The 57671-nt window shown below is 43.9% G+C and carries 55 protein-coding genes, 1 pseudogene and 1 riboswitch (2 of these 57 running past the window's edge); of the genes and pseudogenes, 33 read left to right on the plus strand and 23 right to left on the minus strand.

Translation table 11 applies throughout. From position 1 onward, the window contains the following. Positions 1-516, minus strand: the start of a protein-coding gene (locus QMK20_RS25880; protein WP_283653877.1) for a nucleobase:cation symporter-2 family protein. Its footprint begins 792 nt before the window's first position; only the first 516 of its 1308 coding nucleotides appear in the window; the start codon lies at positions 514-516; the stop codon falls past the left edge of the window. Then, on the minus strand, positions 510-1127 hold the full coding sequence (locus tag QMK20_RS25885) for a xanthine phosphoribosyltransferase (protein ID WP_283653878.1): 618 nt from the start codon (positions 1125-1127) through the stop codon (positions 510-512). The genes QMK20_RS25880 and QMK20_RS25885 overlap by 7 nt, the downstream gene beginning before the upstream one ends. A gap of 149 nt (positions 1128-1276) precedes the next feature. Further along, positions 1277-1380: riboswitch (purine riboswitch) on the minus strand. Between the two features lie 328 nt (positions 1381-1708). On the opposite strand from QMK20_RS25885, the gene rhaB reads away from it, so the two are divergent. Genes rhaB through rhaD form a run of 3 tightly spaced genes read left to right on the plus strand, consistent with a single transcriptional unit; the run spans position 1709 to position 5358 of the window. Further along, entirely contained in the window at positions 1709-3190 is a 1482-nt protein-coding gene (rhaB, locus tag QMK20_RS25890; RefSeq protein WP_283653879.1) for a rhamnulokinase, read from the plus strand. A 12-nt stretch (positions 3191-3202) separates the two neighbouring features. Next, positions 3203-4459 carry an L-rhamnose isomerase gene (gene rhaA, locus QMK20_RS25895; RefSeq protein ID WP_283653880.1) on the plus strand — a complete coding sequence of 419 codons (1257 nt, stop codon included), beginning with the start codon at positions 3203-3205 and terminating at the stop codon, positions 4457-4459. Between the two features lie 53 nt (positions 4460-4512). Then, on the plus strand, positions 4513-5358 hold the full coding sequence (gene rhaD / locus QMK20_RS25900; protein WP_283653881.1) for a rhamnulose-1-phosphate aldolase: 846 nt from the start codon (positions 4513-4515) through the stop codon (positions 5356-5358). A gap of 89 nt (positions 5359-5447) precedes the next feature. Here rhaD and QMK20_RS25905 read toward each other — a convergent pair whose 3' ends face one another. After that, on the minus strand, positions 5448-6425 hold the full coding sequence (locus QMK20_RS25905; protein WP_283653882.1) for an AraC family transcriptional regulator: 978 nt from the start codon (positions 6423-6425) through the stop codon (positions 5448-5450). Between the two features lie 231 nt (positions 6426-6656). Between QMK20_RS25905 and QMK20_RS25910 the strand changes: the two genes are divergently transcribed. The 4 genes from QMK20_RS25910 (at position 6657) to QMK20_RS25925 (ending at position 14904) form a co-directional block, all read left to right on the plus strand. Next, complete coding sequence (locus QMK20_RS25910; RefSeq protein WP_283653883.1) at positions 6657-9272, plus strand: glycosyl hydrolase family 2 protein; 2616 nt, start codon at positions 6657-6659, stop codon at positions 9270-9272. 74 nt (positions 9273-9346) lie between these two features. Further along, positions 9347-11206, plus strand: a complete 1860-nt coding sequence (locus QMK20_RS25915; RefSeq protein ID WP_283653884.1) for a beta-glucoside-specific PTS transporter subunit IIABC — start codon at positions 9347-9349, stop codon at positions 11204-11206. A 295-nt stretch (positions 11207-11501) separates the two neighbouring features. Beyond that, complete coding sequence (locus tag QMK20_RS25920) at positions 11502-12401, plus strand: helix-turn-helix domain-containing protein (RefSeq protein WP_283653885.1); 900 nt, start codon at positions 11502-11504, stop codon at positions 12399-12401. Between the two features lie 199 nt (positions 12402-12600). Beyond that, positions 12601-14904 carry a GDYXXLXY domain-containing protein gene (locus QMK20_RS25925; RefSeq protein WP_283656351.1) on the plus strand — a complete coding sequence of 768 codons (2304 nt, stop codon included), beginning with the start codon at positions 12601-12603 and terminating at the stop codon, positions 14902-14904. A gap of 216 nt (positions 14905-15120) precedes the next feature. Here QMK20_RS25925 and mmuM read toward each other — a convergent pair whose 3' ends face one another. Next, complete coding sequence (gene mmuM, locus QMK20_RS25930) at positions 15121-16068, minus strand: homocysteine S-methyltransferase (protein ID WP_283653886.1); 948 nt, start codon at positions 16066-16068, stop codon at positions 15121-15123. 275 nt (positions 16069-16343) lie between these two features. Between mmuM and QMK20_RS25935 the strand changes: the two genes are divergently transcribed. Both QMK20_RS25935 and QMK20_RS25940 read left to right on the plus strand, forming a co-directional pair. Then, on the plus strand, positions 16344-17399 hold the full coding sequence (locus QMK20_RS25935) for an AEC family transporter (protein ID WP_283653887.1): 1056 nt from the start codon (positions 16344-16346) through the stop codon (positions 17397-17399). A 17-nt stretch (positions 17400-17416) separates the two neighbouring features. After that, positions 17417-18436 carry a 2-hydroxyacid dehydrogenase gene (locus tag QMK20_RS25940; RefSeq protein WP_283653888.1) on the plus strand — a complete coding sequence of 340 codons (1020 nt, stop codon included), beginning with the start codon at positions 17417-17419 and terminating at the stop codon, positions 18434-18436. Between the two features lie 51 nt (positions 18437-18487). Here the strand turns inward: QMK20_RS25940 and QMK20_RS25945 are convergent, their stop codons facing one another. From QMK20_RS25945 to rlmN, 5 genes and pseudogenes are all read right to left on the minus strand, one after another. Then, the gene (locus QMK20_RS25945; RefSeq protein WP_283653889.1) at positions 18488-19225 is read right to left on the minus strand and encodes a response regulator; all 738 of its coding nucleotides are present in this window, start codon (positions 19223-19225) and stop codon (positions 18488-18490) included. After that, positions 19222-20865, minus strand: a complete 1644-nt coding sequence (locus tag QMK20_RS25950) for an ATP-binding protein (protein ID WP_404580058.1) — start codon at positions 20863-20865, stop codon at positions 19222-19224. The genes QMK20_RS25945 and QMK20_RS25950 overlap by 4 nt, the downstream gene beginning before the upstream one ends. Before the next feature lie 331 nt (positions 20866-21196). Further along, a pseudogene (locus QMK20_RS25955) lies at positions 21197-22130 on the minus strand (dihydroorotate dehydrogenase). Further along, complete coding sequence (locus tag QMK20_RS25960; protein ID WP_283653891.1) at positions 22111-22812, minus strand: dihydroorotate dehydrogenase electron transfer subunit; 702 nt, start codon at positions 22810-22812, stop codon at positions 22111-22113. Before QMK20_RS25960 ends, QMK20_RS25955 begins: the two are co-directional and overlap by 20 nt. 157 nt (positions 22813-22969) lie before the next feature. Next, a complete protein-coding gene (rlmN, locus tag QMK20_RS25965) occupies positions 22970-24067 on the minus strand; it encodes a dual-specificity RNA methyltransferase RlmN (RefSeq protein ID WP_283653892.1) in 1098 nt (365 codons plus the stop codon). A gap of 283 nt (positions 24068-24350) precedes the next feature. Here rlmN and QMK20_RS25970 point away from each other — a divergent pair, with 283 nt between their 5' ends. Further along, complete coding sequence (locus QMK20_RS25970) at positions 24351-25220, plus strand: AraC family transcriptional regulator (RefSeq protein WP_283656352.1); 870 nt, start codon at positions 24351-24353, stop codon at positions 25218-25220. A 193-nt stretch (positions 25221-25413) separates the two neighbouring features. Here QMK20_RS25970 and QMK20_RS25975 read toward each other — a convergent pair whose 3' ends face one another. Continuing rightward, on the minus strand, positions 25414-25854 hold the full coding sequence (locus QMK20_RS25975; protein WP_283653893.1) for an AbrB/MazE/SpoVT family DNA-binding domain-containing protein: 441 nt from the start codon (positions 25852-25854) through the stop codon (positions 25414-25416). Positions 25855-25856: 2 nt separating this feature from the next. Continuing rightward, entirely contained in the window at positions 25857-26333 is a 477-nt protein-coding gene (locus tag QMK20_RS25980) for a hypothetical protein (RefSeq protein ID WP_283653894.1), read from the minus strand. A gap of 176 nt (positions 26334-26509) precedes the next feature. Here QMK20_RS25980 and QMK20_RS25985 point away from each other — a divergent pair, with 176 nt between their 5' ends. The 7 genes from QMK20_RS25985 (at position 26510) to QMK20_RS26015 (ending at position 33324) form a co-directional block, all read left to right on the plus strand. Then, complete coding sequence (locus QMK20_RS25985) at positions 26510-27895, plus strand: transcriptional regulator (RefSeq protein WP_283653895.1); 1386 nt, start codon at positions 26510-26512, stop codon at positions 27893-27895. A gap of 1144 nt (positions 27896-29039) precedes the next feature. Beyond that, positions 29040-29165: an aspartyl-phosphate phosphatase Spo0E family protein gene (locus tag QMK20_RS25990; RefSeq protein ID WP_235332259.1), complete on the plus strand. Its 126-nt coding sequence runs from the start codon at positions 29040-29042 to the stop codon at positions 29163-29165. Between the two features lie 868 nt (positions 29166-30033). Beyond that, on the plus strand, positions 30034-30678 hold the full coding sequence (locus QMK20_RS25995) for a hypothetical protein (protein ID WP_283653896.1): 645 nt from the start codon (positions 30034-30036) through the stop codon (positions 30676-30678). Positions 30679-30917: 239 nt separating this feature from the next. Beyond that, positions 30918-31511, plus strand: coding sequence for a hypothetical protein (locus QMK20_RS26000; protein ID WP_283653897.1), 594 nt, complete (start codon positions 30918-30920; stop codon positions 31509-31511). A gap of 649 nt (positions 31512-32160) precedes the next feature. Further along, on the plus strand, positions 32161-32343 hold the full coding sequence (locus QMK20_RS26005) for a hypothetical protein (protein ID WP_283653898.1): 183 nt from the start codon (positions 32161-32163) through the stop codon (positions 32341-32343). 21 nt (positions 32344-32364) lie between these two features. Next, positions 32365-32589 (plus strand): hypothetical protein, encoded by a 225-nt coding sequence (locus tag QMK20_RS26010; protein WP_283653899.1) that lies wholly within the window; start codon positions 32365-32367, stop codon positions 32587-32589. 207 nt (positions 32590-32796) lie between these two features. Continuing rightward, positions 32797-33324, plus strand: coding sequence for a nuclear transport factor 2 family protein (locus QMK20_RS26015; protein ID WP_283653900.1), 528 nt, complete (start codon positions 32797-32799; stop codon positions 33322-33324). A 321-nt stretch (positions 33325-33645) separates the two neighbouring features. On the opposite strand, the gene QMK20_RS26020 is transcribed toward QMK20_RS26015, so the two are convergent. Then, positions 33646-33783 (minus strand): hypothetical protein, encoded by a 138-nt coding sequence (locus tag QMK20_RS26020; protein WP_283653901.1) that lies wholly within the window; start codon positions 33781-33783, stop codon positions 33646-33648. A gap of 270 nt (positions 33784-34053) precedes the next feature. Between QMK20_RS26020 and QMK20_RS26025 the strand changes: the two genes are divergently transcribed. Beyond that, complete coding sequence (locus tag QMK20_RS26025; RefSeq protein WP_283653902.1) at positions 34054-34410, plus strand: VOC family protein; 357 nt, start codon at positions 34054-34056, stop codon at positions 34408-34410. 94 nt (positions 34411-34504) lie between these two features. Here QMK20_RS26025 and QMK20_RS26030 read toward each other — a convergent pair whose 3' ends face one another. Continuing rightward, positions 34505-35236, minus strand: a complete 732-nt coding sequence (locus QMK20_RS26030; protein ID WP_283653903.1) for a YheC/YheD family protein — start codon at positions 35234-35236, stop codon at positions 34505-34507. Between the two features lie 203 nt (positions 35237-35439). Between QMK20_RS26030 and QMK20_RS26035 the strand changes: the two genes are divergently transcribed. The 4 genes from QMK20_RS26035 (at position 35440) to QMK20_RS26050 (ending at position 38044) form a co-directional block, all read left to right on the plus strand. After that, complete coding sequence (locus tag QMK20_RS26035) at positions 35440-35985, plus strand: glutathione peroxidase (RefSeq protein WP_283653904.1); 546 nt, start codon at positions 35440-35442, stop codon at positions 35983-35985. Positions 35986-36122: 137 nt separating this feature from the next. Further along, the gene (locus QMK20_RS26040) at positions 36123-36701 is read left to right on the plus strand and encodes a TetR/AcrR family transcriptional regulator (RefSeq protein WP_283653905.1); all 579 of its coding nucleotides are present in this window, start codon (positions 36123-36125) and stop codon (positions 36699-36701) included. Between the two features lie 29 nt (positions 36702-36730). Next, on the plus strand, positions 36731-37471 hold the full coding sequence (locus tag QMK20_RS26045; RefSeq protein ID WP_283653906.1) for an SDR family oxidoreductase: 741 nt from the start codon (positions 36731-36733) through the stop codon (positions 37469-37471). 36 nt (positions 37472-37507) lie between these two features. Beyond that, positions 37508-38044 (plus strand): Crp/Fnr family transcriptional regulator, encoded by a 537-nt coding sequence (locus QMK20_RS26050; RefSeq protein ID WP_283653907.1) that lies wholly within the window; start codon positions 37508-37510, stop codon positions 38042-38044. Here the strand turns inward: QMK20_RS26050 and QMK20_RS26055 are convergent. The 4 genes from QMK20_RS26055 to QMK20_RS26070 all read right to left on the minus strand — a co-directional run bounded on the left by QMK20_RS26055 (position 37977) and on the right by QMK20_RS26070 (position 40718). After that, positions 37977-38501, minus strand: a complete 525-nt coding sequence (locus tag QMK20_RS26055) for a DinB family protein (protein ID WP_283653908.1) — start codon at positions 38499-38501, stop codon at positions 37977-37979. The two genes, QMK20_RS26050 and QMK20_RS26055, sit on opposite strands and share 68 nt — an antisense overlap. A gap of 66 nt (positions 38502-38567) precedes the next feature. After that, positions 38568-39512, minus strand: coding sequence for a helix-turn-helix transcriptional regulator (locus QMK20_RS26060; protein ID WP_283653909.1), 945 nt, complete (start codon positions 39510-39512; stop codon positions 38568-38570). Positions 39513-39622: 110 nt separating this feature from the next. Beyond that, entirely contained in the window at positions 39623-39979 is a 357-nt protein-coding gene (locus tag QMK20_RS26065) for a nucleotide excision repair endonuclease (protein ID WP_283653910.1), read from the minus strand. A gap of 70 nt (positions 39980-40049) precedes the next feature. After that, positions 40050-40718 carry a hypothetical protein gene (locus QMK20_RS26070; RefSeq protein WP_283653911.1) on the minus strand — a complete coding sequence of 223 codons (669 nt, stop codon included), beginning with the start codon at positions 40716-40718 and terminating at the stop codon, positions 40050-40052. A gap of 193 nt (positions 40719-40911) precedes the next feature. Between QMK20_RS26070 and QMK20_RS26075 the strand changes: the two genes are divergently transcribed. Next, positions 40912-42114, plus strand: coding sequence for a glycosyl hydrolase family 28-related protein (locus tag QMK20_RS26075; protein ID WP_283653912.1), 1203 nt, complete (start codon positions 40912-40914; stop codon positions 42112-42114). 111 nt (positions 42115-42225) lie between these two features. Next, complete coding sequence (locus QMK20_RS26080) at positions 42226-42849, plus strand: acetate uptake transporter (RefSeq protein WP_137060860.1); 624 nt, start codon at positions 42226-42228, stop codon at positions 42847-42849. Between the two features lie 78 nt (positions 42850-42927). On the opposite strand, the gene QMK20_RS26085 is transcribed toward QMK20_RS26080, so the two are convergent. Then, the gene (locus tag QMK20_RS26085; RefSeq protein WP_283653913.1) at positions 42928-43914 is read right to left on the minus strand and encodes an aldo/keto reductase; all 987 of its coding nucleotides are present in this window, start codon (positions 43912-43914) and stop codon (positions 42928-42930) included. 248 nt (positions 43915-44162) lie between these two features. Between QMK20_RS26085 and QMK20_RS26090 the strand changes: the two genes are divergently transcribed. After that, complete coding sequence (locus QMK20_RS26090) at positions 44163-44870, plus strand: phosphodiester glycosidase family protein (RefSeq protein WP_283653914.1); 708 nt, start codon at positions 44163-44165, stop codon at positions 44868-44870. A 50-nt stretch (positions 44871-44920) separates the two neighbouring features. Here the strand turns inward: QMK20_RS26090 and QMK20_RS26095 are convergent, their stop codons facing one another. Then, positions 44921-45409 (minus strand): hypothetical protein, encoded by a 489-nt coding sequence (locus QMK20_RS26095; protein WP_283653915.1) that lies wholly within the window; start codon positions 45407-45409, stop codon positions 44921-44923. A 123-nt stretch (positions 45410-45532) separates the two neighbouring features. Here QMK20_RS26095 and QMK20_RS26100 point away from each other — a divergent pair, with 123 nt between their 5' ends. After that, positions 45533-46717 carry an RCC1 domain-containing protein gene (locus QMK20_RS26100; protein WP_283653916.1) on the plus strand — a complete coding sequence of 395 codons (1185 nt, stop codon included), beginning with the start codon at positions 45533-45535 and terminating at the stop codon, positions 46715-46717. 187 nt (positions 46718-46904) lie between these two features. On the opposite strand, the gene QMK20_RS26105 is transcribed toward QMK20_RS26100, so the two are convergent. Beyond that, complete coding sequence (locus tag QMK20_RS26105; RefSeq protein ID WP_283653917.1) at positions 46905-47534, minus strand: YfbR-like 5'-deoxynucleotidase; 630 nt, start codon at positions 47532-47534, stop codon at positions 46905-46907. A 170-nt stretch (positions 47535-47704) separates the two neighbouring features. On the opposite strand from QMK20_RS26105, the gene QMK20_RS26110 reads away from it, so the two are divergent. The 4 genes from QMK20_RS26110 (at position 47705) to QMK20_RS26125 (ending at position 52191) form a co-directional block, all read left to right on the plus strand. Next, a complete protein-coding gene (locus tag QMK20_RS26110) occupies positions 47705-48400 on the plus strand; it encodes a response regulator transcription factor (RefSeq protein ID WP_283653918.1) in 696 nt (231 codons plus the stop codon). Next, positions 48393-49397, plus strand: a complete 1005-nt coding sequence (locus QMK20_RS26115) for a sensor histidine kinase (RefSeq protein ID WP_283653919.1) — start codon at positions 48393-48395, stop codon at positions 49395-49397. Before QMK20_RS26110 ends, QMK20_RS26115 begins: the two co-directional genes overlap by 8 nt. Positions 49398-49499: 102 nt before the next feature. Then, positions 49500-50261, plus strand: a complete 762-nt coding sequence (locus QMK20_RS26120) for an ABC transporter ATP-binding protein (RefSeq protein WP_283653920.1) — start codon at positions 49500-49502, stop codon at positions 50259-50261. Then, entirely contained in the window at positions 50251-52191 is a 1941-nt protein-coding gene (locus tag QMK20_RS26125; protein WP_283653921.1) for an ABC transporter permease, read from the plus strand. The genes QMK20_RS26120 and QMK20_RS26125 overlap by 11 nt, the downstream gene beginning before the upstream one ends. A gap of 293 nt (positions 52192-52484) precedes the next feature. On the opposite strand, the gene QMK20_RS26130 is transcribed toward QMK20_RS26125, so the two are convergent. Further along, positions 52485-53459, minus strand: coding sequence for an aldo/keto reductase family protein (locus tag QMK20_RS26130; protein WP_283653922.1), 975 nt, complete (start codon positions 53457-53459; stop codon positions 52485-52487). 238 nt (positions 53460-53697) lie between these two features. After that, positions 53698-54657, minus strand: a complete 960-nt coding sequence (locus tag QMK20_RS26135; protein WP_283653923.1) for a radical SAM protein — start codon at positions 54655-54657, stop codon at positions 53698-53700. A 366-nt stretch (positions 54658-55023) separates the two neighbouring features. Between QMK20_RS26135 and QMK20_RS26140 the strand changes: the two genes are divergently transcribed. After that, positions 55024-55587: an NAD(P)H-dependent oxidoreductase gene (locus tag QMK20_RS26140; RefSeq protein ID WP_283653924.1), complete on the plus strand. Its 564-nt coding sequence runs from the start codon at positions 55024-55026 to the stop codon at positions 55585-55587. An 82-nt stretch (positions 55588-55669) separates the two neighbouring features. On the opposite strand, the gene QMK20_RS26145 is transcribed toward QMK20_RS26140, so the two are convergent. Then, positions 55670-56029: a winged helix-turn-helix transcriptional regulator gene (locus QMK20_RS26145; protein ID WP_283653925.1), complete on the minus strand. Its 360-nt coding sequence runs from the start codon at positions 56027-56029 to the stop codon at positions 55670-55672. A 263-nt stretch (positions 56030-56292) separates the two neighbouring features. Between QMK20_RS26145 and QMK20_RS26150 the strand changes: the two genes are divergently transcribed. Both QMK20_RS26150 and QMK20_RS26155 read left to right on the plus strand, forming a co-directional pair. Next, positions 56293-56769, plus strand: coding sequence for a DsrE/DsrF/DrsH-like family protein (locus QMK20_RS26150; protein ID WP_283653926.1), 477 nt, complete (start codon positions 56293-56295; stop codon positions 56767-56769). A gap of 135 nt (positions 56770-56904) precedes the next feature. Continuing rightward, positions 56905-57671: the 5' portion of an aminotransferase class V-fold PLP-dependent enzyme gene (locus QMK20_RS26155; RefSeq protein WP_283653927.1), read on the plus strand. Its footprint extends 742 nt past the window's final position; the window shows 767 of its 1509 coding nt (coding positions 1-767); the start codon lies at positions 56905-56907; its stop codon lies off the right edge, out of view.

Genomic DNA, 57671 nt, shown 5'->3' on the forward strand with positions numbered 1-57671 from the left:
CACAAGTAAAATAACCAGTAAAGTAACTAACGCCAGCAGCAAATTACGCGGCTGTCCAAAATCCGCGCTGCCCTGGCCCCCTGCTACGTTATTCATCGCCACCGGAATGAGGGACAGGCCGATAATCGTAACCACCGAGCCCGTAACCACCGTCGGGAAAAAGCGTAGCAGCTTGCCATACAACGGTGCCGCGAGCACCACGAATATACCGGATAAAATAATGGCTCCGTACGCGGTCGCCAAATTCGAGGTCGACGCAATCGCGATAATCGGACCCACCGCCGTAAACGTACAGCCCAGAATGACAGGCAATCTACTGCCGAAAAACCGTGTGCCCATAATCTGCAACAACGTGGCAATCCCACAGGTGAACAGATCCGCAGCTACCAGATAGGCCATTTGGGCTGGCGTCAGGTGCAATGCTCCCCCTACAATCAGAGGTACGGCAATCGCTCCGGCATACATCGCCATCACATGCTGGAAGCCCAGCGCGAATAACTTTTGTTTGCTTAGCATCCCACATTCTCCTTAACGGAAGGAATCACCGCACCCGCTTCTTCTATAAAATGAACCTCGCCAGGTGCCATCGAAGCGATACGTGCAAGAGAACGTACGGCAATACCTCTTTGCTCCAGCAGTCCACGGCCTTCCTGAAAGCTCTTTTCAATCACGCAGCCGACCCCGGCCAGCTCCGCTCCTGCTTCCTTCACAATATCCGTAAGTCCGACCAATGCTGCGCCAGTCGCCAGAAAATCATCCACGATCAGCACATGGTCGCTGGTATCGAGATATTTTTGGGAAATACTCACCTGATAGGTTTCCTGCCGTGTAAACGAGTGGACCTCAGCGAAGTAAACCTGCTCGTTCAGCGTGATTGCCTTCTTTTTCTTCGCATACATGAACGGAACACCCAATGCAATGGCTGTAGCCATGGCAAACTGAATGCCGCTTGCTTCAATCGTAAGCACCTTCGTAATGGGAGCACCGCCAAAAAGACGTGCGAACTCCTTACCAATCTCCAGCGCCAATGCTGTATCCACCTGATGATTCAAAAATGAATCTACCTTTAATACCGTGTCGGATAAAATCTGTCCCTCTTGACGAATACGTTCCTCCAAAACTTTCATGATGCGGGTATCGCTCCTTCTTAAATAGAATAAATCTGCCAAAACCAAAAAAAGGACAGGCTCCCTTGAGTTGTTTCTCAAGTGAAGCCTGTCCCTGGGGTTGTAATCCCTGACGGATTAGCGCACAAATAAATGCCGCATTCATCCGAAGCCGATGCGCTATCACTCATAGTCGGACGATTACTGTGGTCGTCCGGTAGAAACTTTTGGGCCATATCCCCAATATTATACGAGTCATATGAAATTGATACCTTGTATACTACACCCTCTGGCGGGCGGTTTCAAGACTATTTTTCATACAGATAGCGGCACTTGAAGAACATTCCACAATTCGAACATTACAAAACAGCGTTCCCCTCCGATTAAGGTACATATATTGTAGAAAACGGATATTAATGCACATAAAACCACACAAACAATATTATATTTTATTTATAATTTGAAAAACAAAAATAAAACCATATATTATGTTTCCGTTTGTGTTGACTACACAGAAAAACGGAAGTAGTATTGAATTATATAAGATGTAAAGAGGCAGGAGCTTCGACTGCCGGGACTTCACCCACGTAAGGAGATTTTATATGGATAACTATCTTGCTGTTGATATTGGGGCTTCAAGCGGAAGACTCGTAAGTGCAACCCTGCAAGGTGGCCAGCTTCACTTGGAAGAGCTTCACAGGTTCGGCAACTCCTTTACGGAAAGGGACGGACATGATTACTGGAATGTCGATGATCTGTTTGACGAGATCATAAAAGGACTGCAAAAAGCCAAACAGAAAGGGATTCATTCCTGCACGCTCGGCATAGATACATGGGCTGTAGATTACGTCCTGCTGGATCAGGAAGGTCGTCGCATTCATGATATCTACGCCTATCGCGATGCACGAACTCTTCATGCACCCGAAAAGCTGCACCAGCTCATAAGCAGAGAAGATGTATATGAGAAGACAGGCATTCAGGAGCTGAACTTTAACACGCTGTATCAACTGTTCGTCCATGATCGGGAACAGCTCGCCCAAGCAGATAAAATTCTGATGGTTCCCGATTATCTGTATTACCGCCTTACGGGCATCATGATGAATGAAACGACAAATGCATCTACCATGCAGCTTTTAAATGTGAATACCCGGGAGTTGGATGAAGAACTACTGTCCCTGCTCCGTCTTCGCCGTAATCAATTTGCAGCGCTTACCAAGCCCGGTCAGACTCTGGGGGCAATCTTACCGGAGCTTGCTCAGCAGTACGATCTTCCAGACTGCCAGCTCATTGTCGTGCCTACACACGATACAGCATCGGCTGTGGCGGGTGTTCCGTCGAAGCGGGAAGAATCGTGGGCCTATATTAGCAGCGGAACGTGGTCACTTCTGGGTATGGAGCGGCGACAAGCCTTGAATACCAAGGCAGCCATGCAGGCGAACTACACCAATGAGTGGGGAGCTTACGATACGTACCGTTTTCTGAAAAACATTATGGGCCTATGGATGATTCAGGAAGTAAGAAGAGAGGGCGGTTCTGCTCTTAGCTTTGCCGAATTGGCCCAACTGGCTTCGGCAGAAACGCCGTTTGCCAGTCTGGTTCTCTGCAACCTGCCCGCATTTTTAAACCCGGATAGCATGACTCTTGAAATTCAACGATTCTGCGAGGAAACGGGGCAATCCATTCCCCGGACACCGGGTTCGCTCGCCCGTTGTATTTTCGACAGCCTGGCCTTGAGCTACCGGGATGCCTTACATGAGCTACAGCGTTTAACAGACGAAACGGTTACTCAATTGCACATTGTCGGCGGAGGCGCTAACAACGAGTTACTATGTCAGCTAACAGCCGATCTTTTGGGGATTGAGGTTCACGCTGGACCTTCCGAGTCGACGGCCATCGGTAATATTGTCGTGCAGCTCATCAGCACTGGTGCTCTTGAGGATCTCCAGGCTGCTGGCAGTGTCATTGCCCAATCCTTCCCGACTCAGTTATATCAACCGAGGACAGTGGATGGACTGGAAGGAGTTCTGGAACGCTGGGAAAATCTCAGGAAGCAAACAGCGTCCTCTATTCAGATATCTCGATAAAGGAGTAAACCCATGAATCAAGCCATTGAAGCCAGTTATAACGAAGCGAAAAAGCTGTATGCCCGCCACGGTATTCAGGTGGATGACGTTTTACGGAAGCTTTCAGAGATCAAAATATCATTACACTGCTGGCAGGGAGATGATGTTCAGGGGTTCCTGTTCAAAGACAAACAGCTTAGCGGGGGCATTGCTGTAACAGGCAGCTACCCGGGCAGAGCAGGTACACCGGATGAATTACGTCAGGATTTAGAGAAAGCCCTGTCGCTCATTCCGGGTCAACACAAGGTCAATCTGCACGCGATCTATGCGGATACCACAGAACAAGTGGATCTGGATCAATTGGAGCCGCACCATTTTCAGAACTGGGTAGACTGGGCCAAACAGCAGGGATTGGGGCTTGATTTTAACCCCACCTTGTTCTCCCATCCCAAAGCGGAAGACGGCTTCACGCTGAGCCACAAGGACCCTGAAATTCGCAATTTCTGGATCACACACTGTAAAAAATCACGTAGGATTGCGGAGTATTTTGGAAAAGAGCTCGGTCAGCCATGTGTTACCAACCACTGGATGCCGGATGGTTACAAGGATACCCCGATTGACCGCTTGGCTCCAAGAAAACGCCTTAGAGATTCTCTGGACGAGATTTTCAGTGAAAAAATCAGTGAAGAATACAACATAGACGCGGTTGAAAGCAAGCTGTTCGGCATCGGTTCGGAAAGCTATGTCGTTGGCTCGCATGAATTCTATATGGGTTATGCGCTGACGCGGGGTAAATCCATTTGTCTCGATTCCGGTCACTTCCATCCGACTGAAGTCATTTCAAATAAACTGTCTTCCGTGCTGATGTTCACCGATCAATTATTGCTCCATGTCAGCAGACCCGTTCGTTGGGACAGCGATCATGTGGTGACCATGGACGACGAATTACTCGACATTGCCCGTGAGCTGGTTCGCGGAGAATTGCTTTCCCGAACCCATATCGGCCTAGATTTCTTTGACGGCAGCATCAATCATGTGGCTGCATGGGTCATCGGAACACGCAACACGATCAAAGCGCTGCTTCGCGCTATGCTGGAACCGATTGAAGCATTGAAGCAGGCGGAAGAGGAACGGGACTTCACCACTCGTCTTGCCCTTGTCGAAGAATTCAAATCATATCCGTTCGGGGCCGTATGGGATTACTATTGCGCTCAAAACGGTGTCCCCGTTCGTGAAGAATGGCTGGCCGAAGCAAAAAACTATGAACAACAGGTACTGTTAAAACGGTAATTACCGCATGTATAAGCTTGTATGTTTAAATCATCCAAAGGGAGAGATCATCCATGACTACTGTACTGGAGAATCATAAAGAACGGAAATCGGAGCTGGATATTCCATTCGTCCGCGAGATGGCGGAAATTACGCAAAACATGTGGAAATTCGGCTGGGATGAGCGTAACGGAGGGAATGTCAGTTATATTCTGGATGAAGCAGAGGTATCCAAATATCTTGATATCCATCATGTTATTCGTACGATCAAACCTGCTTTTCCTGTGAATGAGTTGGCAGGCAAATATTTTATCGTCACCGGATCAGGCAAGTATTTTAAAAACGTAATCTCCGATCCAGAAGCCAATTTAGGTGTCCTCCGTGTCTCGCAGGATGGCGAGCAATTGGAAGTCTTGTGGGGCCTCAAGCATGACGCGGTACCTACCAGCGAATTGCCGTCTCATTTTATGAGCCACATTGAGCGCTTGAAGGTCGATCCTAACCATCGTGTTGTAATCCATAATCATGCCACCCATGTCATTGCCATGACCTTCATTCATAGTCTGGACGAAAACCAGTTTACCAAAACACTGTGGGAAATGTGTACCGAATGTATTGTCGTCTTCCCAGACGGTATCGGCGTAATCCCTTGGATGGTACCGGGCTCCAGCGAAATCGGCCGCGAAACGGCCAAAAAAATGAAGGATCATCACGCCGTATTATGGCCTCATCACGGTATTTTCGGAACAGGCAGCTCCATTGATGAAGCGTTTGGCCTGATTGAAACGATTGAAAAAGCGGCGCAAATTTATATGCTCATTGCTAAGCATGATATCCAGCAGCGGATTACGGATCAGGAATTGGCGGATCTGGCCAAAGCCTTTAACGTTATTCCAAAAGAAGGAATCCTCAACGTATAAACATAGGCTAACCTCATAGCTCACAACTTAAAAAGCTCCACGGCTTGTCTCAAACCAGCCATGGAGCTTTTGTTATGCATATCGGGATATTACACTTTATGCTTCTCTCTATATTCATTCGGAGTTACGCCGAAATAGTCTTTAAATTTTCGGTAAAAAAAGCTCAAATTATCATAGCCGATATCGGCCGCAATATGATAGACAGGTGTATCCGTATTGGAAAGAAGGAGCGAGGAACGCGTCATTCGGTGGATCAAAATCAATTGTTTAAACGATCGTCCGGTCGATTTTTTAAGTAGCGCACTCAGGTAGTTCGGATGGAAATTAAAGTGCTCTGCTGTAGAAGCAAGCGTACACGTTTGGAAGTTCTCTTCCAGGTAGTGAAGAATCTCAATGACGGATGGATGGGAAGACGATTTGGCATGCTTCTGGTTCGTATCAAATTGGAATACGCGCAATAGTTCAGAAAAGATCAAGACCATATAACAGTCGATCATCTCTTCAGAACACAGGGATTGATCATAATATTCACACAGAAGCTCCCGCATAAACAAGCCGAGCTTTCTGCTGTTTTCGGAATGAAAAATAATGTATCTGTTGTGCGTCTGATTATCCGAAATTGCATTCACCAGAAAGTCCGTAATCATGCTGCGACTGGACAAGCGACTTAGAAAAGAAGTTGAGAAATATTCTCTGCTCATTGAAATGTTCACAATAATATCATTCTCGCCTGTCGCCAAAATCGCATGTGGCGCTCCGGTATCTACAATACAAATTTGGCCCTCGGTTAATGTCACCGTCTGATTGTTGATGATCTGTGTACACTGCCCCGAATAGACATAATTCATTTCAATATCATTGTGGATATGCATAGGAACCTCAGCAAATCGACTGTGCTTTGTAATCTTGATTTTGCCGCCCTCCAAATAAAACACAAACACTTTTTGGCCGTTATATTCAATCTGTTTAATGCTGTTATATTTCTCGGACAGATACGGATGTTCTCGATAGGCTTCCTCACTTGCCGTCAATTTACGCAGCTTGCGATCCAATTCATCATGTTCCATTAACCCCATCACCCCTCCTATTATTATAACCTTAAGTTTGGACAGTCAACAACTTGTGTTTCGGTATTAATATCCCTAAATAAAAGCGTTATCATGTGAGTATAGAAAGAGAAGTTATCATTTATATCTAAAATATTACAATACACATAAAAGTACACTATTAAGAATATTTTCTTCGGCAAAAAAGTAGTATTCCATAAAAAAAATTATAAATATTCCGGGAGGATATCCATGAAAAAAATAGAAGACGTGCTCGCCGGTCGGCAAGACAACTATATACTCCCTTTCTTTTGGCAGCATGGTGAAGATGAAAGTACGCTGAGAGATTATATGGAAAAAATGCAAAGTACGGGCATTCAAGCCGTATGTGTCGAGTCACGGCCGCATCCTGACTTTGTCGGGGACAAATGGTGGCGAGATATGGACATTATTTTAGATGAAGCCCGGAAACGGAGCATGAAGGTGTGGATTTTGGATGATTCCCATTTCCCAACCGGATATGCCGTCGGGAAAATCAAAAGTGATTTTCCACATCTGCAAAAAAGCTTCCTGAAAACACATCAACAGGATTTTGCAGGTCCACTGAAGCACGCCAGTTTTCTGGTTAAATGGGCGGCCCCGCACCCGGGAGACCGGATTATCGGTGTCATTGCTGCCAAGAAACAGAACATGGATGAGGTTGACACTGATACTTTGATTGATATTAGCCAGTATTTGCATGATGGCAAGGTGTACTGGGATTTGCCGGAGGGAGAATGGCGAATCTTTACACTGGTGCAGACTTTTTACGGTGGAGAAAAGGAAACGGAAGGCTACCTGAATCCGATTGTACCGGAAGCGACGCAGGTCCTGATTGATACGGTATACGAAGCGCACTGGCAGCATTATGAGGCGGACTTTGGTTCCACTATTGCAGGCTTTTTCTCCGATGAACCCCGTTTTGGGAATATGCATGGCGCGTTCGGTTCCATCGGGAGATTCGATATGGTGCTGCCGTGGCGCGACGATATGCTTGATCTGCTGAAGCCGCTGCTATCTGGAGAGGTTCTGCGTTTGCTGCCTTTGCTGTCCGTAGATGGGGGAGCGCAGGCGCACAACGTCCGTTATGCCTACATGAATCTGGTCAGCCAACTGTATGCCGATCACTTTACCGGCAAGCTTGGCGGATGGTGCCGTTCGCATGGGGTCGAATACATCGGTCATTTGATCGAGGACAACAATGCTCATGCGCGACTTGGCTACGGAACAGGGCATTTTTACCGGGGATTGTGGGAACAGGATATGTCCGGTATTGATGTGGTGCTGCATCAAATTATGCCGGGCATGGATCGTGGAACCTTCAAATCCTTTACCTCAAAGGGCTGGGATGGAGAATTTTTTCATTATGGATTGGCGAAAATGGGGGCTTCTCTGGGGCATATAGATCCCAAAAAGAAAGGCCGTACGATGTGCGAAGTATATGGTGCTTATGGCTGGGGAGAAGGACTCAAGCTGATGAAATGGATCACGGACCATATGCTGGTTCGGGGAGTGAACTATTTTGTTCCGCACGCCTTTTCGCCCAAACCGTTCCCTGACCCGGATTGCCCCCCACATTTCTATGCAGACGGGAAAGATCCGCAGTTCAGATACATGCACATTCTGATGCAGTATATGAACCGCATGAGTCACTTGCTGACGGATGGCATCCATATCGCTCAGGCAGCAATCCTGTATCATGCAGAAGCAGAATGGTCAGGGGATTATATGCTGTTCCAAAAGCCGGCACGAGAGCTGACTCAGCATCAAATTGAATTTGATATTGTGCCTGCTGATACGCTAGTTGACGCAATCGTCACAGATGGACAGCTCGTTGTAAACAGCGAATGTTTTGCATGTGTGGTCATTCCTTATGCTGAAGCGCTCCCCTACTCCCTTTTAACCGCATTAGGAGACGGGCTGGATCAAGGACTGCGCGTATTCTTTGTAGGAGGCTTCCCTGAGCGCTTCAGTGAGGGCAGCGGTGCAGAAACAGTGCTGGACAAAATCCGTCAACACAAGAATTCCAGACTGGTTTCATTGGAAACTATAGCTGAAAAACTGCGTGATGAAGGTATCTATGAAATAAATGTATCGGATCACCAGCCGTATCTGCGCTATTATCACTACCAGCAAGCGGACGGAGATGTGTTCATGTTTTTTAACGAGCACCCCTATGAGTCTATGACTTCATCCATTGATATTCCATTGTCCGGCAACGTATATGAGTATGACGCTTTGACGAACCAGCTTGTACAGTTGGATTCGGGTGTCCATCCCGCCGGAACGACTCTGTCTCTGACACTGAGTGCATATGAATCCAAAGTTTTTATATTCAACAGCAGGTTGGATGAGAAACTGGTATCCATGTCAACTCCAAAAACCAACTTATCTGATGCTACAACAACGATAATCGAGGGAAAGTGGAAGGTTTCCTTGGCCTCTGCGGAGCAATATCCTCACTTTGGCGAACAGATTGAACTGAAAGAACTGGTGAATTTAGCGACCCCGGATTTATACCCAGAGTTCGTAGGAACCATGAGATACCAGATTGATTTTGAGGTCACAGCTATGCCAAAGCAGGCGCGATTAGCACTTGGGCAAGCATATGAAGTCGCTGAAGTCTGGATCAACGGTCACTCGGTCGGAAGCCGGATCTGCCCACCATATGATTTTGATGTCACCAAAGCGTTGGTCCCAGGTATAAATACGCTGGTCATTGAAGTAACCAACACGCTCGTCAAAGAGCAAGCCGACTTCCTTTCACAGTATCTGTTACAGGAGCCTACTGGCTTGATTGGACCCGTTCAGTTAACGATGCAGCCATGATGTGATGTTCATAACCCTGGCTCTTTCGAGATTGGAAGAGCCAGGCATTAAAGAAGTATGCTGGAGGGGTTAAAATGGATAAGCAGAAATTAGCCAAGGATATCCTGGAGGGCGTCGGCGGCGAGGAAAACGTCGAGAGCGTCGTTCATTGCATGACCCGGTTACGTTTCAAACTGTACGATGAAAGCGTGCCCAATAAGGAAAAAATACAGAAATTGAAGGGCGTTAAAGGAGTTACCCTAAATGGCGGACAATATCAGGTCATTATCGGTAACGAAGTAGCCGACGTCTATGAAGAGCTTGTGAAGTCTGCTCAATTGGGTTCAGGGGATAAAAGAGGTTCATCTGCTCCCAAGAAAAAGCAGAATTGGTTCAATAATATTCTGGAGACGATCGCGAGCTGCTTTACACCATTGCTTCCTGCACTGGCTGGAGCCGGGATGGTCAAAGCGCTACTGGCTATTCTCACCACACTCCATGTACTTTCCGAAAACAGTGGTACTTACCAGATATTAAACGTTATTGGAGACGGCATATTTCATTTCTTGCCTATACTGCTTGCCATAAGCGCTGCCAGAAGGTTTAAATCCAACGAATTTATAGCTGCAACGATTGCCGCGGCGATGCTCCATCCCAATTTACTGGATTTAAAAAACGGCGGTGCCAGCACGATTGATTTTCTCGGCCTGAACATCCCTCTGGTGAATTACGCTTCTACGGTCATTCCGATTTTGCTAACCATCTGGTTAACGTCTTATGTCGAAAAATTTGTTTACAAACGTACACCTAATGTACTAAAAATCGTATTAGCACCATTAGTAGTGCTTTTGGTTATGATTCCTCTAGCCCTGTATGCCATCGGACCTGTGGGTACGTATGCAGCTCATGGAGTGACAACCGCCATTAATTTCTTGTTTAATACGTCCGGACTGGTGGCCGGGTTTATTCTGGGTGGCTCCATTCAAGCCCTCGTCATCACAGGCATGCACTACGGACTAATCCCAATCATTGTGCAATCCCTGGCTGTGAATGGCTATGATTATACAATACCGGCAACATTTATGGGGGTTATGGGGCAAGCAGGTGCGATCTTAGGCGTTCTGCTACGCACCAAAAACAAAGAATTGAAATCACTCTCCGGCTCTTCTCTGCTCTCCGCCTTGTTGGGGATTACGGAACCCGGAATTTATGGAGTCACACTGCGACTGAAGAAACCTTTTTATGCAGGCATGATTGGCGGGGCCATTGGTGGAGCTATTCCCGGCGCTGTAGGGGCCAAAGCGATTACGATGGCTCCAAGCGGTTTACAATCCCTGCCTATCTTTGCTGGCCCGACATTTGTTTATGTGATTATTGGTATCGTCGTCAGTTTTACCATCGGGGCCGTTGTATCTTATCTGCTTGGATTTAAAGAGCCTGACAATGTGGAAGACGAAGGTGACAATGAAAAGAATACTTCAGACGAGATGAAGCCGCTATCAGGAGAAAAAGTGCTATACGGTCCTCTGAACGGAACTATCATTGAACTAAGCGAAGTTAGCGATCCCGGCTTTGCTGCCATGGGCAAAGGGTTGGCTATTATCCCGGATCACGGACGGGTGATCGCCCCATTTCAGGGTAAAATCGCTACCGTAGCTAAAACGAAACATGCGGTAGCCATTGTCGGCGATGACGGAACCGAGGTGCTCATTCATGTAGGCGTAGACACTGTGAAGCTGAAGGGTGAATTTTTTACGACTCATGTTCATGCAGGCGATGAAGTACAGGCGGGAGATGTACTGCTGGAGTTTGAACCGGGCCCGATCAAGGCTGCCGGGTACGACACCACCACATCTGTTGTCATTACGAACAGTGATGAGAACACCGAGATTTTGAACAATGCCGGGACAACAGCCGTTGAACGCGCTCCATTTATGACGGTTGTTGCGAAATAACCCGGTATGCTGAGAGACAATAGAAAACAGGACTCCTGTGCTGGTGTGCATAAGGAGCCCTGTTTTCGTTTCGTTACCTATTCTTTTAATTCATGACAGTTACTTGAATTCGGATGTTTCACGAATGGCCCGATCCGTCAACTGGGTTCAGGACAGCGTCCTCCATCGGCTGGTTATGCAGAAGTTTTGATTTTATAACCCTAAATTCCAATGAATTAACTTGTAATTATACATTCCTTTATATACAATAAAATCAAAACCCCCTTATCTCCACCAAAGGAGAGGTGACATTGTTGTGAAAAGAGTAAAGAACGAAGATCACTTCGACATCGTGGAAGACCATTATTTCACAGCTACTGAATTGGAAAAATCCAGCGCGATATGGCCAGTCAGGCTCGGTATGGATATTTCCAAGACCAGCTGTCATGTCGGCCCCAAGGCTGTGCCTTATTTCTATTTAATTTTTGTGCTTGACGGTCAGGCTGAGTTTATTTATAAGCAAAAGAAATATCATGTGCAAAAGTCCGACCTGTTCTGCTTCTTCCCGCATCTTGCACATGAATATTACACGGATCAGGAGAACCCGCTGCAAAAGGTATGGATTGCTTTTGAGGGACCCAAATCCCTTGCGCTGCTGGAGCGAATCGGGATTAAGCCCTGTACGCCTTTTTTGGCCAACGCAGTAAGCGAGGAAGTCACTGGACTCATCTCGAATTTGTTTTCCATTGTAAATGACAACAGCAGACGTGACAGCGATCTCTCGCGTCTCATTACACTGCACCAGATTTTCGAGGAGCTGTCCCGCACCACATCGGACACACTACGCAATTCTGTATGCTCCGACTATTGGCTACAGCAGGGGAAAGATTACATTGATATGCACTATTGTGACCGCATTACGATTGAACAGATTGCCGAGCATGTAGGCGTGGATCGCGCGCATTTTTCACGCAAATTCCATTCCACCTTCCTGATTTCCCCCGCCAAGTATTTGCAAAACCTCAAAATCGATGAGGCCAAAAGATTGCTGGAGCAAACGACTTACAATTTGTCGATCATTGCCCAGTCCATCGGCTACACGGATATGTCCACCTTTTCCAAGGCATTTAAGAAAACGGCAGGGATTCCGCCACGTGAGCATCGGTTCCGACATCAAGCCCGGCAAGAGTTCCACACGCCAACGCTTAGCATGTAGCGAGGCGTGGCAAGGTGTGGAAAAACAGCATCTGGATAATAGTATGGGTATGCTTGCATGGAGTTCAGCAGCGATACAGGAGAACAACCGTGTACGGTGGTTCTCCTTTTTTTATGACCTGATCCTAATTCCGATTTGGTTCTTAGCCCTTTCAACGCTATAATAGGCATCAAACCAACAGGAAAGGTACGTGAAACAAATGCTGCGATTCAATGCGATACGTACGGGCTATCTGCTGGGCATCTCACTGGTACTGGCCGCGATTATTTATTTTTTCGCCTCCAATTGGGGTGGGCTGGATCGGACGGCCAAAATTGTGCTGGCTGCTGCGCTTATCGTTCTGTTCTATGGTTTGTCCTTTGTATTTGCACGTGTACGCGCTGTTCCCAGTCAGCAAGCCTTTCTGTCGAATGTATTTCTGGTAGCTGGCTGTATAGCCTTTGGCGTTTCCGTGGCGTTGCTTGGTCAAATATACAATTCCCACGCGGATAGTTACGGGTTGTTTTTAATTTGGTCGGTTCCGGCTCTGCTGCTAAGCTGGATTACCCGCTACAATCCTTTTTATATGCTGTCTTTTGTGCTGATTCATCTCGCCTTGTGGCTCTACTTTTACCCTACGATGCAAAGCGCGCCTTACAGCGAACTGGAATCTTTGTCCATCGCCGGATTGTTCGCACTGGTCAATCTGGTGTTGTTTCTATTGACATTCCTTCATCGCATACATTCTGGACCGCTGAAAAATATGAGCTTTATCGTTTTCCATATAGCCGTGCTGACGATGACTAACTCTTTTGCATTGGATGAATATGGTCTCATTATGAACATACCATGTATCGCTGTAATCGCTATTGGATTTTATGTGTTTACCAAGGTCCGACTGAGTAAAACGCTGCTCACCTTGAATGCATTGGCGACCTCCGCTTTTGCTGTCTTTAAATTTATCGAGCTGGCGGAAGCGTACTCTTCATCGCTGTTCTTTGTCTTTGGGTTGATTTTTGTGGCGCTGCTGTTGACGGGTAATGTATGGTTTTTCCGTTATTTGAATCGTTTGGGGAAAACACCGCCGGAAGCTGGGGAAATATCCAACGAGAACAAAGGGGATATCGCAAAATCCGATACGGAGACAACGGGCATCAGTACATCAAAGACTGAGACAACCGTTCCCGAAGAACGTAGCAGTGAATGGATCAGCAAAACCGTATCCCGCGTGATCAAAGTGGTTGGAGTGCTGATTGGAAGTATATCCCTGATCGGACTGATTAACATTAGCACGAATGTAAACCACACCGAATATGTACTGTTGGGTGTGTCGTTGCTGCTTATGATTTCGATGATTGTCATTCCGGAATCCAAGCTGGATTCTGTAATACGTTATACCCTGTTGACGATCAGCTATATTACAGGCTGGGCAGCCATTTTATGGTCAGATATAACGTTGCTTTCGGTATTATTTCTGATCGTTTCCATCGCCGGATGGTTTCGCTCCAAAGGGAAAAGGCAACTCTTTTTTACCTATACCTTTGTAAACCTGAATTTGGCGACCATTCTATTTCAGCAGTTTCAGGAGTGGGATTCTTGGAACTGGTCCTTTGAGTACATTATCCTTTCTCTTTTCTTGGTCAATGCTGTGCTGTATGCAGCAAGTTATTTTATACCCAAGACGGCATCGCGGGAACACCTTCGGGATAGCTCCTTATTTTTCAGCTTGCTGTTTATGTTTTGGGCGACCTTTTTCAAGGATGTCATTCCACACTCTTATGTGCTGATTAACATTCTTTATTTCGTTATCGTTACAGGCATGGTCTTTGCCTTCATCCGACTAAAACATAGATCGGAGGCCATCACAAGCGTAGCGTTCTGGTTTATTTTTATTGGCTTCAAATACTATGATTTGTTGTGGACGCTACTGTATAAGTCCTTTACGCTGGCGCTGCTGGGTATCATTGCACTCGGAATTACGTGGTGGGCGGATCGGCGGATGGCCCATAGCGGCAAGACAGCGTTTGAGGCCGACCACCGCAGCTTTAGCTTCATGCGCTTAAGCCCGCTGCTGATCGCTGTAGTCATCGTGCTACAGCTCGGTGTGATCGGCTATCAGACCGTGAGAAGTGAAACCCTGCTTGCCACAGGCGCTTCCATCAAGCTCAAACTGGCTCCTGTAGACCCTCGCTCTCTGTTACAAGGCGATTATGTCATGCTGAATTACGATATCTCTACCCCTTTTTCGCAGGACAATTGGAACCGGGGCAAGGTTAAAGTCGTTCTCACGCCGGGTAGCCAAGGAGTATATATCGCTGATCGACTGTACCAGGATGGTGAAAAGCTTTCCAATCATGAGGTTATTCTAAATGGACAATGGAATGGTTCACGTATTCAGTACGGTATTGAGAATTATTTCATCCCTGAGGGAACCGGGCGTAATGTTGAACAGAACGCTCATTATGCCTACATTCGGGTAAGTCAGAACGGGGATGCGTTGCTGGAACGGCTGTCAGACAGCTAACCGGAGATCATGGAGCACATCGTACCCAGTGGGGTCTTATCCTGCTGTTGTACGTCACGCCTGCATGATGCGAAGATCCAGTCGTCATTACAAAAAACAGGCTGAACCAAGCCCCTCCATTACTGGAGAGTCACTTGGTTCAGCCTGTTTACTTTTACAGTACAGTGGGAGGACGCCCCTTATGAATTGCCTTCTTCATCTTACGCTCAGCCCCGCCTATGCGTCTCTCGACCATGCCACAATCCCTTGGATATCCTCCGGCTGAGTCCGGCAACAACCACCAATCAGACGGGCTCCTGCTTCATACCATTGGCGGGCACTCTGCCCGAACGTCCCGGTACAGCTCGTACCGTGCCATGTCTTGGTAACCGGGTCATATTCCTCCCCCAGATTGGGATACACCACCACGGGCTTATCTGTATGACTGCGCATTTCGTGGATGAGTGATGGAATGTACTGCGGCAAAGTACAATTAATACCTACGGCAGCCACTTGCTCATGCTCATCCAGCCATTCGGCGCAATCAGCGGCGGACTCCCCATTGCTGATGTGCTGCCCATCCTTTGCACTAAAGCTGATCCAGGCATACGTACCGGGAAATTCCTTTAGCAATCGCGTGATGGCCTTGGCTTCGACCAGACATGGTATTGTTTCACAGGCTAAAATGTCTGCGCCCGCCTCAATCAGCGCTTTCATACGCGGTCGGTGAAACTCGACAAGCTGCTCTTCGCTCAGCTTGTAATCACCACGGTATTCAGATCCATCCGCCAAAAACGCCCCGTAGGGGCCGACGGAGGCCGCGACCAGCGGTTTGGGACGCTGCTGTTGTTTTGCACCAGCCGTAATGTCTGCCCAAAATTCATCCCGCGCCTGTACGGCAATCCGTACCGAGGACTGAATCAACTCCAGCGCTTCATTTTCGCTTAAACCCCGTTTGACGTAGCCTTCAACGGTAGCCTGATAGCTCGCAGTGATCGCGCAGTCTGCCCCCGCTTCGAAATAGTCTCTATGCACACGCTTGATAGACTCCGGGTGCTCATGAAGTATTTTAGCCGACCATAAGCTGTCGTTCAGATCATGCCCGTGACGCTCCAGCTCCGTAGCCATTGCGCCATCCAGCACGATCAGCGAAAATTCGTCCAGTATATGCTGTATCGGATTCATAGGTTCCTCCTGCTTGTTTCCTCTATTTAACCCACTGATTAAGTGGGGTTTAATGATTTATATTATAGCATGTATGTTGGTGAGTACCTCTCATTTTCCCATCTGATGTAACGTATAAATTTTTTAAATTAGTTTCATAAGTTAAATTAATTACATATTGTTCTTTTTTTCACAAAGTCATTTTACTATAAAGGTGCAAACCAACACTTTGGCCAAAAGATCAGGGAATTGCATAGTCACTTTTGTGAAAAAAGGTACAAGAGAGGGTTTTATCTATGTCTTTACTAGAAATGATTACAGCGACCTTAACAGATAACAAAATTGTCAGTTCTATTGCTTCCACCGTTTTTATTATCCTTCTTGGTTTCTTTTGCCGCAAGAAGGGGATTTTTAACGCAGCAGTAGGAAAGTTGTTATCCAAGGTTGTTCTAACCGTGGCTCTACCAGCACTAGCCTTTAATTCTTTCATGCAAGATATTAATCCTATAATGTTAAAACAAGGTATGAATGTTTTAATATGGGGTATTCTCATTTATATTATTCTCATCTTTATTTCAAAACCTTTCTTCCTGAGCTACGACAAGGATAAACAGGATGTTTTACGAGTGTTGACTATTTTCGGTTCTACTACTTTTTTCGGAATTCCAATTGTCGGGGCCATTTATGGGCCTACCGGAGTTATGTACAGTTCCATTTTTAATATAGGCTACCGCATTTTCTTATACTCCTATGGCTATATCAAAATGAGCGGCTTAAAAATGGAGCTTAAAAATCTCAAAACCATGTTTTTAAATCCGATTGTTATCGCCACTTTTCTAGGCTTATTTGTTTGGTTGCTTCAGGGCTATTTGCCACAAATGAGCGTAGCTACAGAGGATGGGGCCATTCAGCAGTTTGCTTTTCTAAGAATTGATCAAACCGCTGTCTGGTTGTTCAAGCCCATGACCTACCTTGCTGGGCTAGCTTCTCCATTAGCCTGGTTATCGATTGGCTCGACATTGGGTGAGATCAGCTTCAAATCGGCAGCTACTGATAAGACCTCTTGGTATTACAGCATAGTTAAAGTTTGGCTTGTACCCATTGTTAACATCATTTTACTGGCCTTGTTGACTGTATCTCATATTCTGTCAGTCGATTCTGTCGCTTTATCTACTATTGTCATTATGATGGCTACTCCTACAGCTACCGTAGCGGCAGCCTATGCCATCAGTTTTGACAAGGAAGCCATATTGACATCCAATGCATCGCTTCTATCTACTATAACTTCTGTCGTCATGATTCCAGTTTGGATCATCACGCTAAATATCATTGATAAAATTGGCATTTTCTAAATCAGGGGGAAAACAACATGTTAAAAATCATTTGCTATGGTGTCCGTTCTTATGAGCAACCATATTTCCATGACCTCAATAAATATAACTTCCAACTAACGTTGGTAGAAGAACTGTTAACCTCCAGCAATGCAGAGTTGGCACAGCATCACGATGCCGTTTTGTTAAGAGGAAACTGTGCCGCGAATCGAGAGAATCTCACGAAATTTAAGGAATACGGCATTCAATATGTTTTCACCAGAACGGTCGGAATCAACCACATTGATTTGGATGCCTGCAGCGAATTCGGAATGAAGGTCGCACGCGTGCCATCCTACTCTCCGAATGCCATCGCGGAGCTATCCTTAACTCTGGCTATGATGCTGTTTCGTCATACAGCTTATATGACTGCCAAAAGCTCGTTCAAAAATTTCATTGTGGACGAGCATACATTCAGCAAAGAGATCCATAACTGTAAAGTTGGGATCATCGGGGTCGGTCGCATTGGTCTGACGGAAGCCAAATTGTTTAAAGGCTTAGGAGCATCTGTTATTGGCTATGATGTGTACCAATCCGACATAGCCAAGGAAGTCATTCCATTTACAACCTTAGATAAACTACTGGCAGAGAGTGATATCGTCAGTGTGCACGTTCCTTATCTGCCGAGACAGAACGACAAAATGATTAATGCCAGCTTTTTAGAAAAAATGAAAAAGGGCTCTATTCTAATCAATACTTCACGTGGCGAATTACAAGATAACCAAGCCATTTTGGACGCTTTGCTTAGCAACCATCTGGAAGGCTTCGCTACGGATGTCTTCCCTAAAGAAGATGAATTATTTTTCAGAGCATTTGACCCATGGCAAATGCTCCCCGATCCAACGATCCAGAAGCTTATTGAGCTGTATCCAAGAGTTTTGGTTACGCCTCATGCCGGCTCGAATACCGTTACGGCGCTATCCAACATGATTGAAACCAGCTACGACAACTTCCATGATATACTCACGGCCCAATCTTCGGATAATCTGGTCCCACTTCCTGTTCTTTCTATGAACTAATCAGGAAGCTCAACACTCTCGTTGGACAAAAGAGAACCGCTATTTCCAGAATTACAATGGAAATAGCGGTTCTTTTAAATTAGGATTCACCTGATAGAGCATTAGCGGCCTTCCAACCTTGTGGTATTCTATAGATTCAATCAAGAAGCTATCCTCCACCAGGAATTGGATATATTTTTTTACCGTAATACGAGACAGGTCCACTTCTCTAGCTAAGGCTTCGACGGAAAATGGACCGTCCAGCTCTTGGATGCTTTTCAGTATCGTGGTCATGGTCAGTTTCGACAAATTTTTGGACAGGTTTCTGGAAAGATTCTTGGATAGGTTTTCAGAAGGTTCTTTCTTCTCCATACCCGTATGCTCTTCTTTATTAAAATAGTGATCAATGACAGCTTGATTAATTCCGTTCCCTTCCTCCATCACCGTAGCCAAACGCTGGATTTTCTCAACAGCCAGCTTAAAGCGTTCGAATGTAAAAGGTTTAATTAAATAGTCCGCAACTCCATAAAAAACAGCTTCCTTCACCGTTTGAATATCTTTTGCAGCCGTAATTAAAATAACCGACGCGTGATACTGATGCTCCTGAATATGTGATAATAAAGTCAATCCGCTTTTTCCGGGTAAATAAACGTCAAGTAATACCAGATCTGGTGTCCATTTTTGAAGACAATCCTGTGCCTTCTTGACAGTATCTGCCCTACATACAACATCCAAATTGTCCATGCGTTCAATAAACTGTTGATTTAGCTCAGCAACCATGGGATCATCCTCAACAATCAAAACCTTCATTCATTTGTCACCTCCAATGTACAGGGCAACTCTACATATATACTTGTTCCCAGACCCGGTTGGCTGTCAAGCTCAATGATCCCCTGATGATTTTCTACCATGGTTCTAACCAGATTCAAGCCGTAGCCTCTGTCTTCACCTTTGGTTGAGAAGCCATGCTCGAATATTCTTTTTTGCATTTCATAATCAATCCCCATACCATTATCTTTCACTTTCAGAATGAATACATTTCCCTCACATTCATAGTTCAATTTCAACTCAATTCTACCAGGTTGTTTTTTTTGTAAAATCGAGTCTATGGCGTTGTCAAAAAAATTGCCCAGTATGTGTATGACATCATGAACGATGTCCTGCATCTCCACATTGGAGACGTTTGAACTTTCTTCAAGAAGAACCGAAATATTCTGTTCGCGTGCTTCGTTGATCTTACCCATAATAAAACCTGCTAATGCCGGAACTTTAATTCTCTCGGTCAAAAACCCTACCTCATTTTGATATCGGTGAGTTAGCTGCTGGATATACTGACTAACCTCCGTATATTGCCTCATTTCAATCAACCCGGATATCACGTGCATTTTGTTCATAAATTCATGGGTCTGTCCGCGCAGGGAGTTAATATAATATTTTGTACCACTTAACTGGTTGCTAAGATGAATCATCTCGGATTGGTCTCGCAGCGTTGCAACTGCTCCAAAAAACTCATTTTCAATATACATAGGGGTTACTGTCGCAATGACTTCTATACCATTCACATAAAATGAGCGATCCTTGATCTTCTTCTTGTCATCAAACACTCTCTTGAAGAGCACATTATAAAAGTTGGTATCGACCTGCTCGCCAATCGGGGCTTCCATGTCCTGGTTCGCCAATTGATACTTGGCCTGAGCTTCTTTGTTCATGAGTATAATTTTCTTGTCAGCCGAAATGGCTATAATTCCTTCAGCGACCTCATTTTCAATAATTTCTTTTTCACGTAATCGTGCTGCTATTTCTTGCGGCTCAAGCCCGAATAAAATCGTTTTGATTTTTTGAGCCAGGATGATAGCGCCCAGAACCCCACTAAAGAGCCCAAGCATCAGTCCTCCAAAAATGGTATACTGCGCCTGCATCAAATCATGATTCAGGGTTCTCATGGTCAGTCCTACACATACAATGCCAATGACCTCATTCTGTTTATTAAATATCGGCGTAAAATATCGGTAGCCTTTGCCTAAAATACCTATATTTTCGGAAAAATGGCCCTGACCGGATAGCGCTCTTCTGGCATCATTCAGATCAGAGAACGGTTTGCCAACCATCGTTTCATCCGGATGGGATAGTCGAATTAAATCACGGTTCAGAATGACAACAAAATCTACATTAACGTTATTCATTACTCTGAGCGAATAGTCCTGGATCTGCTTCACAGGAACTCCATGCTCAACATTTCGAATGACATCGCTGTCACTTGCAATGACCTTGGCAATACCCGAAAGTTTTTCCTTCGTATTATCAAAATGCTTGTTAATCACGAAATTACGAATGAGAAGCAAGGATATAATTAAGGAAATAATAATAACTAAAACAACCAAAATAATAATCATAAACTGTAGCGAAACTTTGAATTGTCGTCTCGGTTTCGACTTACCTTTAAATCTCAACCCCATCACCTAGCTTCTTTCTCAAGCTCTCCATTGGGAAGAAGAGCATGTCTTCTATCCTATTAATTCCTTGATATTCGACACTGTTTGACAATTTCCCTCTTAATCTGCAAACTTTAAGAGCTCCAATGACAACAAACGGAGCCTCTATCTGAAATAAAACAATATGCTGAATAAGGAAGAACTAATTCTCCATTTCGTTCATTTTGAATAAGTGAGATATTGCTCACTAGATACACATGGATGTTTCGGTAAAATAAACATAAAACCCCCTTGTCTTGAACAGACAGGGAGGTTCTATGTGCTTTCATTATGAAAATGAGGAAGTATTTTATACGATTCCCCGTATCTCGTCCAACGTCTGCACCTTTTCCCGCAGCATCCATTGTTCAAGACCGTAGACCAGCTCGGCCCCTGCGTGCAAGTGGACAAAATTGTATGTTCCCACCTGAATCGCAGCCGCTCCTGCCATCGTAAATTCGATAATATCCTCCACCGAGCTGATGCCCCCCATCCCGATTACCGGAATGGATACTGCTTGCGCCACCTGATGAACCATGCGCAAGGCAATCGGCTTGATCGCCGGGCCAGAAAGACCTGCATACGTATTCGTAAAAACACTTCGCTGCCGACGTATATCAATTTTCATCGCAGAAAATGTATTGATCAGCGAGACACCGTCTGCGCCTTCTTCCTCGCACATGACCGCCATCTGCGTAATATTCTCTGCATTTGGGGACAACTTCACGACAAGCGGAAGCGCCGTTACATTGCGCACCTGCCGTACTACGTCCCGCGCCACCTCCGTCTGAATGCCGAATTGCATTCCGCCCTGCTTTACGTTGGGACAGGAAATGTTCAGTTCCAGCATATCGACGCCTCTGCGATTCATCGTGCGCCGTTTTTGCGCATTTTCCGTAATCATGGCTACAGCCTGAACGTACTCCTCCAGATTCGAGCCACCGACATTAGCAATCACAGCCGTGTCCCAGCGCGTCATGTCATCCAGCTCATCCTTCAAAAAGGCCGCAACCCCCCGGATTTTCCAGTCCCACACTATTGAGCATACCAGATGCTGTTTCATGTATGCGTGATCCGGTATTGCCCGCCTTCGGATGAAGGGTTAATCCCTTGCCAACGATGCCCCCCAACAGTTCAGGAGAGTAAAATTCCGCATACTCACGCCCGAACCCAAATGTACCGGATGCCATGATGATCGGGTTCTTGAACGGTACGCCCGCAATATTACACGCCATGGAGATCATCAAAATCCACCTCCTCTACCGGGAATACAGGCCCTTCCTTACACACCCTCTTATTACCTCCACGGGTATGCATGGTGCAGCCCAAACACGCGCCAATACCACAGGCCATATGTCTTTCTGTTGAAATATATAAACGGGATGACGAGCCTTCTGTCTTCTCCGCAAGCGCTTGTAGCATCGGAGTCGGCCCACAGGAAAACATATTCGCATAGAGATGAGGATCGACCTTCTCGACGATGCTTCCCCCTACACGAACCTGCACAGATGCTGCCACAGCTTCAAAAGCATCCACCCCAAAGGCTTGCAGCGCAAATCCCAGATAAACATGTGCATGCGGATAATGCTTTGCAGCCAGCAGCAAGGGGGCCGTGCCCATACCACCGCCGATTAAGGCCAAGCTGCCTTCTACCTGAGGAAAGCCATTGCCGAAAGGTCCTTCCAACTGAATCTCCTGCCCCGACTGCAACTGGGAAAACAAATGGGTCCCTTCTCCAACAACCCGATATAAAAAGGAAATGTCCTCATCCCCGATATCGTAAATGCTGATAGGTCTAGGTAGCAATGGGTACCCGGTTCCGCTGCGCAGCATGTAAAACTGGCCCATTTCCCCTTTAAAGGTTCCCTCTATTTTCATCATATAAATGCCCGGAACGAGCGCCACATTCGAAATTACGTTAGCCATATAACCCCTCCACTAACCACTCACTATAACGTAAAAACAGCCATGATTACGTGACTATTTTCACATTTATAGACTAAGTTAGGTAGGAGCGCTTTTCTTTCTCCTCAATAATCCAGACATAAAAAAGCGTACTCCTGTTAAAGAGTACGCTTCTGTATTAACTAATCGCCTCGCGTTCCGGATTGCGACTACCTTTTGCATCCTTGCGGATTTGCTTGCTGCGCAACTGTCCGCAAGCCGCGTCAATGTCGACTCCATGCTCCAGCCGAACACTACAGCTAATGCCTTGTTTTTTCAGAACATCATAGAAGCCCGTAATCGACTCCGACTCACTCCGCTGGTATTGGCTATGCTCATCCACCGGATTGTATGGAATCAGGTTTACATTTGCCAAATTACGACGGTGGCCTACCAACTCAGCCAACTCCAGCGCATGCTCCTTGGTATCATTAATATCCTTCAGCAAAATATACTCCAGCGTAATACGACGATTTGTTTTGTCCAAATAATAATCAATCGCCTGCATCAGCTTCTCAATCGGGATCGCCCGATTGATCTTCATAATGCGGGTACGAGTCTCATTATTCGGTGCATGAAGGGAAATCGCCAAATTGACATGCAGATCGGAATCGGCAAATTCAATAATTTTATCGGCAAGTCCGCTCGTGGAAACTGTAATATGACGCGGACCAATCGCCAGCCCTTTATGATCCTTAATGACTCGGATAAAGTCGGACAGGTTCACGAAGTTATCAAACGGCTCACCAATCCCCATCACGACGACGTGACTGACCCGGTCGCCTGGACGTTCCTGATCCAGATACAACTGCACCTTCATAATCTGCTCGACGATTTCACCGCTGGACAGGTCACGACTCTTCTTCAACAGCCCGCTCGCGCAAAAGCTGCACCCGATGTTACAGCCCACCTGCGTTGTCACACATACCGACAGCCCAAACTTGTGCCGCATCAATACTGTCTCAATCAGATTTCCATCCTGGAGACGGAACAAGAATTTGACCGTCCCATCCGCCGACTGCTGCTTTACGTGTTCCTCCAATGTTTCAATCGGAAAATGCTCTGCCAACAGGCGGGTACAGTTCTCATGAACCTCCGTCATCGCGGCAAAATCAGTAATCCGTTTCCGATAAAGTGCGTCCCATACCTGCAACGCCCGGGATTTCTTATGTCCACGCTCGATGAGCCATGCTGTCAACTGATCTAGTGTTAATCCATAAATGGATTCTTTTTTCATGTTCGATCCTCTTTTCAAAACGTTAAAATTCGTCTCAGCCATCATTGCATCATAGCATGTTTAAGCAGTCTTCGCTATTTAAACGCTTCTTTCATTGTCCCAAATTTTAATTATGAACACAAGAGGGAGAGACGAATTGTATCTTCCAAAATTTCAGTATGAAATTCCGACTTGAAACAGAGTATGCGTCCCATTAAACTAGGCGACAGAGTCTGTTCAACAAGAGCACGCAAAGACAGGATTACGGACACCGCTAATGATATGATTACAACCAAGGAAGGTGATGCGGTTGGAATGGTTACTTCGGATCAAGAACGCACTGGATCTGATGGAAGAAAGAATGCAGCAGCCGCTGGATATCGACGAAATTGCAAAGGCAGCCTATTCGTCTCCCTTTCATTTCCAACGTATGTTTCATATGCTAACCGGCGTCACGGTAGCCGAATATATACGTAAACGTCGATTGACCTTGGCTGCACAGGAATTGAGTCTTTCTACCACCAAAGTCTTGGATGTAGCGTTCAAATACGGATATGATTCCCCCGAATCTTTTTCTAAAGCGTTCCGTAAGGTACATGGTATATCTCCCTCTGAGGCCAGAAGCCCTGGGGTGAACCTGAAAGCCTTTCCACGCATTACCTTCCATCTATCGTTGAAGGGAGATCAGGATATGGATTATAAAATTGTAGAGAAAGCGGCCTTTACGGTCATTGGCAAGTCCATCCAAGTCACAACGAAAGACGGTGAAAATTTCCGGGAAATCCCGAAATTCTGGGACGAGCTGAACGCTGATGGTACATCGGATCGGATTCAAGCCTTGGGAACAAGCGACGATATCCTCGGTATTTGTTTGGATTTCAAGCATGGGGAAGAGAAATTTACGTACCTGATTGCCGCCGAAGGCAGTGAGGACGTAGCTGCTTCCAACGGATTGGATGCCAGAACGATTCCGGCCGAAACTTGGGCCGTGTTTACATCCATCGGCCCTATGCCTCATTCGATCCAAAAGGTATGGCAACGAATTTTTCAGGAATGGTTCCCGGCCAGCAATTATGAGCATTCAGGCGGACCCGAGCTGGAGGTATATATGATGGGGGACTCGCGGGCTGAGGACTATCGCTGCGAAGTATGGATTCCAGTTATGAAAAAGTAAACCTATAACAAAGCTGATAAACATCTATAAACAAGTACGAGACAGAAAAACCACCAGGAATAGGTTCGAGAGCCTAGCTATCCGGTGGTTTTTCATACTGTATGGATTTCTCGATGTGTCTGCTACGCAAGCAGGCATTTTTTTGTTGTATACAATTGCTCGGAAAATGATCGAAAATGGATCTCCGGTCAGCCTACAATAACTTTTTGAGTTGAGATATACGGCCTTGCGAAACGCCAATCCATTTGGCGTATTCGCTTTGCTTGGCATTGGGATGTTCACGCATCAATTCCCTTAGTTTTTCGATCAAGTTTTGTGTCGGCTGATACGTTCGTTTTTCTCTTTGTCTTGGCTCCTTAATCTTGGGCAATGGTATTGTACTAATATTCCCCTTCAATTCAGCTATGCAGTTCGTACATAAAAGCTTGCCCTTGAAATAGGTTAGACGTTCAATTGAGCCACACAGTTTACAAGAAGTGCCGACATACTTTTGCAGACCAAAGAAGCTCCCTTCATCATCCACAAGAAATTCAATAGCATCACCAACCTCCAAGTTCATGGTTACGCGCATTTCTTTGGGTATAACGATCCGAAATAACGTATCTAGAGAGCGTATCATACCTGTATTTTTCAATGCTAACCTCTCCTTTTGAGTATGGTAGAATTGATGCCCGGATTGGACTTAATCTCTTTCTCATTATTTTTGTTCTGTGTAATTGTTTGACAAAGATTCCTTAAACGAGCTATTGGTATGCGTAACATATCAGAATATTCCTGTTGTGTAGCGTCAGGGTACTTTTCTAGCAAAACCAAAAGCAGCTGTGTCATCACCTCTTTTGGTTGTGGATTCCGTTTATCCTTTTGAGTAGCTATCAATTGACTTTTACATTCATTGCATATGAGAGAATTTTTAAAGGTGCTTAATACTTCGGTTGATTGGCAAAATTTACAGGATTGGCCGATGTATTTACCTAGTGATATTGTGCTCGCTTCTGCATCCATAAAAATTTCCACTGAATCGCCTGGTCTAATATCAACCATATATAGTATTTCTTTAGGCATTCCGAATCGTCCTAGCGAGTCTATCTTTCTTGTCATTGCTATATTTCTCATTGAAACAACTCCTATTACCAAGATAAAAAGCAATAAAATAGAAGCATTTATTATTATTCCATAAGATGGTATAATTAAGGAAAGGCAAAAATTTTATTATATTATAAGATTTCCAATTAATTTTTTTATTAAAATGAGCATCATATTATAGTTCACGCTGAGAGGGTGGTTTATTCATGGAAATCACACCTAAGATAAGAGCAGAAATTCAAACATATCTGAAAGAAAAAGGCTTGAGCAAGACTCAATTTGGGCACATCGCAGGCTTGAATCCCGGCACGATGAGTGGCATTTTGACGAGCAACCGTCCTATTTCCGTTTACCAATTGGATCTCATTACTGCGGGCATGAATTTACCACCGGATCATTTTTATGAACGGTATGTTGAAGAGTGCACTGTAGATGAACCGATTAACTGGCGAAGAATTTGCCCCTTCCTGTACCGATGTGTGCAGTTTCATCGGCTGGATTGTTTGCAGCGAGTGGTAAGTGTTCTACTAGATAATCTTGGCTATCTTCCCAACCTTTTTGAATTAGCCGAAGCTTCTTTCCAAAATGGGTATCAGGACGCAGCCGCTTACCTGTATGAAAATATAGCCGAGAGTGAAAAGCAGCAGCATTCCGAACGACTTGCCTTGTCCCATTATCGGTTGTTTCAGATTGCGGTTGGAAAGGACCAGAATCGCAATATGGACGCCGCGGCCAAATTTGAATCGTTTGTCCATCGTTTGCATGAAGCCGACCAACTGGATGCGTTGAAGGATTTAGCGAATGTGTACAGAGCATTGAGTCAGTGGGACAAGGTGTATAAGTATGCAAAGCAGATGGGACAGCTAGGGAGAATATACTATGACATGGTTCATAACTCTGAGCGCAAGGAAAAAGAACCACAAAAGAAGCTAAGCAGGCCGCTCTTTGTATACATAGCTTACGCCGAATTGATGTGTGCTAATGCTTGCGATGCCAAGGGAGATCATGAGCAGGCATTAGTACATCTTCAAGGCTATGCTGATCTGAGCTGGGTTAAGGAAAGTGACTCGGACACGCTCCATTGGTTGGGCCAATTCCAGCATTGGGCGAAAATTAATAGGTATGTGAACAAGCTGATGTCGGGAGATGTGAGTGTCCTGCCGGATTACGTAGAGTATATGGCTGGCGAAAAAGTTATTTTTGCCGAGCTCTTAAACGTTATTGAAGCAGCCAATCGCTATAACATAGATGTGGATCATATCCTTCGGCGCTTTGAACCTCACATTACGGCGTATCAGGAAGTACCATCTACGGATATGTACACAAAACAATTTTTACCACAGCAGTATGCACGGTTTTGGTACAAGATGGCTAACTATAGTCTGAATAAGGGCAGATACTCTTATGGCTTCGAGTGCCTTTTAGTCGCTTGGGAACATGCTCTTACAATTAATAATCAACTGATTATTTCAAATTGTGCACGATTATTTGAGCGCTTTAGTGTGAAAGCTGTCCTTGAAACAGGAAGAAAACTTCAAAAAATGTGGAACGAAATCGATCAAAAAGATGGCTTTGCTCTTGGCAGCAGCTAGCTTTGTACTGGTACTCGTACTACCAGTTCAGCCTAAAGATCCTGCCCTGGGCATATTCAAACCGCAAGAACACATTGGTGGAGCTTGATCCTAGCACTATTTTATTACCATTGACCAGCCTAGCCGCTGGTCTTTTTTTGCTATATTTTGCTGATTTTTGATTGCTAAACAGCCATTCACATTTCCACATTCCAATCTAAAATGAGATTAATTGGGATGGAATGCGCTATGAAACGTTAAATCAGCAGTTGGAAGCTGTCCCAATTTCTTTAGCCAATCACAATGATTTCAGTTCATGTCTACAGGCGATACAAACAAAGGAATCTCTATATGGCACCAGACTATCTTTTGAGCCACATAACCCACATTGTTCTTTGTCTATTTGGTGTAGGATGATGCCTTGTTCTGTTGAGGACAATGAGAACGCGTCCTGCTTTACAATGCCTAATTCCCTCCTTATATCCATCGGTATAACGACTCTTCCCAAGGTATCTACTTTTCTAATCCATCTTGATGTATGCAAAAACAACCCTCCTATCACTTAATGAATATTATTCTATAAAGTGTCTTATTTTATAGTTAAATACATTCTCATTCCAAAAATTAACATGCACAAAAAATGTAATGTAACTGTTCAATCATAAATCCGCATGTTGGCTGGATTTTCCTGACCATACACCCAGTGATCAGAAGGCAAGGCACTCGCACGATGACCATGCTAAAAAGCAGCTCACCACATACAAGAATATTAACCCTTTATTATTGAACTTTTTTATATAGAGACAGATTGTCAAACCAAGTGCGACAGTTACTCTGAAAAGGATTCGTGAGCGGTTTTCCACCCCAAACATTTTCGGGGTCTATGATTAATTAGGCGGAGAGCTACTGATGTGGATCATATTCTCCAGCGCTTTGAACCTCAAATTACGGCGTATCAGGAAGTTTCATCTACGGATATGTACACACAACAATTCTTACCGCAGCAGTATGCACGTTTTTGCTATATTTTGCTGATTTTTGATTGCTAAAACAGCCATTCATATTTCCACATTCCATCCTAAAATGAGATACATTAGGAGGAAATGCGCTATGAATACAGATGAAACGTTAAATCAACAGTTGGAAGATGCCCGGCAACGATTGCATGATCTGTACGAAACAGTATGGTTTCGGACATGCCTGTGTGCTTGAACAGTCTATGCTTTTGGATGAACTGATAAATCAGTACAACCGTATGTTCCAGACCAAGAAGCTGACCCAACTGATATAACCAAACATCCTCATGCTTTCAGAGCCACATCACCTACATTGTTTTTCTTGCCTTAGCATGACGCTGGTTTCGTTCAAGTAAATAAAACGGATGCTGTTTATGCAAAACTATTCCTCCTCTCATCTAACTAGTATAATAATTCTATATAATGGCTTTTTTAAAAGGGAAATACATTAACAGGAAATGGAAATACAAGCTGTTAAAAGCTTTGTGAGGCTAGCTATCTAGGAGAGGGGATTCATTTGTGGGGGATTATTGAACATTTGCGTAGAAAAACAGAAATCGTGTGATATAATTATTATTGAAATTATTACCATTAATTAAAAATTTATGTATTTTTGTAACGCAAGATGTATACACCTCCTATCTACTTCAATAGTGCATAGGAATTTGTATAAATATCACTTAACAAGGTATTTAAGCTACTTGTTTGGAAAGGAGTCCTGGCTGTGAAAATGTAGTGACATACGAAGCAAGATCAATCGGTAGAGTGACCGGGTCAAGGGCAGCGAAAATGCCACCCAAGACCGAATGTGTGCATCAACCGGTCAAGAAGGGAGGGGATATAAGTGTCTGGATAATGAGATGAAGGATCACCTACTTTTTTGCATCATGATCCTTCCAATAAAAATAAATACAAAGAACAATTAAGATCAGTGGGAATAAGTAAAAAGCATCATTAAACCCTGCGGAACTGATGTGTTCTAAATAGTATAAAAGCCAGAACATAGACATGCTTGATATTAAAGCTATGGTGCCGCTTACGGAATACATGTATATCTCTCCTTTATGAAGTGTGATAAAACGTCCGCAAAACAGATGTTATTGTTATCATTATAATGTAAATATATGACCAGGAGGAAATCTTATGAAAAAATTCGCGATTATTCTTTCTGCTTTACTGCTTTTTGTTGTGGGTACACCTAACATTTACGCAGCACAAAATGATGCAGCAGTCCCCCAACCGGATGTTGTTTCTGCGACTATTGTGGTTGATGGAGCCTATAAAACGGTTTCTTTGGATAACGGCGATGTAGTGTCCTTTTTGACAAAAGAAGATTATGATTCTTACGTAGCTGCCTCAAATGATAAGAATACCACAGTCCAGTTAGAAGCTGTCGACTCTGTAATACGGCCTTCCAGTACCCACATTGACAACACGTTTATTTCAGGTACTACAAGAGATCACCAATTTATCAATTATCATAAGAATACTCCTTACTGGGCCAAAGCAAGTAATTATACAGTTAATAGTGGGGAAACCTATACCGCTTCTACTACGCTAAAATACGACGATGTATCTTTTACTGTCGGAGTTTCGTACTTGTATTCAGTAGCAACGCAAATCCCGGCAGACCCGAGTAGATTTAGTAGACTAGGGGTTTCGGCTGACTTAACTCTTAAAAAGTATAGAGCCGTTCAGTATGATGATTACACTGGACAAAGAATAAGCTCATGGGATTTTGTCGCTACGAATGTTCGCAATACTTACCTTGCACCTGCTTACCAATAACAACTGAGTAGGGCCAGCAACTTTCTGATTTTTTAAAACAATGCTACTGAAAAACAGAAAAGTCACGAAGGACGTCTCTGGAATTGATCTGGAGCGTCCTTTTTAGTTCGTGAGATTCTGAATGTTCAACAGTTACACTTCCTATCCTATTCTTTCAATAATGGACGGGATTTGTCACGCCTATTGACTTTTCATATCAGGAAATGGGTTTACAAAATAATTAGAATGGATGTGTGGCTGTGAAATTCAAAGCAACAACTTGGGGGCTCATTATTTTGGCAGTAAGTGCTAGTGTATTAACTGTTGTTATTACAAATAGTGTGCTTGCTGATCACGATGCCCCTATTCCAAACGAAAGCGTTACTTACGATCCTGTTCCCCCTGCTGACGTACTAGACAGACTTTATCATCCTGATAGGATTTCTGCGAATATATCCACTACAGCGACCCAAGATGCAAGTACAACAACTACTGGTGACCATGTAGTAACTCCTCAGAGCGTGGGGAATTCTTTTAACTTTACTGTAGGGGGAAGTGCAACTGCACCAGGTAGCTTCGAGGTTCCTAAGGGTTTTGGGCATGTTAAATTGCGCATTAGGAACTATGTTAATGCCCCGGTTGATTTTACTGTACAGCACAACGATTCTGGTAAAGTGTATGTTGACGGCAAGACAATCAGCAAAAACAGTGAAACAGTTTGGAGAAGTACTGATGCGGGAATTTCGGACGGTTTGCGTTCTGGACGATATACAATTCAGTTCCGCGGTGGTACAAACAAAGTTAATGTGGAAATTTGGGGCGTAGCCGGTTCATTGCCTTCGGACGCAAAATAATAACTGACCTAAACAAAGAAAGCTCTGGGCCTCAGGTCTGGAGACTTCTTTGCGTTGTTTCTTAGGGTTCACGTTGTAGTTTGAGAAAAGCTTAATCATATCAAATAATTCAAAAGAATGTATTTATGTAAAAAATAAATTGACCACAGATTAATTAATGTATATATTTTCAATAAATTAATCTCATTTCTGGAAATTACATCTTAGAACAAGTGAAACACTCCCTATAATTATCAATTTTGCTTCTTCGTTAAAGTGAATGTTAAATGTCTGTTTAATAGAGAAAGTGTTCATACTGTCTATAAATATTAATTTCAAAAACCAACCAATGACCAATAAAACCTATCCTTTAACCTAAAGGAAATGGCAATACAAGCTTGTTAAAAGCTTTGTAAGGTTAGCTATCTAGGAGAGGGGATTCATTTATAGGGGATTATTGAACATTTGCGTAGAAAAACAGAAATCGTGTGATATAATTATTATTGAAATGATTACCATTGATAAAAAATTATAATAACAATGCAATATATTTATAATATTATTTCACATGCCAAGCCCTTTACCTACTCATAGATCTGGGCAAGTTTCTGTTACTTTAGTACAGGACACCTATAGTTCTAGTAAACCAGCTAGAGTTAACTATCAATTCATGACTAAAGATTATAAAAATAAATCTGATACAGTTCAGGTTTATGGCAATATTAGTGACGGCAATAAGACAACAATTACATTTTATAATGTTCCTAAAGGAACATCAGATAACCCAGTGTATTTACTCATTGGAAATCACTCTGGCGGAATTTCTATACCTGGAAATGGATATACAAAATAAATAATAATTTGTGAGGTTTCTATGAAATTAAAACCAATAACTTGGATGCTGGCTATTTTAACAGTGAGTGCTGTTGCATTCACTGGATGTATTATAAATAATGTAAATGCCGAAGCTGATATCCTTAGAAAATCGGAAAGTGTTACTTACGAGCCAGTTCCGGCCGATGTTGTAGAACAACTTAATCATCCTGACAGGATCAAAACGAAGGATGGATTGTTTGTAAAAACACTTCAGTCAAAATGAAGTAGTTTACGATGTTTCAGAGGCTACAGATAAAACCAAAGTAATTATTGCATATGACGCTACTTATGTTAAGGAAGAAGATAACAAGTAAATTGTATTCAGGTGGCGGCCTCATTATTATTGAACTTTTTTACATGATTGTAGTGAACATTTATTCCAAAACGACGTAAGGTATATTTATCTAAAAAAAGAAAGGATGGAATATTAATGAAATTTTCAAGCTTTAATGGTAAAATAAAAAAGACAATGTTATTGATTTCTTTGCTTGCAATGTCCGTATTTCCTGGTCTTACTGGCGCCGAGAGTGCTTCTAATGAAGAATTAGCCAAACAATCAATAAAAAACTATGTGGAAGCCGCAATATCCGGAGATGCTTCGGAAGCCGCAAAATGGGTGATAGATACGAGATTTAATAGCGAACAGGAACAATTGAAAGAGTATAAGGAATCAGTAAGCAATAATCCATTTTCTGATGTCAGCATCAAAAATGTCGTTTCAGCTTCTGATGGCACCTATACTGCTACGGTTGAATTAACTAGAAAAGATGATGGTTCAATAAATACAGTCACATACCCCATCATTAAAAAGGGCGATAGTTGGAAGGTACTGATAGGCGGGCAAGAGACAAAAAGCAAAAAGGTTGAAAAATTAATTCAGTCTCAATCAAAAGAGAATAGTACATCGTCTGTCAAGCCATCAGCTGTTGAACTTACAAGTTATGGAGTGAACTTTTAGTTAGAGATGAAGAAGAAGCGGAGGAAGATTTAGAAGAATTAGAATATAGATCTCTGCCGACTATCCAGAAAATGCTAACACCATTTAAGACTCATCTTACTTGGATTATCCCCCTTAGTGTGATTACATTCTTTGTTCTAGCTTACGTCTTATTTATATATGTATCTTTATGGATTGAAGATTATTAAAGACGTCTTTGGGAAACCAGAAGCGTCTTTTTTTTTTAGCATTACTCGCGCTTGGCTTCTGGATCGGTGAGCAGGAGAGCAGGCAAGACAAGAGCAGGGGGAGTAGTCTGCTCCTATAATGATCTTCACCATTCTAATCATCTTGTCTTTTCCATACCGGAATATTAACTCCTTCATTGACTTTATTGACCTCATCAGGAACTGAACCATCCAGCTGGTTATATTCTTTTTCCGCAGCCTCATGTAAACGAATATCAAACAATTCTTTCATTCAGTTTAGGTAGTTCGACGGATATCTTTCCAGGATTTCGCGGATGCTGGGTCCCGATCAAGACTTTCTATACGTTCGACTAATATACGTTCTTCCTCTTGTTGCTCCAATTGAGTTAAACGATCGTACAGTTGTTCAAAAATTTCATATCCCATTAAAACCGAATCAACTGAACCATTATCCGTAATAAGGAGCCTTCTCATGATTTTGAGCGGCTTCTTTTTACATAAAATACCACCATTATGTACAACTCAACTGGAGGATGAAATTATGAATATTACAGATCATTTTATTCCCGTATTTGCGAGTAATCTGGAGTCGGCTGTAGCCCATTATGAAAAAATAACAGGAAAGCCGTCAGACAGACAATGGGCTATTCCCGACGCCGAGCTTCAATTAGCCTCGGTCTATCCCTATGTCATCGTTTCGGGGACCGAGCAAGCTTTGGAGCTTGCCAAAAACCTGCGCTCTGTAGTGTATGTGGACTCCATGACAGAGCTTAAAGCCATTCTGGCCGCAGAAGGGACCCCGATTGTAAGGGATCAGCACGGTCCTGTGGGGCCGAGTATTTTTGTAGAGCACCCGGATGGCACTTTTATTGAATATGTTGAACCGCGAGGCCAATGACCACACTATAAAACAAGACAAAATAACACATCAGCCTGAATTCGGCTCTTGATGAGGGCCGGATTCAGGCTGAAAAATGGAGTATAACTTTATACTAATGTTTTTCAATCCGACGTTTGTTTCTCAAAATGTTGTGAATCATCTTATGATTGGGGAGCTGCTTGAACAACTTATGTCCGGGATGCGGATTGGCCTCGATAATCCAGATTTGACCATTCTTCTCAATAGCAAGATCAATACCCAGCTCGCGAAACGGATGATTTTTATCTATCGTGTCGGCAACCATTTTAGAAAGTTCGATGATCTGATCCAGAGTCTCTTTCATTTTCGTTCTGTCATTTTTAAAGACCTTTAAAAGCACTTTGGACAATGGTGCCGCATGTCCTCCTTTGCGGTAATTGGTAACCACTTTTTGGGGTGCGGCAACACGACCGGTTATTCCTGAAATGACCCATTCCGAATCCGGCTTCTGCATATACACTCTAACATCAAAAATCGAACCTTTGTACTTCGCTAACCGAAGTCCTTGCTGTACCAAATAACGGCGATGAGGCCTCCGATGGGTTTTGATCGCTCTTCTCACCGCGTGGGATCTGACAATTCTTCGACTGGAGCCGCAACGAATCTCATACCTCCTCCCCAGCTTTTTGGCCCGTATAATACCAGTCCCCCCGCTTCCATAATTAGGCTTAATGAAAACCGTCCGATATTCGTCCAGCATGCGCAAAGTTCTTGCATTGCTAATCCAACGGGTCTCCGGCAGATAAGAACTTAAAACGGGATGTTGTCGCATTTCCTTATATTGAATCATCTTTCCAATGGGCACGAGTATCCCTCGATTCTGTTGGGTTTTTGCACGCATTACATGAATATGCATCCATATTCTATCTTGGTAACGGCGAATGCCACAGTTTGATATGAAAGAGGCAAATCCCCTTCTACCTATAAAGGTCATTCGAATAATATATTAGACCAATAGACACTCTGGATATATGATGTATAAAAAGTAATATGAGGAGGGATTTTAATATGTCTATTTATGATTTTCAAGCAACCTCAATTAACGGGAAGCCGATTAAACTGTCAGACTACAGCGGGAAAGTTCTCCTCATCGTAAACACAGCCAGCAAATGTAGCTTTTCCCGTCAATTCGCTGATCTACAGAAGCTCTATGAAAGTCGACGGGAACAGGGTTTTGAAATTCTCGCGTTTCCTTGTAACCAATTCAATGAAAAAGAGCCGGGTAGCAATTCGGAAGTTCAGGGAGTCTGCCAAATTAACCATGGAGTAACATTCACGCTATTTGAGAAAATGGATGTAAGAGGTCCATCTCCTCATCCTTTATTTCAATATCTGACACAACAGGCACCGTTTCAAGGCTTCGATACCCAAACCAAGGACGGTCAATGGATGGAGGATTTCTTGAGGGATAAGTATCCGGAAATATACGCTGGCGACGGGATCAAGTGGAATTTCTCCAAGTTTCTGATCGATCGCGATGGTCATGTAAATGGAAGATTTGAATCAACGACGGAGCCCTTTGAAATAGATTCTGTCATCGAATCACTGTTGTAGGGTTTCAGTTTATTCCTTTAAATTAGTTTAAAAATAAAAGAGTATCAAATGACAAAAATAAATATTTGTCATTTGATACTCTTTTTGATATCCTGACTTTAAGGAGGTGACTCACACGGCAACTTGACCGTGTCTCTATGGAAAAATCCTCAGATATTTTAACCAAGGAACAGATTCTCATCGCTACAGAAGACACACTTAGACGTTTTGGTGTAGCCAAAACCTCCGTGACCGATGTTGCCAAAGTATTGGGAGTAAGTCATGGCACCATTTATCGACATTTTAAAAGCAAAGCCGAGCTTCTTGAAGGCGTGACCGAAAAATGGCTGAATGAAAAGATTATCGCTCCGTTAACGGAGGTGTGTCAGGATTCATCCCTGCTGGGAACGCCGCATTTACAACGATATACACAGACCTTGATCGAACTCAAGCAGTATTATGCCCGCGATGACGAGGAAATGTTCGACATGTATACCCGGGTCACCGAGCAAGCCACTGATTTAATCGACCAGCATATCGCCCACATTGTAGATCAGCTCGCTGACATCATTGTACGCGGGGGCATCACATCGGATCAGCCAGCCCAACTGGCGCGTACCCTTTTCTATGCCACAGCCCGTTTCCATCATCCCGCTCATGCTTACGAATGGAAGAATCCTGCGATTGACCAGGAGTTTTCGGATGTATGGGCGCTTTTAGAAAAAGGAATCTCTTAAAAAATATATGGAAAGAAGGTTAAGCACATATGAAGCATTTGGACGGAAAAACAGCGATTATTACCGGTTCCTCCAGAGGAATTGGACGTGCCATTGCCGAGCAGCTGGCTGATCTGGGCGCTAATGTAATCATCAATTATGCCAGCAGCCCGGACAAAGCCAAAGAAGTCGTGGAGGGCATTATTCAAAAAGGCGGCAAAGCCATAGCACTTCACGCTGATTTGGGCAAGATGAGTGATATTGAAGCATTATTTACAAGTACGATTACTGAATTTGGAAAAGTGGATATTCTGGTTAACAACGCAGGGCTGATGATCACCAAGCCGCTTGCAGACGTGACAGAGGCCGATTTTGACAAACAATTTGCACTGAATGTAAAAGGCACCTTCTTTGCTTGCCAGCAAGCGATGAAGCATATGGAGAACTACGGAAGAATCGTGAACATTTCCACATCCGTGATTGGACAAATGTTTCCTTCGTATAGCGTATACGCGGGTACCAAAGGCGCCGTTGAGCAATTTACCCGTCAGCTTGCCAAGGAGTTCGGAAGCAAACAAATTACGATCAACGCCGTGGCTCCCGGCCCCGTGAATACCGAGCTTTTTCAAGAAGGGAAAACCGAGCAGCAGATCGAAGGTATGAAAAAAATGAATGCGTTCGGCCGTCTCGGTGAACCCGAGGATATCGCGGATGTGATTGAGTTCCTGGTCAGCGCCAAATCACAATGGGTTACCGGGCAGACGATCCGCGTCAACGGCGGGTTCATCTAAAAACCGAAATACATGAAATGGAGGCTGTTCACGTTCATGATATTACACAAAGGGGAGACCCTATTTCGACAAGGAGAATCCGGCCCTCTGTATCAGTTAAAGAGTGGCTTGTTAAAAATCATCCGAGTCCATGAGGATGGCTCACAAATTTTAGTCAACGTTATTGTGCCCGATGAAATTATCCCGCACCACTCCCTAATCAGCCCCAATCCTTATTATGGTACAGCGGTGGCGCTGGTAACCTCTGAGGTTGAGGTTCTGTCGCAAAAAGAATGGTATCAGGCGCTGGAGCAGGACCCGGCTCAATGTCGGGCTATCGCTTTGCAGCTACAGGACAAGTTGCGCATGATGCAGCAACGAATTGACCAGCTCACCGAGGTGTCACCTGCCGAGAAGCTTCGGAAGCTTCAACGCTGGTTCCACTCCTATATCGCCCCCGCCACGTTAACGGACGTGCTGACGCAGGAGGAAATCGGCCAGTTCATCGGGCTGCGCCGGGAGACGATTAACCGGCTATTGCGCGCTTCAAGCGCTCCTTCTGCAAAAGATGATGGCGATAATGCATCTCGATAAGCGTAAACCACTCTCCAGCGTTCAACGCGCCGAATCTGGGATGAGAAACGGTAGACTTCCCTGCTGTTTCCCCAACGTTCGGCTCAATCTCTCTCATTTTGCCAATTACAACGTTTAATCCCTCCACAATTTCTTCTTTGCCAGTCGGTTGCGGGGGAGTGTACTGCGGGGATGGCGGGACCTGGATACGCACGGGCGGAAAGCCTCCCAGATCAAAAATGGCCGTGCCTGCCTCCGTTTTAGTCCCTATCTCTCCATCTGGCTTTAGACAAAGATCAATGTTCTTCAGATGCATATAAAGAGCAGAGTTCACCAAATGAAGGTACATTTTTCCAAGCGACCATTCGCCCTCCTGCGGTGTGTACTGCAATTGCTCCAAGCTAAAGTGGTCCAATTCAAGAAGATAATGTTGTACCGTTTGTTCAAAACGCTGCAATGTTTCGGTTGTTGTATTCATATACTATTAACTGCCCCTCTCCTTCAAGTAGCTTTACTATACAAAAATGCTACTGACAGCCTTATGTCAGTAGCATTTCAACATTTTTTCGACTTCCGATCGTACCCGATCCCGGAGCGATTCAGGCTCCAGCACGACCATATCTGCACCCCACCCGAGTATCCATTGTAGTAATTCCTCTGGCTGCCTGACGCGGAAAAGTACATGCAGTCCATCCGCACGCTCCTCTACAGCCTCCATGTAAAAATTGTTCGCTTCCTTCACTTTATCAGCGATATCCGAACGGGCTAATATACGAACACGTACATGGCGATCATCGGTTTGCTTATAATCCTGCAAATTAAAATCGATGGGGAACTGAAACCTTTCTTCCAGCACGATAAGCTCGTCCATCCGGGACAAGCGGAAATGGCGAAGTTGCTGCCGCAATTCGCATTGCCCAATCAACATCCACGAACCACGAATCAGCACAAGCCCATAGGGGGCGACCACACGCACACTTTGACGATTCCCGTCAGCCTCTGGCATTCTTTTGGAATAGCCGAACCGTACCTTCCGTTTTCCCAATATAGCGAGACGCAACGTTTCCAAACAGGTTTTCTCTTTAAGGTTTGCCCCTTCACCCACCGCGAGCAGTCTGATGGTCGTACGCACCCGGGAAACTTCCCTGTGAACACTCTCCGGTAGAATAGCTTCAATCTTTCTGCGAGAAGCCTGCGCCTTAATGCCGTAATCTGCATCAAATTTTTGTTCAACAAAATCTGTCCCGATTAGCAACGCTACGGCTTCTTCCACGCTAAAGCTCACCGGGGGCAAAAAATATCCCTCCATCAGGGAATATCCAATGCCGGGTGCACCTATAATCGGCACACCCGATTCGCTTAGTGCCTGAATATCCCGATAGATGGTTCTCACACTTGTTTCGAATATGGCCGCCAAATCCTCGGCTCGTAAAATATCTTTACGTTGCAATTCTAGCAAGATAGCTAGCAGGCGGTCTGTTTTGTTCATACCACGGCACCCTCTCTGGAAGGATCTAAAATACAGTAATACAAAAGAGCAATAAGGGCAGTACAATCACTGCAACTTATTGCTCTTTTTTTCATACGAAAGTTACTTCATTACTTGAAAAACACTTTTTCGACGTTATATTTAGCCTTTTGTAAGTTGATGATGTAGGTTTCATAGATTTCTCGCTCCACCGCATCTTCTACAATACAAACCTCAATAATCGCCACTTCGTTGCGATTCGCCTTAATCGGCGATACGGTATCTTCAAAATGCTTTTTGATTCTTTGTCTCAGCTTTCTTGCTTTACCAACGAACAATAATTCCTCCTGCGCGTTGTAAAACATAAAAATACCACTCTTATCTCTGGGAATCAGGTGGAAATCTGTAAATCCGTAAATATGGCTCAGTTCAGGGTTAGCCTGTTTGGTAATCGTGATGTCCGGGGTTGGAATCGTTATGTTTATCACTATGTCACTTCCTCATTCTATATAGGTGTAAATACTATCACAAATCCCGACGTAACACCATTCAAGATAGTCAGAGAGCGTCCTCCGGGACAGGCTTCGTCGTTTTCCCCGCCATTCTTTCCAGTACCCAGACAAGAACCCCCACTGCAAGGCTGGCGATGACCGCCATGATCGCGGATCCGCCAGCATGTAGCAGCAATACGGGAACCCAAAGCAATCCCAGCAAACGATGTACGGTCCGCATCCACTTGTTACGCACTTTGTTAATGAAGAAGCCATACCCGGCGATCGCCAGCAGAATGGCAAAGCCCGCAAGCCCGGTGTAGGTTTTGTGATCTTGAAGCTTGGTAATCAAGAAATAGATACCGTGAACAGCAATCAGGATCAAGGTCGCCCAACCCAGCAGCTTATGCAGGGAATGTAACAACTTCCCGGCTTTTCTGACCCATATCGATGGCGATCTTAGCTTCTTCTTAAACCAGAACCAAGAAAAAGCGGCCGCGCCAAGGAATACGGAGATCGTACCCAAAGTCTTGAATATTTCCCCATTGCCCCCACCTTCTCCACCGGGACGTCTGCCCACAGGCCCTGTAGGCAGGTTACTTACGCCGCCTTCTGGCGGTCGCGGACCAGGTCCGCCGCCGGAAACCGAAGACATGTAGTAATAGTAGATTACGAGCAGAGCTGCTGCCGTCACTGCGATTATTGCTGGAATCCAAACGGTCTTTTTCGTTTTCATTCGTTATGTGTCCTCCCAAGGAAAATTGCCTTGATTGTACCCAGTCAAGCTGAAAATAAAATTAAAGCAAGCTGAAAGTTAGTGGCTCTGTAATTTTATTGTAGTAAAGACTTGAAATAAAACCCATTTTAACCGATATATTAAGGGTAATTATGTAATTGTTTCAACAATCTTGTTAGGAGGAGTGTTTACAATGTCTAGTATTTTTAATCGCAAGGGCAGGCTCAGCTTATTGCTGGTAGCTGTCATTGCACTCGTTATTCAAGGCTCTATAGGAGGAAGCCCACATGTGGCCCAAGCAGCCGACAACGTGATTAATGCCAAGGATTTTGGCGTTAAACCCAACTCGAATTCCTCACAATCCAGGGAAATCCAAAATGCGTTGAAGTATTTTTATGATCGTGGTACAGAGGGAACCGTATACTTCCCGGCAGGTACATATCTGGTCGACGAATCGATTCGTTTATACGCCGGAGTTAGTCTGAACGGTGACGGAATGGGCAAAACGATTTTCAAAAAAACAGGGTCTAAAAACCAATACGTGATTGGGAATCCGATTCTACGAAACAATTCTGACCGACTAGACGTGAAGCTATCGAATCTCACCATTGACGCAGACCGTGCGAACCGTGAAGCTCGTGGCGAAAGTCAGGTAGGCGGTATGATTATAGATGTGGCCGTCTCGCACCTCACGCTGGATCGCGTGGAGATTAGCGATACCACAATCGGAGCCCTTCTTCGCAGAACGAGAGATTCAGAGATTACCAACAGCCGCTTTGACCAGAATAATGGACATGCCATTGCCACCGGACATGAAAGCTATCCGGCAGGCGAGTTCCGTAACGTCAAAATTACGAATAACCAAATTACCAATTCGGGCGGCGGCAGTGGAATCAATCTGTCACGCGCAACCTACACAACGGTCACCGGAAACCAAATTATTAACAAAACCCATCAATCCGACGGATATGCTGGCATTCGTATCCCTAATAACGGTGCCCACAACACCGTCAACAATAATGTAATTGAAAATTATCCTCGGGGAATCTTTGTACTGACTGGAGCAACAGACAATAATGTATACAAAAATACGATAAAAAATGCATCCCTGCAAGGTCTTCTGGTTCAATCGGACGGCAATACTTTTACAGACAATGAGTTTTTTCAAACCAATTCTTCACTTAATCCTGACACAATCATTCGCCTTGCTAACGCAAACAACAACAAAATTATTGGTAACGAAATGACCACGTACTCCGGATTTTCCAACATAGGAATACGTGTCACCGATTCCAGCTCCAATGAAATTAAGGACAACATCACAGATACTTCAGGCAAATCAGTCAGTATTGAGGGTGGGAGCAATAATGTGAATAAAGGCAACCGCAATCGGTAGCAGAATTATGTACTATGCTAGTTCCTCTGTTTCCGTTACAATATGTCAGTGTGATTCTGGCATCGGCAGATTGACGCGTACTTGAACATTATTGGAGGCTTCTATTTTTTCATGCAAAACGAATCTCATTCTAACGTAAAAATCGTAACGGCCGATCCGAGCGCGATCGGTCTGTTTGGCTTGGCTATTGTAACGCTTGTCGCTTCATCCCAAAAGCTCGGTCTCACTGAGGGCTTGAGCTTCATCATCCCTTGGGCTATCTTCCTTGGTGCCTTTGCACAGCTGTTTGCCTGCATTCAGGATGCAAAGCATAACAACACCTTTGGCATGACGGCTTTTGGTGCTTACGCCTTCTTCTGGTTAGCCGTAGCCAGTAGCTGGATGATCAAAATGGGCGTATTCGGCCCTGAGCTGGCGTCTGCTGTAGACGGTAAGCAGCTCGGCTTTGCCTTTGCCGGCTACCTCATCTTCACGCTGTTCATGACCATTGGAGCGATGGAGACGCATAAGGTCCTATTCTTTATCTTTGTCCTGATTGATTTTCTGTTCCTCGGTCTTAGCTTTGATGCATTCGGCGTTGCACCAGAGATTTTCCATACCATCGCCGCTTATGCTGAAATGGGTATTGGTCTACTCTCGCTATACGGTACAGGAGCCGCTGTTCTGAATGCACATTTTGGCCGTACGTTCCTGCCTGTAGGACGTCCCTTCGGTATTTTCAAACCACGACCATAGCTGTATATGTAAGCCCCGCAAAGCCGCCTTTCGCGCCGATCCGCGTTAAGGACGGCTTTTTGGGTTATAAAGCTGGAATTATTCTGCTTGCCAATTCGGCATCCGCTCTGCCGCATAACGAAGGCCAGCTGCCATTCCTTTGGGAATGATCTCGTTAATATTTTCCATTTCCTCCGTAGATAAAGAGATATCGACTCCCCCCGCATTTTCCTCTAAATAAGTAACCCGCTTGGTGCCTGGAATCGGTACAATTCCCTCTTGCGCAAGTAGCCATGCCAAGGCCAGTTGAGAAGGCTTGACCCCTTTTTGAGCAGCGAGGTCCTTAATATGCTGTACGAGATCGAGATTTTTCTGGAAATTCTCAGGCTGAAAGCGTGGCACGGTACGACGGAAATCATCTTCTGCAAAATCATCAAACTTCTGAATTTGCCCGCTCAAAAAACCGCGTCCCAGCGGACTGTACGCTACAAACTCAATTCCCAGCTCCTTGCAAGCGGGTATAACCTCATCTTCCGCTTCCCGGCTCCATAAGGAGTATTCCGTTTGCAGGGCTGTGATCGGGTGCACCTTGTGGGCGCGTCGAATGAGCGCAGGAGAAGCTTCGGACAGTCCCAAATAGCGGACTTTACCCGCCTGAACCAGGTCACTCATCGCGCCGACCGTTTCCTCGATAGGTACATTCGGATCGACACGGTGCTGGTAGTACAAATCAATGACATCTACACCCAGCCTTTGAAGACTGCGGTCACACGCTTCCTTCACATATTCAGGACGGCCGTTTACACCCAAGAATCCCCCATCCTCTCCGCGCATAATGGAGAATTTGGTAGCCAATACCACCTCATCCCGGTGGCTCCGCAGGACTTGACTGATCAATTTTTCATTTTCTCCTACACCATAGACATCTGCTGTATCCCAGAAGTTGATCCCCAATTCCAACGCACGATGAAGCGTTTTGATCGACTCCTGATCATTCAACTCGCCATAATATTCGGACATTCCCATGCAGCCCAGACCCAGTGCAGATACTTTAAGGTCACTTTTACCCAGTTGTTTCTTTTTCAATTCCCATCAACTCCTATATTGAAAGAATAGTCATCGGCCTTTCTAATCACCATCACGTTACATCCAGTATGTTACTACTTAAAGTTAACTTTAAGTCAAGCATTGTCTCAGTACACGCTATATCAAATATTTTTAGAAAAATTTGATTTCCAGGTTGTAAGAGACGGCTGTAAATTTCCTATATATATGAGAAACGAATTATCGCGCGAGATTCGGTTTCAAAATACTTCACCCGGAGGTTGCCCATAATGCCAACAAACTACTCTTATACCAAAACGTCCGATGGTTTTCATGTGATCATTACGCCAGCTTCGAATATTCAAAATAAAAATATTAGAAGCCGGATCACACAGCAAACCGACTATGGGATTAATGGGGGCTTCTTCAACCCCATCAGCACAACAAAGCCGCCGACGGATTGCCTATCCATTGCGGTCACACCCAATAATACCCATGACAGCAAGGCGAATGCCAAAGGGAATAGCCGGGGTACAGCATTTGTGTACACGGAGAGCAACAAAACAAAAATGGGGATTACCCGTGCTTCAAGTGTGACGGATCTCAAAAAACAAATGGGGACTTCGATTACGTATAAGTCTATTATTAGCGGCGGCAGCCTGTCGCTGAAGATGGAGGAAAAAGAATGGCTTGAGGCTTTAAAAGATATTGAAAAATTCGATTTGAATGGAACCTTGCGATACACCGACTCCACCGGGCGAACTGGCCTAGGCTTCAAAGTCGTGAATAATATTTGGCAGGTCTACCTGGTTGTTCATGAAAATGCGACTCTGAAACAGCTTCGCAATTATTTTATCCAACAGGATTGCTTTGAAGCCATTCTTCTTGATGGTGGAGGCTCGTCCGGTATTCAAGTTAAAAATTCTGCAGGCACTATGGTGAAGTATGAGCAAACACGTTATATCTACAACATGGTAAAGCTCATTAATATCACCTAAGGATTATGATGCGCTTCCATAGGAGCAGGAGGCCTTACCAGCCTCCTTTATCATTCATCCAGCACGATGATTTCCAATGCCAGGAAAACAGGTGTTACAGGGTACACATAAGAGACTTCAATGGGTTCCCCCACCTGTAATTCTGCTGGATTGATTAATTGCCTGCGCTGATCATCCATCTGCTTATAAATATGTGTATCTGGAACAGATATATACACCGACTGGATAGGCTTTTCGGTTGGATCATCACTTTTGGGCAGTCCTTTAGCAAATTGAACAGGCTGTTCAAATCGGATCAAATAGTCCATGGTGGGGGCAGCTAATGGTTGTTCTACTTCTTTTTCAATCTTTTCAATACTTTCGATTTTAGCACGCCCCGTGTATACTGTTGTGCTTTCCAGACGATCTAAATCAAAAATAGATTGAGCTACCGATTCGTTAGATTCGTTAACCAACGTAACCGATTCTGTTTTAGAACATGCCGACAATAATGCTGCTGCAAGCAAGATAAGGGCAAGGGCAGAAACTCTATTTTTCATAAGTGATCCTCCCTAATCTGGTTTATAAAATACGATTCACTATTAAGACGTGGGCAGGAACAATTTGGTTGCTGTAATCATGTCAGTATTATCCATTATATTTCGAAAGGTGTGTTTAGTAATATGTTAAAAAAACTAGGTTTCGCAGCTCTCGCCGCATCCACACTTCTGATGGGAAGTTCCATTACAGCAAGCGCTGATTCTACTGTAAATTACGATCATTTGCTCTCGGCAGGGACAACTAATGCTTTCCTGGCCATGGAAGATGGATCTTCATTTTATGCAACGGGAAGTAACAGTAATGGCAAACTCGGCGTAGGCGCTGGTGGAGGAAATAATAAAACAAGTCCGATGCAAGCGGCTGTATCTGATATCGCTATGATTGATGCTGGTGATTTGCATTCAACCTTGCTCAAAAAAGACGGAACCATCTGGTCCTGGGGTTTTGCAAGTTACGGCGAGCTGGGCACTGGAAATAAGAGGGATACGGCAAGAGAGCCTGTTAAGAACAAATATATTAATGATGTTAAGGAAGTGAGAGCAGGAGGTCAATTCACACTGGCCTTAAAAAATGACGGAACCGTATGGGCCTACGGAGAAAATAACTTTGGGCAACTCGGTATTGGCACAAAAGGGGTTTCCGCCTTTTCCGTTAAGCCTGTCCAGGTACAAGGTTTGGAGGATATTGTAGCCATTGACGCTGGCGATAGCTTTGGTGCAGCCTTAGACAAAAATAATCAGCTATGGGTATGGGGAAAAGGTTATGATGGCGCACTGGGACAGGATGATAAAGAAAACCAGCTTACCCCTGTTCAATATCGAATTGATGATATCAAAACCTTTACTGCCGGGGCTGACCGCATTTATGTTTTAACGAATAGCGGAGAAGTATACGCTTCCGGTAGCAATACTTCTGGAAAGCTTGGGGACGGAACCTCTACTTTTAGAAGATCACCCGTATTGATCAATATTTCCGATGTAAGTAGACTGAAAGCAGGCAAATCCCAAACTTTTGCCCTTAAAAATGACGGAACTCTGTGGGGATGGGGAACGAATAATGATGGGCAGGTAGGTGATGGAACCGATGTATTTTCTATTAAAGTCCCTACCCAAGTGGTAGATGAAATGAATACTCCACTTACTGATGTAGTAGCATTCAGTGCAGCAGGCAACCATTCGCACGCTTTGACAGCGGATGGAACGGTCTGGTCTTGGGGATATAACAAAAATGGCGAACTTGGAATTGGCAATACCAAGCAACAAAATGCAGCCACTAAAACGAATTTCCCCAACCCTTTTTCGGAATAAATAACATTTTCATATATTAAGAAAGTGTTCAAGGACTATGCATGAAGAAAAGAGCAATAAGGGCAGTTTTAATCACTGCCACTTATTGCTCTTTATTTTTATACGGGGGTTACTCCATTACTAAAAAAAACATCATTATGTATGAACAGAAGCGCTTCTGTAGCTTCTGGACGGTAAGAAAATTCATTTATAGTGCTAAGGCTTCTTCCGTAATCTTTTTAATATCAATGGATGAAGGCGTTTCTTCCTTAACCATATCTGGCAAAATATTTTCCAAAAAATAATCAACGCATTTTAATCGAATATTTTTGATTTTAACGAGCGCATTACGATACATGACTATAAATTCTTTTTCAGTATTTCCCCGCTGTAGTTCGGCAAATGCTTCGTACACCTGATCCATCTTGTCAGCAACTTCAAGGATCAAACCTTCTACTGAATTGTCCTTGCCTTCCCGTAACTGTTTGCGGAAAATGGCTTTGAACTCCTCCGGAATGTTCTCTTCAATAAAATACTCAACCATACCTTCTTCGACCTGCTGGATTAATAACCGGAGTTCCTTGGAGGAATGCTTAACAGGCGTTTTTATGTCTCCAATAAAAATCTCCCCATAATCGTGACTACTTGTGATCTCGTAAAGCTTTTTCCAGTCAATGCTTACGCCGTTTCGCTCTTCAATATCAGCCAGCGTTTTGGCATACTGTACCACTTTCCACGAATGAGCAGATACGCTGTGTTCTTCAAATTTAAACTTGCCTGGACAGCGGATGATCCTTTCCAGCTCGTTTAGCGATCGAAAATACGTATGAATCCCCATACTTGTATCCATCCTTTAGTTTATATGATATTTGTGGATATAGATCCTACTATAGAGCTCAACTATTAACAGCAGATTAGCGCAGTATAAAGTGGAGACTTATACATATAGCACGCAAACCAATTTTGCTATACACTTTATATAAAAATGTTAAAAGTGCGGTGAAATCGTTGTTTAAAATCTTGCTAATTGAAGATGATGAAACTTTATTTCATGAAGTTAAAGATAGATTAACTCAATGGGCCTATGATGTGTATGGCATCCAGGACTTTAGTAAGGTAATTCAGGAATTCACAACGATAAAGCCTGATCTGGTCGTGATTGATATTCAATTACCGAAATTTGATGGGTTTCATTGGTGTCGAATGATTCGATCCCGTTCTAACGTCCCTATCCTCTTCTTATCATCACGTGATCACCCTACGGATATGGTGATGTCGATGCAGCTTGGAGCGGATGATTTTATCCAAAAACCGTTTCATTTTGATGTACTCATTGCAAAATTACAGGCGACACTTCGCCGCGTGTACAATTACAATACAGAACCTGTCTCCCTGAAAACATGGTGTGGAGCCACGGTCGATTACGAAAAAAATGTAGTTGCCAATGAGGCTGGCTCCATCGAATTAACCAAGAACGAAATTTATATTTTAAAGCTTCTAATTGAGCAAAAAAACAAAATTGTCTCCCGGGAGGAATTAATTAAAAGCCTTTGGGATGATGAACGTTTTGTCAGCGACAATACCCTGACCGTCAACTTGAATCGCCTGCGAAAAAAACTGGATGAGCTGGATTTGGGCCGTTTCATTGAAACGAAGGTGGGGCAAGGCTACATGGCTACAGAAGAGGCACATGCCTATGATTAAAAAATATCTTATGGAAAGGCGAAGCTGGATTCTACTTTTTGTATGTCAGCAATTCCTTATCCTGCTCATCGCTTATGTGGATGCAGCAATCCCGTTTATGCCGATCCTTTATATTGTCTTCTTATCTATGATGGTATTCTTGGGTTTTTTAATTATCCGCTACCCTAAAGAAACCAAATTCTATAAAACACTAGAAGAATGGGAAATCCCTCTCGAATTAACGGGTATAGGCGAACCGGAGAGTCCATTTGAGCAAATCATTGAACAAAAAATCACCGACCAGACCGAACGATTACAACAAATCATCTCGCAAAATCAATTGACACTTGAACACGAAAAAGATGAACTATTATCCTGGATTCATGAGGTAAAAACACCTTTGACCGCCATGCATTTGATGATTGAGCGATTGGACGATAAATCCCTAAAGGCTCAACTAACTTATGAATGGTTACGAATTCACTTACTGCTGGATCAGCAGCTCCATCACAAACGCATATCTTTTATTGAAAATGATTTGTATGTGGAGCAAGTGAATTTAAAATCTCTGGTTTTTAAAGAGATTAAAACATTACAATCATGGTGCATCCAAAAAGGGATCGGTTTTGATATCCAACTTGAGCAAATGGAAGTGCTGAGTGATGCCAAATGGCTTGCTTTTATCGTTAGGCAGCTCTTAACCAATGCCATCAAATATAGCGATGCCAGTGATATTATCATTCACAGCTATGAACAAAATGATCGAATACGGCTTGAGGTCCAAGACTTTGGTCGCGGTATTGATCCGAAGGATATACCCCGTATTTTCGAGAAAGGTTTTACATCCACGACCCAACATTCTGATCATACTTCAACGGGCATGGGGTTATATTTAACGAAAAAGGCAGCAACGCCTTTGCTCATACATATAGATATGCATTCCAAACCGGACGCCGGTACAACCTTTACTTTAATTTTTCCCAAACAAAATGATTTCGTGAGTATGGTGAGCATGTGACAGAGATGTCACATGCTTTTATGTATTGTTCGCTCAATCAAAGGAAAAGCAGCATCCCTATTTTTATAATAAAGTTACAAGAACAAAAAGGAGTGCATCGAAGTGAATATTTTAGAAGCCCATAAAATTCATAAAAGCTACGGTAATAAGTTAAATATGCAGGAGGTATTAAAGGGAATTGATATCCTTATTGAAGAAGGTGAATTTGTCAGTATTATGGGAGCCTCTGGTTCAGGTAAAACCACTCTGCTGAATGTCCTTTCCTCCATTGATCACGTGAGCCACGGGTCCATTAAAATCAATGACATCGAAATGACGAAAATGAAGGAAAAGCAACTGGCTGAATTCCGCAAAAAGCATTTAGGGTTTATTTTTCAAGAGTATAATCTGCTGGATACGCTAACCGTGAAGGAGAACATTCTTTTACCCTTATCCATCACCAAAACGCCTAAAAAAGAGGCCAACCGAAGATTTCAGGACGTGGCTACAGAACTGGGAATTTATGAGTTGAAAGATAAGTACCCCAATGAAATCTCGGGTGGACAGAAACAGCGTACATCTGCGGCCAGAGCGTTTATTCATGAGCCCAGTATTATTTTTGCCGATGAACCTACGGGTGCGCTGGATTCCAAATCAGCTTCCGATTTATTGAACAAGCTGGGCCAGTTAAACCAGAAGCGCAAGGCAACCATCATTATGGTCACGCACGATCCCGTCGCTGCCAGCCATTGCAGTAGAGTCATTTTTATTAAGGATGGACAAATGTATACACAGCTTCATAAAGGTGAACAAGAAAGACAAAGCTTCTTCCAAGATATCATGAGAACCCAAGGGGTCTTAGGCGGGGTCCAATATGAACATTAATCTGCTCATTCTAAAGAATTTGAAAAAAAACCTGAAAAATTATTACCTTTATGTTTTTGCTCTCATTTTCAGTGTTGCGCTCTATTTCGCTTTTGTCACATTACAATACGATCCCTCCATGGACGAAGTGAAGGGCTCTGTTAAAGGTGCAGCTTCCATACGGGCAGCATCCGTCCTGCTGGTCGCTATTGTCTGTATTTTCCTTTTGTATGCTAATAATATCTTTATAAAAAGACGCAGCAAAGAAATTGGCCTATTTCAATTGATCGGAATGACTAAAAACAAAATTTTTCGCATCCTAAGTGCTGAAAACTTAATTCTATACTTCAGTTCACTATTCATTGGCATTGTGGTTGGATTCTCCTTTTCCAAATTAGTGATCATGATTTTATTTAAGACGACGGGCGTCGAAGCCATTGCCACTCTATATTTCTCTAACCAAGCACTGACTCAAACACTCATCGTTTTTGGTATCATCTACCTGTTGATCATGGTCATGAATTATTCCTTTATCAAAAGACAGAGTATTTTGTCTTTGTTCAGAGTGACCTCAACCACCGAAGGGAAAATCAAGGAAATATCTATCTTTGAGATGATCATTGGGATCATTGGAGTTTCATTCATCGCTTTAGGATACTATGTTTCTTCCAAATTGTTTGGTGGAGACTTTACATCCATGAATGAATTATTTATGGCTATGGTGTTTATTTTGGGCTCTGTCATCATCGGAACACTTCTTTTTTATAAAGGATCCATCCGCTTTATTTCAAATATCATCAGAAAAAGTAAAGGCGGCTATTTAAACATTAATGAGGTGCTGTCTCTCTCATCCATTATGTTCCGCATGAAATCCAATGCTTTGTTGTTGACCATTATTACGACGGTATCGGCACTTGCCATCGGTTTACTCTCCTTAAGCTATATCGCCTATTATTCTGCGGATCAAGCGGCTGAGGGCAATGTACCTTCCCATTTTGCAATGACGAATGTAGCGGATGCGGAGAAATTCAAAACGTTACTTCAGGAGCATGACATACAGTATCGTGAAAAGAAAATTGAAGTCATTCAAGTCAGTGTGAACGCAGCGCAAATTATGGAGACCCCTCTGGAAGGATTAAATATCGGTACGAATTCCATGACGCTGCCTGTCATAAGCGATCAATCTGTGGAGGCTACGGATGTATCCCCAGGTCAAACGATTTTAACGGGCTATAATGATCTGTTACAGAAATTTATGTCCTTGAAAAGCTTTGGCCCATTGGACTTGAAGGGGAAAAAGGAAGTCATACATCAACAATATTTGGGTCTAAAAAAGGAATATGTTATTCCCTACTATTTTACAGCCGGCGGACTACCCACTGTCATTGTAGACGAAACCATCTTTGAGCGGTTAAAGAAAGATGCAAATCCTGAGATTCAAAAGAAATCATCCTTATATATTGGAATTGATATGATGAATAAGGACCAGATCAAAGAAGCCGATCGCCTCTTTAAAGCCGCCAATTTTAATGACCAACAAACATCACGCCTTGAAATGAGCAGCAATCAGAAGAGAGATATGGGAGTGATCATGTTTGTAGTTGGATTTTTAGGACTCACCTTTCTCATTACATCAGGCTGTATCCTTTATTTTAAGCAAATGGATGAGAGCGAAGACGAAAAAGCCAATTATACGGTGTTGAGAAAGTTAGGGTTCACACAAGGGGACCTGCTTAGAGGCATCAAAATAAAACAAATCTTTAACTTCGGCATTCCATTAGTAATCGGCCTTTCACACAGCTATTTCGCCGTCCAATCCGGCTGGTTCTTGTTTGGAACAGAAGTTTGGATGCCTATGATCATCGTTATGGTACTATACACCGCCTTATATTCCATTTTCGGGATACTATCCATCCTGTATTATAAAAAAGTCATTAAAGCAGCATTATAATTGGTCAAAAGCTCCAGACGAAAGTACTGGGGGCAAAAGGTATTGATGCTAGGGTTGCTGGAAGCCCTATGGATTTTCGTCAGTCAAAATGGCTGTTGCCCATCTTTTTCGATCCGATAGATCTTAGTAAGAATCAAACCTCATTGTAGTGAGCGGGATTGTATTTAGTGTGATTTCGGGTATTTACGCGATGCTTGAAGCAAGTTAAAAAATCTCGCCCTTCTCTGTTACGGACAGGAAGAGCGAGACTTTTTTATTGATGGTCCCCCCTCTACAGGGGCTCGTGTGAATGCTTAACGCAAAGGCTCGAACCCCTCTGCTTGCTTCAGAATCCGCTCAATTTCCGCGCATGCCTCTGGTTGAAGCGTCACCTCGACTGCTTTCACATTTTCTTCGATTTGTGTCGGTTTAGTGGCCCCAATGAGTGCAGCGCTGATACCCGGTTCTCTCAGAATCCAGGCAAGCGCGAGCTGTGACAGGGTGACACCCAAATCCTTCGCCAGCTTATCCAGCTCCTGGACACAGTTTAGAACGGTATCGTTCATGTAACTGCTGATGACATGATTGACGGAGGCATCAGCCCCGCGGCTGCCCGTCGGTAAAGGTTGTCCCGGTTTGTATTTACCCGTGAGGATACCTTGGGCCAGAGGCGAAAATACAATTTGGCCGATACCTACCTGCCCGGATACAGGGAGTACCTCATGTTCGATATAACGTTCGAACATATTATAGATCGGCTGGTTGGCAATCAGCGGACGCAGATTCAGCCTTTTTCCAATGCCATAAGCATCCGTGAGCTGGGCAGCACTCCATTCGCTTACTGCAGCATACAGGATCTTGCCTTGAGCCTGAAGGTCATCCAGAGCCCGCAGCGTCTCTTCCAAAGGGGTGTCCTGATCGTAACGGTGGCAGAAGTAAATATCGATATAATCCGTGCCAAGACGTTGAAGACTAGCCTCGCATTGCTCCATAATGTGCTTGCGGGACAGTCCCCTGTCATTAGGACCGGAATCCATTGGAAAGTAAACCTTCGTAGATAACACGTAGCTTTCTCTTCGATAAGGCTTCAAAGCCGCTCCCATAGCCTTTTCGCCCTCACCCCGATTATACGCATTGGCGGTATCAAAGAAATTGATCCCGAGTTCAAAGGCTTTGGCAATACAGGTATGAGCTGCTTCCTGCTCGGCGGCTGTCCCGTACGTCAACCAACTGCCCAAACCGATTTCACTGATTTTAAGACCACTGTTGCCTACATTTCTGTACTTCATATCTGTTCCTTCTTTCGTAAGAGGATAGCCTTCTTATATTCTAGCATGTAAACCCTTTCACGAAAACGAATTCCATAGAAATCAGGTAGTTGCCTCATTTCACTTTTACGCATTGTAAATCCTGATGGAATTGTGATCAAATATATAATAAAAAATAGCAAGGATGCTGTAACATCCCTGCTATTTAGCAATAGCCGCTTTTAAGGGCAATCACTCCGTTATTTACATCTTTCCTCTCTTATATCCCATTCGGAAAAAGTGCATCGTATGCAGGACAAGGCAGTTTGTCGAGAAAATCCTGAAGCGGCTTGGGTTTATGGGTGTAAATATCTTTTAAGGAAGTTCCGTTGTAAATGTTGCCTATGACCACAGGATGGCACAGCTCGCAGATCAGAATATCGCCATTCCCGTGAAGATGAAGCTGCTTCTTACCATCCACGCAGTTGGAAAAATAAACACCTGGCTGCTCCTTGAAGCCCAGTGCTTCTGCAAAACGATCCATACAGGTGAAATACAGCACGGTATCGTCCTTTTTATGTGCGATCAAGTCATGAACGGAACGAACAAGTGCTTCCTTGGTAGAGATAGCGTTCCAGTTGGTATGATCCATCACGATGCTATTTTGGATTTCATGAATTCGTACACCGAGTTCATATACTTTCTCGCTGATCGCTGGCATGTTGTTCTGCGTCTCGGCAAATAGCAAGGTCTCCAGCACCGTTTCCAGCTTGGCTTCGGTACATAACCGAATATTCTGGGCGATTGTCTCATACATGCGCGGATGAACATGATAATATGCCGCATATTTTTCGGGGTCCGTGAAGTTGAAGGAGATATGGATGTTGGAAAGCCCCGCATCACGCAGCCTCTCAATTCGTTCAGGACTGAGCAAGCTGGCATTAGTGTTGAGCTGGGTAGCGATTCCCTTGCTCGAACAGTGAGCCACAATGTCCAGACAATCCTGATACTTCAAGGTCACCTCTCCCCCGGACAGCCGCACGCGCTTTAAGGTGGGGATTTCATCAATGATGCGTATCACTTCTTTACTGCTGATGCATTGTCCATCATTACGCTGGTATGCGCAGCAATAATCGCATTTAAAATTACAATTGGAGGTGACTCCAACCTCCAGCCCCTCCAATTCGTAGATACCTGGCTTTTCCAGTTCAAGCGCTTTATATTTGTTCTCTATACTCACTTTCTCATGATCCTCCCGATCTCAGGCTTGTGTCTTGAATTCCCTTGAGATTATACAGAATGAGGATGGCTTGGAGATATGACATTGGTAACGGTCACTCTAAATGAATGGTATGGAATACACGCATATAACCGAGAAGACATGGCTTTATCCGGTCATGTATTTTACTCGCATTATGCCTATAACACCCCATACCAACCGCCCAGCAAAAATAATAGTATTCTATAAATCTGTAGGCTAAAAAATATACAAAACTGAATTTACACTAACCTTTATGTAAGTACCTGTACTAAAAGTGCATACTTACTTATTTGCAGTGCGTACTCTATACTCTAGAAGTAAACCATATTCAAGGAGGGCAAATCTTTGAAAACTCTCATTATCGTATCGCACCCAAACATAGAAAAATCCGTGATTAACAAGCGATGGGTAGAAGAACTCAAAAAATATCCTGAAAAGTATACTGTACACGAATTGTATAACATTTACCCTGACGGAAACATTGATGTGGAAAAAGAACAGCAATTAATTGAATCACATCGTAATCTTGTTTTACAGTTCCCGGTCTATTGGTTTAATTGTCCGCCACTTCTTAAAAAGTGGCTTGACGATGTTTTTGCTTATGGTTGGGCATATGGTTCAAATGGAGGGGATAAATTAAAGAATCGTAAAGTCGGCTTAGCTGTATCTGCCGGAATCAAAAAAGAAGATTACAGCGAAGAGGGAAGATACCGCTATACGCTTGAACATTTATTATCTCCTTTTGAAACTACATTGCTATACTGCAATGCGGATTATCGTTCGTTTTTTGCGTTTTATGGTATAGAAAGCGAACCTGGTGAAAATGAGCCTGGCAAAGAAAATGAACCGGTTACACGCCATTTGGAAAATAGCACAAAAGATTATTTGAATTTTGTGGACAACCTGTAATAGGTAGCTTTATTAAAGCTAAAAAAGAAGTATTTCCTTGTTTAGGAGATACTTCTTTTTGAATTAGACTAAATAGCTATGCCTACCGCTGTATAGCCTCCAGAGCTGGCGAACTGTTATTCTCTCCCCACTCGCACATCATATTTAACAATGGAATGAGAGAAAGACCGCGTTCAGATAATGAATATTCAACTTTTGGAGGGACTTGGGGAAATTCCTTGCGTATAATCAGGCCATCTGCCTCCAGTTCTTTCAACATAATGCTTAGCGTTTTAAAAGAAATGGTACCGATCCTTCGCTTCAGCTCATTATGCCGCATAACCTTATTTTCAGATAGACAATACAAAATGATCATTTTATATTTACCGCCTATTAAGGACAACGTATATCCGAACCCAGTATCTTTTAGCATCACACCAGTAGGAACACAGCTTTCACTCATAAGTTACACTCTCCTTTAGGTGGGTATAAGACATAAATATGCATACTGTGTATTTTATAGTGTTACTGAAAGGAGGTAAAGTAAGATCGGCTCTTCGCTATACTGCTTGGTTAAAGATACTTTTAATAAGTTGGCAAAACGATTTGATATTCATTCCTTCTTACGATAGTTGCCCTCCAATTGTGAGCGATATGTGAACTGGGCATACTTCTCATTTCCAAATCCATACTGAATATATCTGTTGGTAATGGAGGCGGAAGGTAGTGGACAAAAAGATGAACCTGCTCATGTTCAGCGGGGATTACGATAAGGCGATGGCTGGACTGATTTTGGCGAATACGGCTCGGGAATTGGACGTGGACGTGACGATGTTTTTTGCGTTCTGGGGACTATTTCTGGTTCGTGATCCTGATAAAATGACGCTTGAGGACAAGACGATTTATGAAAAAATTATGGGCTGGATGACTCCAAAAGGACCTGAGCAGCTGCCGTTGTCCAAAATGAATTTTAGCGGTCTCGGCAAGCTGATGCTGACAGAAATGATCGAAGATAACGAAGCCCCGAAGCTGATTCATTTCTTGAAGGGGGCACGGAAAAAGAACGTCAAATTTTATGCCTGCAAGCTATCGGTGGACATTATGGGTTTTAAACCCGAAGAATTCATACCTGAACTAGAAATTATCGAGGCCAAAACGTATCTCAAAGATGCGCTCGTATCCGATATGCAGCTGTTCATATAAGATGTACGCACGCCTTGTCCGGCTTTCGGATGAGGCTTTTATTTTGACAAAATGATGACATTCGCCTATTTTTCTTAACCCATTCGGGTCTTCCTACGTACCCTAGAACGACAGAACCACATGGGAGGCGCCCGTATGCTCAAGGCTCGAATCGGAAGCAACAATAGTGCGTACCAGCCTTCTGGCGAGGCTTATTTCGCACGGTATCGGAAAGGTACGATTGGATATCGTCAAACCTTTGAATCTCCATACGGGCCAAAAAAGCTGGTGTATGCGGATTGGGCTGCCAGCGGTCGTCTGTATGGACCTATTGAGTCCAAAATAGCTAACCATTTCGGCCCTTTTGTGGCGAATACCCATACGGAGTCTAATTTGACAGGTACCCTGATGACCCAAGCCTACGAAGAGGCAAAGCGAATCATTAAGAATCACGTTCATGCCAACGAACAAGACATCATTCTGTTTGCCGGGTCCGGTATGACAGGGGCAATAAATAAGCTTCAACGCATGCTGGGATTGAAAATACATGAAAAATTAAAGCATCACTACCCTATCGCTGAAAAAGAACGTCCCGTTATTTTTGTCACCCATATGGAGCATCACTCGAATCATATCTCCTGGGCTGAAACGATTGGAGACGTCGTGTGCATTCCTCCCGGTCCCGGTGGTACCGTTGATCCGGCAAATCTGGAACGTTTGCTGCTTCAATTCCGTCGTCGCCCTATCAAGATCGGCGCTTTTACAGCCTGTTCCAATGTTACGGGGTTTGAACCGCCGATTTATCAACTGTCCCGCAAAATGCATGAGCATGGCGGGGTGTGTTTCATTGATTTTTCCGCAAACGCCCCTTATGCCGAGATCAACATGCACCCCACAGAGCCGCTTGAAAGATTGGATGCTAT

The sequence above is a fragment of the Paenibacillus sp. RC334 genome, assembly GCF_030034735.1.
Taxonomy (GTDB): domain Bacteria; phylum Bacillota; class Bacilli; order Paenibacillales; family Paenibacillaceae; genus Paenibacillus; species Paenibacillus terrae_A.

What these genes read in the sequence shown, in the direction of transcription:
- QMK20_RS25885 (WP_283653878.1), bottom strand. Translation starts at nt 1,127, where the DNA reads ATGAAAGTTTTGGAGGAACGTATTCGTCAAGAGGGACAGATTTTATCC.
- rhaB (WP_283653879.1), top strand. Translation starts at nt 1,709, where the DNA reads ATGGATAACTATCTTGCTGTTGATATTGGGGCTTCAAGCGGAAGACTC.
- rhaA (WP_283653880.1), top strand. Translation starts at nt 3,203, where the DNA reads ATGAATCAAGCCATTGAAGCCAGTTATAACGAAGCGAAAAAGCTGTAT.
- rhaD (WP_283653881.1), top strand. Translation starts at nt 4,513, where the DNA reads ATGACTACTGTACTGGAGAATCATAAAGAACGGAAATCGGAGCTGGAT.
- QMK20_RS25905 (WP_283653882.1), bottom strand. Translation starts at nt 6,425, where the DNA reads ATGGAACATGATGAATTGGATCGCAAGCTGCGTAAATTGACGGCAAGT.
- QMK20_RS25910 (WP_283653883.1), top strand. Translation starts at nt 6,657, where the DNA reads ATGAAAAAAATAGAAGACGTGCTCGCCGGTCGGCAAGACAACTATATA.
- QMK20_RS25915 (WP_283653884.1), top strand. Translation starts at nt 9,347, where the DNA reads ATGGATAAGCAGAAATTAGCCAAGGATATCCTGGAGGGCGTCGGCGGC.
- QMK20_RS25925 (WP_283656351.1), top strand. Translation starts at nt 12,601, where the DNA reads ATGCTGCGATTCAATGCGATACGTACGGGCTATCTGCTGGGCATCTCA.
- mmuM (WP_283653886.1), bottom strand. Translation starts at nt 16,068, where the DNA reads ATGAATCCGATACAGCATATACTGGACGAATTTTCGCTGATCGTGCTG.
- QMK20_RS25935 (WP_283653887.1), top strand. Translation starts at nt 16,344, where the DNA reads ATGTCTTTACTAGAAATGATTACAGCGACCTTAACAGATAACAAAATT.
- QMK20_RS25940 (WP_283653888.1), top strand. Translation starts at nt 17,417, where the DNA reads ATGTTAAAAATCATTTGCTATGGTGTCCGTTCTTATGAGCAACCATAT.
- QMK20_RS25945 (WP_283653889.1), bottom strand. Translation starts at nt 19,225, where the DNA reads ATGAAGGTTTTGATTGTTGAGGATGATCCCATGGTTGCTGAGCTAAAT.
- QMK20_RS25960 (WP_283653891.1), bottom strand. Translation starts at nt 22,812, where the DNA reads ATGGCTAACGTAATTTCGAATGTGGCGCTCGTTCCGGGCATTTATATG.
- rlmN (WP_283653892.1), bottom strand. Translation starts at nt 24,067, where the DNA reads ATGAAAAAAGAATCCATTTATGGATTAACACTAGATCAGTTGACAGCA.
- QMK20_RS25970 (WP_283656352.1), top strand. Translation starts at nt 24,351, where the DNA reads ATGCGGTTGGAATGGTTACTTCGGATCAAGAACGCACTGGATCTGATG.
- QMK20_RS25980 (WP_283653894.1), bottom strand. Translation starts at nt 26,333, where the DNA reads ATGAGAAATATAGCAATGACAAGAAAGATAGACTCGCTAGGACGATTC.
- QMK20_RS25985 (WP_283653895.1), top strand. Translation starts at nt 26,510, where the DNA reads ATGGAAATCACACCTAAGATAAGAGCAGAAATTCAAACATATCTGAAA.
- QMK20_RS25990 (WP_235332259.1), top strand. Translation starts at nt 29,040, where the DNA reads ATGATCTGTACGAAACAGTATGGTTTCGGACATGCCTGTGTGCTTGAA.
- QMK20_RS25995 (WP_283653896.1), top strand. Translation starts at nt 30,034, where the DNA reads ATGAAAAAATTCGCGATTATTCTTTCTGCTTTACTGCTTTTTGTTGTG.
- QMK20_RS26005 (WP_283653898.1), top strand. Translation starts at nt 32,161, where the DNA reads ATGACTAAAGATTATAAAAATAAATCTGATACAGTTCAGGTTTATGGC.
- QMK20_RS26010 (WP_283653899.1), top strand. Translation starts at nt 32,365, where the DNA reads ATGAAATTAAAACCAATAACTTGGATGCTGGCTATTTTAACAGTGAGT.
- QMK20_RS26015 (WP_283653900.1), top strand. Translation starts at nt 32,797, where the DNA reads ATGAAATTTTCAAGCTTTAATGGTAAAATAAAAAAGACAATGTTATTG.
- QMK20_RS26020 (WP_283653901.1), bottom strand. Translation starts at nt 33,783, where the DNA reads ATGAAAGAATTGTTTGATATTCGTTTACATGAGGCTGCGGAAAAAGAA.
- QMK20_RS26025 (WP_283653902.1), top strand. Translation starts at nt 34,054, where the DNA reads ATGAATATTACAGATCATTTTATTCCCGTATTTGCGAGTAATCTGGAG.
- QMK20_RS26035 (WP_283653904.1), top strand. Translation starts at nt 35,440, where the DNA reads ATGTCTATTTATGATTTTCAAGCAACCTCAATTAACGGGAAGCCGATT.
- QMK20_RS26040 (WP_283653905.1), top strand. Translation starts at nt 36,123, where the DNA reads ATGGAAAAATCCTCAGATATTTTAACCAAGGAACAGATTCTCATCGCT.
- QMK20_RS26045 (WP_283653906.1), top strand. Translation starts at nt 36,731, where the DNA reads ATGAAGCATTTGGACGGAAAAACAGCGATTATTACCGGTTCCTCCAGA.
- QMK20_RS26050 (WP_283653907.1), top strand. Translation starts at nt 37,508, where the DNA reads ATGATATTACACAAAGGGGAGACCCTATTTCGACAAGGAGAATCCGGC.
- QMK20_RS26055 (WP_283653908.1), bottom strand. Translation starts at nt 38,501, where the DNA reads ATGAATACAACAACCGAAACATTGCAGCGTTTTGAACAAACGGTACAA.
- QMK20_RS26060 (WP_283653909.1), bottom strand. Translation starts at nt 39,512, where the DNA reads ATGAACAAAACAGACCGCCTGCTAGCTATCTTGCTAGAATTGCAACGT.
- QMK20_RS26070 (WP_283653911.1), bottom strand. Translation starts at nt 40,718, where the DNA reads ATGAAAACGAAAAAGACCGTTTGGATTCCAGCAATAATCGCAGTGACG.
- QMK20_RS26075 (WP_283653912.1), top strand. Translation starts at nt 40,912, where the DNA reads ATGTCTAGTATTTTTAATCGCAAGGGCAGGCTCAGCTTATTGCTGGTA.
- QMK20_RS26080 (WP_137060860.1), top strand. Translation starts at nt 42,226, where the DNA reads ATGCAAAACGAATCTCATTCTAACGTAAAAATCGTAACGGCCGATCCG.
- QMK20_RS26090 (WP_283653914.1), top strand. Translation starts at nt 44,163, where the DNA reads ATGCCAACAAACTACTCTTATACCAAAACGTCCGATGGTTTTCATGTG.
- QMK20_RS26095 (WP_283653915.1), bottom strand. Translation starts at nt 45,409, where the DNA reads ATGAAAAATAGAGTTTCTGCCCTTGCCCTTATCTTGCTTGCAGCAGCA.
- QMK20_RS26100 (WP_283653916.1), top strand. Translation starts at nt 45,533, where the DNA reads ATGTTAAAAAAACTAGGTTTCGCAGCTCTCGCCGCATCCACACTTCTG.
- QMK20_RS26105 (WP_283653917.1), bottom strand. Translation starts at nt 47,534, where the DNA reads ATGGGGATTCATACGTATTTTCGATCGCTAAACGAGCTGGAAAGGATC.
- QMK20_RS26115 (WP_283653919.1), top strand. Translation starts at nt 48,393, where the DNA reads ATGATTAAAAAATATCTTATGGAAAGGCGAAGCTGGATTCTACTTTTT.
- QMK20_RS26125 (WP_283653921.1), top strand. Translation starts at nt 50,251, where the DNA reads ATGAACATTAATCTGCTCATTCTAAAGAATTTGAAAAAAAACCTGAAA.
- QMK20_RS26130 (WP_283653922.1), bottom strand. Translation starts at nt 53,459, where the DNA reads ATGAAGTACAGAAATGTAGGCAACAGTGGTCTTAAAATCAGTGAAATC.
- QMK20_RS26145 (WP_283653925.1), bottom strand. Translation starts at nt 56,029, where the DNA reads ATGAGTGAAAGCTGTGTTCCTACTGGTGTGATGCTAAAAGATACTGGG.